This window comes from Niallia sp. FSL M8-0099 (genome assembly GCF_038006945.1).
Lineage (GTDB): Bacteria > Bacillota > Bacilli > Bacillales > Cytobacillaceae > Niallia > Niallia circulans.
The window spans coordinates 1,441,791-1,499,461 of the sequence record NZ_JBBOWF010000002.1; the positions used below are offsets into that span (position 1 = coordinate 1,441,791).

General features: G+C 36.6%; 52 protein-coding genes and 1 riboswitch (1 of these 53 only partly in view). Of the genes, 20 read left to right on the plus strand and 32 right to left on the minus strand.

All coding sequences use genetic code 11. From position 1 onward, the window contains the following. Positions 1 to 1,136: the 3' portion of a catalase gene (locus tag NSQ92_RS21620; protein ID WP_341153216.1), read on the plus strand. It extends 871 nt beyond the left edge of the window; only the last 1,136 of its 2,007 coding nucleotides appear in the window; the start codon falls outside the window, past its left edge; the stop codon is at positions 1,134 to 1,136. Positions 1,137 to 1,228: 92 nt separating this feature from the next. Here the strand turns inward: NSQ92_RS21620 and NSQ92_RS21625 are convergent, their stop codons facing one another. After that, the gene (locus NSQ92_RS21625) at positions 1,229 to 1,450 is read right to left on the minus strand and encodes an NAD(P)H-dependent oxidoreductase (RefSeq protein ID WP_341153217.1); all 222 of its coding nucleotides are present in this window, start codon (positions 1,448 to 1,450) and stop codon (positions 1,229 to 1,231) included. 80 nt (positions 1,451 to 1,530) lie between these two features. On the opposite strand from NSQ92_RS21625, the gene NSQ92_RS21630 reads away from it, so the two are divergent. The 6 genes from NSQ92_RS21630 to NSQ92_RS21650 all read left to right on the plus strand — a co-directional run bounded on the left by NSQ92_RS21630 (position 1,531) and on the right by NSQ92_RS21650 (position 6,400). Next, complete coding sequence (locus tag NSQ92_RS21630; protein ID WP_341153218.1) at positions 1,531 to 1,668, plus strand: hypothetical protein; 138 nt, start codon at positions 1,531 to 1,533, stop codon at positions 1,666 to 1,668. A 21-nt stretch (positions 1,669 to 1,689) separates the two neighbouring features. Next, on the plus strand, positions 1,690 to 1,800 hold the full coding sequence (locus NSQ92_RS26880; RefSeq protein WP_445669276.1) for a hypothetical protein: 111 nt from the start codon (positions 1,690 to 1,692) through the stop codon (positions 1,798 to 1,800). Between the two features lie 177 nt (positions 1,801 to 1,977). Continuing rightward, positions 1,978 to 2,628: an SIMPL domain-containing protein gene (locus NSQ92_RS21635; RefSeq protein ID WP_095320411.1), complete on the plus strand. Its 651-nt coding sequence runs from the start codon at positions 1,978 to 1,980 to the stop codon at positions 2,626 to 2,628. Positions 2,629 to 2,900: 272 nt separating this feature from the next. Beyond that, the gene (gene guaC, locus NSQ92_RS21640; RefSeq protein WP_095258290.1) at positions 2,901 to 3,884 is read left to right on the plus strand and encodes a GMP reductase; all 984 of its coding nucleotides are present in this window, start codon (positions 2,901 to 2,903) and stop codon (positions 3,882 to 3,884) included. 316 nt (positions 3,885 to 4,200) lie between these two features. Further along, positions 4,201 to 5,043, plus strand: coding sequence for a hypothetical protein (locus NSQ92_RS21645; RefSeq protein ID WP_047940907.1), 843 nt, complete (start codon positions 4,201 to 4,203; stop codon positions 5,041 to 5,043). Positions 5,044 to 5,254: 211 nt separating this feature from the next. Continuing rightward, positions 5,255 to 6,400, plus strand: coding sequence for a fused response regulator/phosphatase (locus tag NSQ92_RS21650; protein WP_047940908.1), 1,146 nt, complete (start codon positions 5,255 to 5,257; stop codon positions 6,398 to 6,400). 102 nt (positions 6,401 to 6,502) lie between these two features. Here the strand turns inward: NSQ92_RS21650 and NSQ92_RS21655 are convergent, their stop codons facing one another. From NSQ92_RS21655 to NSQ92_RS21690, 8 genes are all read right to left on the minus strand, one after another. After that, on the minus strand, positions 6,503 to 7,360 hold the full coding sequence (locus tag NSQ92_RS21655; RefSeq protein WP_047940909.1) for a CheR family methyltransferase: 858 nt from the start codon (positions 7,358 to 7,360) through the stop codon (positions 6,503 to 6,505). Positions 7,361 to 7,372: 12 nt separating this feature from the next. Beyond that, a complete protein-coding gene (locus NSQ92_RS21660; protein WP_251687827.1) occupies positions 7,373 to 10,156 on the minus strand; it encodes an ATP-binding protein in 2,784 nt (927 codons plus the stop codon). Positions 10,157 to 10,450: 294 nt separating this feature from the next. Then, positions 10,451 to 12,937, minus strand: coding sequence for a DEAD/DEAH box helicase (locus NSQ92_RS21665; protein ID WP_341153219.1), 2,487 nt, complete (start codon positions 12,935 to 12,937; stop codon positions 10,451 to 10,453). 342 nt (positions 12,938 to 13,279) lie between these two features. Next, a complete protein-coding gene (locus NSQ92_RS21670) occupies positions 13,280 to 14,221 on the minus strand; it encodes an ABC transporter ATP-binding protein (RefSeq protein ID WP_047940911.1) in 942 nt (313 codons plus the stop codon). Then, positions 14,218 to 15,273, minus strand: coding sequence for an ABC transporter ATP-binding protein (locus tag NSQ92_RS21675; RefSeq protein ID WP_095320404.1), 1,056 nt, complete (start codon positions 15,271 to 15,273; stop codon positions 14,218 to 14,220). The genes NSQ92_RS21670 and NSQ92_RS21675 overlap by 4 nt, the downstream gene beginning before the upstream one ends. Before the next feature lie 18 nt (positions 15,274 to 15,291). Next, entirely contained in the window at positions 15,292 to 16,446 is a 1,155-nt protein-coding gene (opp3C, locus tag NSQ92_RS21680) for an oligopeptide ABC transporter permease (RefSeq protein WP_341116841.1), read from the minus strand. 1 nt (position 16,447) lies between these two features. Then, positions 16,448 to 17,377, minus strand: coding sequence for an oligopeptide ABC transporter permease (gene opp3b, locus NSQ92_RS21685; protein ID WP_047940914.1), 930 nt, complete (start codon positions 17,375 to 17,377; stop codon positions 16,448 to 16,450). Positions 17,378 to 17,531: 154 nt separating this feature from the next. Then, positions 17,532 to 19,202, minus strand: coding sequence for a peptide ABC transporter substrate-binding protein (locus NSQ92_RS21690; protein ID WP_341153220.1), 1,671 nt, complete (start codon positions 19,200 to 19,202; stop codon positions 17,532 to 17,534). A gap of 498 nt (positions 19,203 to 19,700) precedes the next feature. On the opposite strand from NSQ92_RS21690, the gene NSQ92_RS21695 reads away from it, so the two are divergent. Further along, on the plus strand, positions 19,701 to 20,063 hold the full coding sequence (locus NSQ92_RS21695; RefSeq protein ID WP_095321964.1) for a DUF3899 domain-containing protein: 363 nt from the start codon (positions 19,701 to 19,703) through the stop codon (positions 20,061 to 20,063). Positions 20,064 to 20,219: 156 nt separating this feature from the next. Continuing rightward, positions 20,220 to 21,938 (plus strand): acetate--CoA ligase, encoded by a 1,719-nt coding sequence (gene acsA / locus NSQ92_RS21700; protein ID WP_341153221.1) that lies wholly within the window; start codon positions 20,220 to 20,222, stop codon positions 21,936 to 21,938. Between the two features lie 58 nt (positions 21,939 to 21,996). Here acsA and amyS read toward each other — a convergent pair whose 3' ends face one another. Further along, positions 21,997 to 23,622: an alpha-amylase gene (gene amyS / locus NSQ92_RS21705; RefSeq protein WP_341153222.1), complete on the minus strand. Its 1,626-nt coding sequence runs from the start codon at positions 23,620 to 23,622 to the stop codon at positions 21,997 to 21,999. Between the two features lie 250 nt (positions 23,623 to 23,872). On the opposite strand from amyS, the gene NSQ92_RS21710 reads away from it, so the two are divergent. Beyond that, the gene (locus NSQ92_RS21710) at positions 23,873 to 24,790 is read left to right on the plus strand and encodes an aldo/keto reductase (RefSeq protein WP_095258297.1); all 918 of its coding nucleotides are present in this window, start codon (positions 23,873 to 23,875) and stop codon (positions 24,788 to 24,790) included. A gap of 65 nt (positions 24,791 to 24,855) precedes the next feature. Here the strand turns inward: NSQ92_RS21710 and queF are convergent, their stop codons facing one another. From queF to NSQ92_RS21750, 8 genes are all read right to left on the minus strand, one after another. After that, a complete protein-coding gene (queF, locus tag NSQ92_RS21715; protein ID WP_047940920.1) occupies positions 24,856 to 25,356 on the minus strand; it encodes a preQ(1) synthase in 501 nt (166 codons plus the stop codon). A 125-nt stretch (positions 25,357 to 25,481) separates the two neighbouring features. Then, positions 25,482 to 25,528: riboswitch (PreQ1 riboswitch) on the minus strand. 88 nt (positions 25,529 to 25,616) lie between these two features. Then, positions 25,617 to 25,997 carry a monovalent cation/H(+) antiporter subunit G gene (gene mnhG, locus NSQ92_RS21720; protein ID WP_047940921.1) on the minus strand — a complete coding sequence of 127 codons (381 nt, stop codon included), beginning with the start codon at positions 25,995 to 25,997 and terminating at the stop codon, positions 25,617 to 25,619. Beyond that, complete coding sequence (locus tag NSQ92_RS21725; RefSeq protein WP_047940922.1) at positions 25,975 to 26,259, minus strand: Na(+)/H(+) antiporter subunit F1; 285 nt, start codon at positions 26,257 to 26,259, stop codon at positions 25,975 to 25,977. The genes mnhG and NSQ92_RS21725 overlap by 23 nt, the downstream gene beginning before the upstream one ends. After that, a complete protein-coding gene (locus tag NSQ92_RS21730; protein WP_047940923.1) occupies positions 26,252 to 26,734 on the minus strand; it encodes a Na+/H+ antiporter subunit E in 483 nt (160 codons plus the stop codon). Before NSQ92_RS21730 ends, NSQ92_RS21725 begins: the two co-directional genes overlap by 8 nt. A gap of 40 nt (positions 26,735 to 26,774) precedes the next feature. Continuing rightward, positions 26,775 to 28,256 (minus strand): Na+/H+ antiporter subunit D, encoded by a 1,482-nt coding sequence (locus tag NSQ92_RS21735; protein WP_341153223.1) that lies wholly within the window; start codon positions 28,254 to 28,256, stop codon positions 26,775 to 26,777. Further along, positions 28,249 to 28,587 (minus strand): Na(+)/H(+) antiporter subunit C, encoded by a 339-nt coding sequence (locus tag NSQ92_RS21740; RefSeq protein WP_047940925.1) that lies wholly within the window; start codon positions 28,585 to 28,587, stop codon positions 28,249 to 28,251. The genes NSQ92_RS21735 and NSQ92_RS21740 overlap by 8 nt, the downstream gene beginning before the upstream one ends. After that, a complete protein-coding gene (locus tag NSQ92_RS21745) occupies positions 28,587 to 29,012 on the minus strand; it encodes a Na(+)/H(+) antiporter subunit B (protein WP_047940926.1) in 426 nt (141 codons plus the stop codon). Before NSQ92_RS21745 ends, NSQ92_RS21740 begins: the two co-directional genes overlap by 1 nt. Further along, positions 28,996 to 31,413: a Na+/H+ antiporter subunit A gene (locus NSQ92_RS21750; RefSeq protein ID WP_095258298.1), complete on the minus strand. Its 2,418-nt coding sequence runs from the start codon at positions 31,411 to 31,413 to the stop codon at positions 28,996 to 28,998. The genes NSQ92_RS21745 and NSQ92_RS21750 overlap by 17 nt, the downstream gene beginning before the upstream one ends. Positions 31,414 to 31,644: 231 nt before the next feature. Between NSQ92_RS21750 and NSQ92_RS21755 the strand changes: the two genes are divergently transcribed. Then, positions 31,645 to 32,337, plus strand: a complete 693-nt coding sequence (locus NSQ92_RS21755; RefSeq protein ID WP_047940928.1) for a universal stress protein — start codon at positions 31,645 to 31,647, stop codon at positions 32,335 to 32,337. Between the two features lie 37 nt (positions 32,338 to 32,374). On the opposite strand, the gene NSQ92_RS21760 is transcribed toward NSQ92_RS21755, so the two are convergent. Both NSQ92_RS21760 and NSQ92_RS21765 read right to left on the minus strand, forming a co-directional pair. After that, complete coding sequence (locus NSQ92_RS21760; RefSeq protein WP_047940929.1) at positions 32,375 to 32,932, minus strand: tyrosine-type recombinase/integrase; 558 nt, start codon at positions 32,930 to 32,932, stop codon at positions 32,375 to 32,377. Positions 32,933 to 33,244: 312 nt separating this feature from the next. After that, entirely contained in the window at positions 33,245 to 34,522 is a 1,278-nt protein-coding gene (locus tag NSQ92_RS21765) for a histidine--tRNA ligase (RefSeq protein WP_047940931.1), read from the minus strand. Between the two features lie 303 nt (positions 34,523 to 34,825). Here NSQ92_RS21765 and NSQ92_RS21770 point away from each other — a divergent pair, with 303 nt between their 5' ends. After that, positions 34,826 to 35,464: a copper homeostasis protein CutC gene (locus NSQ92_RS21770; protein WP_047940932.1), complete on the plus strand. Its 639-nt coding sequence runs from the start codon at positions 34,826 to 34,828 to the stop codon at positions 35,462 to 35,464. Between the two features lie 71 nt (positions 35,465 to 35,535). On the opposite strand, the gene NSQ92_RS21775 is transcribed toward NSQ92_RS21770, so the two are convergent. From NSQ92_RS21775 to NSQ92_RS21815, 9 genes are all read right to left on the minus strand, one after another. Further along, entirely contained in the window at positions 35,536 to 36,294 is a 759-nt protein-coding gene (locus tag NSQ92_RS21775) for an alpha/beta hydrolase (protein ID WP_095258300.1), read from the minus strand. Positions 36,295 to 36,304: 10 nt separating this feature from the next. Continuing rightward, complete coding sequence (locus NSQ92_RS21780; RefSeq protein WP_047940934.1) at positions 36,305 to 37,276, minus strand: LacI family DNA-binding transcriptional regulator; 972 nt, start codon at positions 37,274 to 37,276, stop codon at positions 36,305 to 36,307. Positions 37,277 to 37,294: 18 nt separating this feature from the next. After that, positions 37,295 to 40,609 carry a GH36-type glycosyl hydrolase domain-containing protein gene (locus tag NSQ92_RS21785; RefSeq protein ID WP_341153224.1) on the minus strand — a complete coding sequence of 1,105 codons (3,315 nt, stop codon included), beginning with the start codon at positions 40,607 to 40,609 and terminating at the stop codon, positions 37,295 to 37,297. Positions 40,610 to 40,619: 10 nt separating this feature from the next. Then, positions 40,620 to 42,779 (minus strand): beta-glucosidase BglX, encoded by a 2,160-nt coding sequence (bglX, locus tag NSQ92_RS21790; protein WP_251687816.1) that lies wholly within the window; start codon positions 42,777 to 42,779, stop codon positions 40,620 to 40,622. An 11-nt stretch (positions 42,780 to 42,790) separates the two neighbouring features. Continuing rightward, the gene (locus NSQ92_RS21795) at positions 42,791 to 43,621 is read right to left on the minus strand and encodes a carbohydrate ABC transporter permease (protein WP_061797067.1); all 831 of its coding nucleotides are present in this window, start codon (positions 43,619 to 43,621) and stop codon (positions 42,791 to 42,793) included. A 12-nt stretch (positions 43,622 to 43,633) separates the two neighbouring features. Then, entirely contained in the window at positions 43,634 to 44,464 is an 831-nt protein-coding gene (locus NSQ92_RS21800) for a carbohydrate ABC transporter permease (RefSeq protein ID WP_369988880.1), read from the minus strand. Positions 44,465 to 44,678: 214 nt separating this feature from the next. Then, positions 44,679 to 45,926 carry a sugar ABC transporter substrate-binding protein gene (locus NSQ92_RS21805; RefSeq protein ID WP_341153225.1) on the minus strand — a complete coding sequence of 416 codons (1,248 nt, stop codon included), beginning with the start codon at positions 45,924 to 45,926 and terminating at the stop codon, positions 44,679 to 44,681. Between the two features lie 242 nt (positions 45,927 to 46,168). Continuing rightward, positions 46,169 to 47,203, minus strand: a complete 1,035-nt coding sequence (locus NSQ92_RS21810) for a polysaccharide pyruvyl transferase family protein (RefSeq protein ID WP_047940940.1) — start codon at positions 47,201 to 47,203, stop codon at positions 46,169 to 46,171. A gap of 96 nt (positions 47,204 to 47,299) precedes the next feature. Then, a complete protein-coding gene (locus NSQ92_RS21815; protein WP_341153226.1) occupies positions 47,300 to 47,767 on the minus strand; it encodes a hypothetical protein in 468 nt (155 codons plus the stop codon). Positions 47,768 to 48,339: 572 nt separating this feature from the next. On the opposite strand from NSQ92_RS21815, the gene NSQ92_RS21820 reads away from it, so the two are divergent. From NSQ92_RS21820 to NSQ92_RS21845, 6 genes are all read left to right on the plus strand, one after another. After that, on the plus strand, positions 48,340 to 48,579 hold the full coding sequence (locus NSQ92_RS21820) for an AbrB/MazE/SpoVT family DNA-binding domain-containing protein (RefSeq protein WP_061797075.1): 240 nt from the start codon (positions 48,340 to 48,342) through the stop codon (positions 48,577 to 48,579). Further along, positions 48,576 to 48,911, plus strand: coding sequence for a type II toxin-antitoxin system PemK/MazF family toxin (locus NSQ92_RS21825; protein ID WP_061797077.1), 336 nt, complete (start codon positions 48,576 to 48,578; stop codon positions 48,909 to 48,911). Before NSQ92_RS21820 ends, NSQ92_RS21825 begins: the two co-directional genes overlap by 4 nt. Positions 48,912 to 49,131: 220 nt before the next feature. Continuing rightward, on the plus strand, positions 49,132 to 50,127 hold the full coding sequence (locus tag NSQ92_RS21830; RefSeq protein ID WP_095321946.1) for an ArsR/SmtB family transcription factor: 996 nt from the start codon (positions 49,132 to 49,134) through the stop codon (positions 50,125 to 50,127). A 30-nt stretch (positions 50,128 to 50,157) separates the two neighbouring features. Further along, positions 50,158 to 50,967, plus strand: a complete 810-nt coding sequence (locus NSQ92_RS21835) for an ABC transporter permease (protein ID WP_095321944.1) — start codon at positions 50,158 to 50,160, stop codon at positions 50,965 to 50,967. Between the two features lie 12 nt (positions 50,968 to 50,979). Beyond that, positions 50,980 to 51,957: an ABC transporter ATP-binding protein gene (locus NSQ92_RS21840; RefSeq protein ID WP_047940946.1), complete on the plus strand. Its 978-nt coding sequence runs from the start codon at positions 50,980 to 50,982 to the stop codon at positions 51,955 to 51,957. Next, positions 51,954 to 52,766 (plus strand): ABC transporter permease, encoded by an 813-nt coding sequence (locus NSQ92_RS21845; RefSeq protein ID WP_095321943.1) that lies wholly within the window; start codon positions 51,954 to 51,956, stop codon positions 52,764 to 52,766. The genes NSQ92_RS21840 and NSQ92_RS21845 overlap by 4 nt, the downstream gene beginning before the upstream one ends. Positions 52,767 to 52,827: 61 nt before the next feature. Here NSQ92_RS21845 and NSQ92_RS21850 read toward each other — a convergent pair whose 3' ends face one another. Continuing rightward, positions 52,828 to 54,258 (minus strand): phospholipase D-like domain-containing protein, encoded by a 1,431-nt coding sequence (locus tag NSQ92_RS21850; protein WP_341153227.1) that lies wholly within the window; start codon positions 54,256 to 54,258, stop codon positions 52,828 to 52,830. 445 nt (positions 54,259 to 54,703) lie between these two features. On the opposite strand from NSQ92_RS21850, the gene ahpC reads away from it, so the two are divergent. After that, the gene (ahpC, locus tag NSQ92_RS21855) at positions 54,704 to 55,267 is read left to right on the plus strand and encodes an alkyl hydroperoxide reductase subunit C (protein ID WP_047940949.1); all 564 of its coding nucleotides are present in this window, start codon (positions 54,704 to 54,706) and stop codon (positions 55,265 to 55,267) included. Between the two features lie 14 nt (positions 55,268 to 55,281). Continuing rightward, complete coding sequence (ahpF, locus tag NSQ92_RS21860) at positions 55,282 to 56,811, plus strand: alkyl hydroperoxide reductase subunit F (protein WP_047940950.1); 1,530 nt, start codon at positions 55,282 to 55,284, stop codon at positions 56,809 to 56,811. Positions 56,812 to 56,856: 45 nt separating this feature from the next. Here ahpF and NSQ92_RS21865 read toward each other — a convergent pair whose 3' ends face one another. Together NSQ92_RS21865 and NSQ92_RS21870 are read right to left on the minus strand one after the other, a co-directional pair. Then, positions 56,857 to 57,054 carry a hypothetical protein gene (locus tag NSQ92_RS21865; protein ID WP_341153228.1) on the minus strand — a complete coding sequence of 66 codons (198 nt, stop codon included), beginning with the start codon at positions 57,052 to 57,054 and terminating at the stop codon, positions 56,857 to 56,859. Positions 57,055 to 57,212: 158 nt separating this feature from the next. Next, positions 57,213 to 57,662: a GNAT family N-acetyltransferase gene (locus NSQ92_RS21870; RefSeq protein WP_047940951.1), complete on the minus strand. Its 450-nt coding sequence runs from the start codon at positions 57,660 to 57,662 to the stop codon at positions 57,213 to 57,215. Positions 57,663 to 57,671: the final 9 nt, after the last annotated feature.

Genomic DNA, 57,671 nt, shown 5'->3' on the forward strand with positions numbered 1-57,671 from the left:
TTGATTTCGATATATTAGATCCTACAAAAATATGGCCGGAAGAGGATGTTCCTGTTAAAATCGTAGGAAAGTTAACCTTAAATCGTAATGTCGATAATTTCTTTGCGGAAACTGAACAAGTTGCTTTCCATCCTGGGCATGTTGTTCCTGGAATCGATTTTTCTAATGATCCATTATTACAGGGACGTCTATTCTCTTATACAGATACGCAATTATCTAGACTTGGCGGACCTAATTTCCACCAAATTCCGATTAACCAACCAGTTTGTCCTTTTCACAATAACCAACGGGATGGTATGCATCAAATGACCATTCACCATGGACAAACAAGCTATCATAAGAATGCATTGAATAATAATCAGCCGGAACCAGTACCTGTTGAGCAAGGCGGTTATGAGCATTACCAAGAAAAGGTAGATGGTAGAAAGGTTAGAGGTCGCAGTGATAGTTTCCTTGATTTCTATTCACAAGCTAAACTATTTTATAATAGCTTAGCGCCATTTGAACAACAACATATAAAAGATGCTTTTAGCTTTGAACTTGGAAAGTGTAAATCAGAAGCGGTGAAAAACAATGCGGTCGCTCTCCTTAATCGAATTGACCGCAGTATTGCGGAAGAAGTGGCAAAAAACATTGGAGCAGTATTACCTCAAGAAAACCTAGAAGTAAAGTCAGTGAAAAAATCTCCAGCCTTAAGCATGGCAAATACCATAAAGAAACCTGACACTCGTTGTGTAGCGATTCTTTTAAATGGAGAGCCGGACAGCGCCCAATTACTTCAATGGGTTCAGGCTTTAGCAGCGAATAAAGTGAATTTCAGCATCGTGGATAAACATCTGCGTACGATAGACGGAGAATTAAAAGTAACGGACACATACGATACTGCTGATGCAAGCCTATTTGATGCTGCACTACTTATTAGCACCAGTACGAAGCTGGAAACGAAAGCTATTGAATTTATCGAAATGACTTTTAATCATTATAAACCTTTAGGTATTTCCATTAATGATTATGCAGCATTAGAAAAAAGCCGCATAACAATAAATGAACCAGGGATATTCGATCTTGCTAAAAATACGATTAATGATTTTATTACAGGTATAGCGGAAGCTCGATTCTGGAATAGAACAGTATAATATAATAAAAGAATGCTTATGTCTTGAAGGCATAAGCATTCTTTTATTCCCTGTGCTCTCCATGTTGCAAACCGTCCATTCTTTCTTCATTCCTACAAATTGAAATACGTTTTTTTCATGAGATTCTTATGCATATGGCGTCTTTTATTCTTTTCATCAAAATATAAGAAAGGATTAAAATTTTCTTCATATAAATCTAAAAGCTGTATATCTTTTATAAAGCCGTTTTCCCTGCATCCTTCTAACACATTTTTCAATAGGGCACCCTTTAAGCTTTCCTTGCTTGGATGTGTAAAGATAATCAATACGTTCATAAAAACCCTCCCATATGGTTATCAATTGATAATTGTTATTTGATAACTTCTGTGCTATTTTACCTTTGAGGTGATTCATTTTGAACGAAGAGCCATTTTTTCAACAGTTTATAACATTTACTGCTTCTGTTTATCAACTAAAGCATGCGTTAACCAATGATTTAAGACCAAATGATTTAACTCCCATTCAGAATAGTATTCTTAATATGTTCCATTAATCAGCCGTTATCCAAAGTGAAATCAGCGACTGTCTGCAAATATCACTACTGAATACAAGCCGAGAATTGAAAAAATTAACGGAGAAAAATCTAATTAAGAAATTTACAGATGAAAAAAATCGCAGAAAATAATTTATGTCACTTTCAGATGAGGGAAAAAGGGTAATGAATCACGTTTTTCTTGAAATGGAAATAAATTAAAGAAACGAATAGGCCACCTTTCTGCTGAAGAATTAGAGGAAATAAATACTGCGATGGCATTATTACAAGGCAAGATGTTTTTTAATAAATATACAGAGGTGAATAATCATGTACCAGCCCTCCTCCTTTCTACCACCTAAAAGAAGTTTAACGGTATATGGAAATAGCACATTATCGCTGGAACCAAATATTTGTAAAATAACGCTTGGTATTAATACAGAATCGAAAAATGTAACAACTGCCCAACAAGAAAATGCCCGTCTACATCAACAAGTCATTACAGCCATTTTGGGTTTAGGCATCCCCTCCTCCAATATCCAAACAATAGACTATACTATTTTTCCGCAATATGACTTTGTGGAAAATAAACAAGTATTCAAAAGTTATAAAGTAACCCATCTGCTATCTATTCTTGTCGAAACCATTCAGCTTGCAGGTAAGGTTATTGATACAGCTGTACAAAATGGCGCTAATCAAGTCATGAGTATTCACTTTGATGTCAGCAGTCGTTCCGAACATTACGAACGAGCGCTTCAAGGGGCCATTAAAGATGCTTTGTCAAAGGCAAGGGCCATTGCTGAAACTCTGCGTATAACCATCGATCCTATCCCAATAAAGGTTATAGAAATCCCATCTGGTTCTAGTATTCCTATGCCTTTAGCAAAGATGTCGTTTGCGGAGGTTGGAGGAGTGTCTACTAATCTTGAACCCGGACAGCTGACAATTGATGCGAAGGTGGAAGTCAAATTTTCTTACTAAGCACCTTTTATTCCTCCCAAATTAGCTATGCTGAATTCCCGTTGGAAAAATCAGATCCCATCACTTTAAAATGCCTTCTATTTTCTAATAAAAGGCATTTTTGCGTCCCACTCCTTTATGTAATAATCCTCTTCAAAATGATAACGTTTTAATAAAATTTTCCCATTCCATGAAAAATCTTTGACATCCTGATCAAAATAATGTAAAGTACCTAATGGTCGAACATTTCTTAAATAATTCGACCCTAATATTCGTATTTAGGAGTGTATTTAATGGATAACGTGTTTGATTACGAAGATATACAATTAATTCCCGCTAAATGTATTGTGGATAGTCGTTCAGAATGTGATACAACCGTTACACTAGGCGGTCACACTTTTAAACTTCCCGTGGTTCCTGCCAATATGCAAACTATCATTGACGAAAAAATCGCTGTATACTTAGCTGAAAATGGCTATTTCTATATTATGCACCGTTTCCAGCCAGAAACGCGCAAAGCTTTTATCCGTGATATGCAATCCCGTGAGTTAATTGCTTCTATCAGCGTTGGGGTAAAAACGGAAGAGTATGACTTTATATTACAATTAGCAGATGAAAACTTGGTTCCTGAATTTATTACAATCGATATTGCTCATGGTCATTCTAACGCAGTCATTGCCATGATTAAACACATCAAAAAGCACTTGCCTAATAGCTTTGTTATTGCTGGTAACGTGGGAACTCCTGAGGCAGTAAGAGAGCTTGAACATGCTGGTGCAGATGCAACGAAAGTAGGTATCGGACCTGGTAAAGTTTGTATCACCAAAATTAAAACAGGTTTTGGAACAGGCGGCTGGCAGTTAGCTGCATTGCGTTGGTGTGCAAAAGCCGCAAGCAAACCTATTATTGCAGACGGCGGTATCCGCACACATGGGGATATTGCAAAATCCGTTCGCTTTGGAGCAACAATGGTTATGATCGGCTCTCTTTTTGCTGGACATGAAGAATCTCCAGGAGAAACCATTGAAAAAGATGGAAAGCTTTATAAAGAGTATTTCGGTTCTGCTTCTGAGTTTCAAAAGGGCGAAAAGAAAAACGTGGAAGGCAAAAAAATGTATGTAGAGCATAAAGGTCACTTACAAGATACGTTAACAGAAATGGAACAAGATCTTCAATCCTCTATCTCTTATGCTGGTGGAAACAAATTAGATGCCATTCGCAATGTAGATTATGTTATCGTGAAAAACTCTATTTTTAATGGAGATAAAGTGTATTAAATAAAATAGCACATTAGTAACCCCACCCCTTATACGGAGATGCTAGCATAAATTTTCGTATAAGGGTGGGGTTTTTTGATTAAACACGAAATGGAAGGGAGCAAATGACCACTCTACTTTTTCCTTACTAGCTTAAAGAATGTTCGTCTTTCTCCATTCTATACTTTATTTTGTGCCAATCTCTTTGATTTTACAAAAACAGCCAATTAGGAGAGTGACATAGGTTAAAATCCCAGTTATAATATAACTAACTTCTAGATTAATCCTCTTGGATCCCCAAAAATAAAATAGCAAAAGAAAGGTTGATTGTATTTTTATGAAGAACTTTTCCTTCCACACAAACCACCGTGAACGAGAAAAATCCCCAGAAACAAGAATTAAACTGATTCCTCTTACCGGCACCCAAAGCAGAAGTGAAATACTAAAGAAAATAGAAATCAGCTCTCAATTTAATATGCGTTATCGAGGACTATATGAATATTATGGAGATGATTTAATAGCATATAAAAAGGAAAATCCTGCTGATTATTTCCGCAATGAATTTCTGCGAACATTCTCCAGTTATCTCACTGACTATCTAGAAGATAACATGCCGGCATCTTGGCATAAATGCAAGAAATCTTTTATCGAGTTACTCCTCCTTATTCACCTGCCTAATGCTTTAAAAATTTCCCAGGAACGTAATAGTATGCAGCACTTTATATCTGAATTTAAAAAGTTTTCCATATGGCTGGATCACAGAGAAAAAACGACATGGACAAAAATGTCAGCTTCTTATGGACAGACATTCCATGAACTACAGTTATGTGAAGATTTGTTAAATAGATTATATCTACAAATGTATCCACAATTTTTTGCATCAGATTGGGATTATCAAAAAGATTTATCAAGAGTTAGGCAGCTCTTAGAGGAATGCACAGAGGTGGAGGATAATTTCTTTCAAATAAGCACTATTGATAGAAACACCGTTTATTTTTCCAATCTTCATACAAAGAAACAATTTCAGGTAAATAATTTTCCGATTGAGGAGCAATTTCTTGGGCTGATTCTTCATGGTTCCATCGGCCGCTTAGAAGGCCATTCATCGTGGTCTCTGCTTCTTACAGCAGGAGTGTATCCAAAGCGAGCAAAAAGATATTTAACTTTAAGAGAAAATTAAGATAAACAATAAAAACATCGAGGCAAAAAAATACATATGCTTCGATGTTTTTTTGTTTATCCATTAATTCTTCTCTTTATATAGGACGTATAATTATTATTATCTAATAAATAACGGTATAATTATAATTATACATAATTGAGGGTTGTTAATTAAATAAGATATACATAAGTTTTCTTATCATCATAATAGACAAGGAGTTATAAGAATTATGACTATTCTTTTAGTAGATGACAATACTGTCAATCTATTTGTAATGGAAAAAATACTTAAAAATGCTGGATACGATGATTGTGTCTCGCTAACCTCAGCTAATGAATTATTTCATTATCTACAACTTGATGCTCCTAATTCCACAGGGAATAGTGTGGACTTAATATTACTTGATATTATGATGCCAGAGATTGATGGCATTGAAGCTTGTAAACGCATTAAAAAAGTGGAAAACCTCAAAGATATTCAGATTATCTTTGTCACAGCATTAGAAGATAAAAATAAACTAGCAGAAGCGTTGGATATTGGCGGCGTTGATTATATTACAAAACCTCTAAATAAAATAGAACTCCTCGCAAGAATACGCGTTGCATTGCGATTAAAAGCAGAACTGGATTGGCATACCCAACATGAAAAAAAGATTCAGTATGAATTAGACTTAGCCACACATGTACAAAGAAGCTTATTAAGTTCACCTTTACAAGACGAACATATGCATATCGAAGTTTCTTACCTGCCTTCTTTTAATCTTGCAGGTGATATGTATTATTGGCATAAAATAGATGAAGATAAATATGCCATTATCCTTTTAGATATGATGGGGCACGGTATTTCTGCCTCTTTAGTATGCATGTTTATCTCCTCTGTCCTAAGAGAATCCGTTAAACAATTAGTACAGCCTGACCTTGTTATAAAAGAATTAAATCGTTATATGACTTTACTAAAAAATGAAAAAGAGGGGCTGCCTTTTTACTTTACAGCTATTTATCTAGTAATCGACACAAAAGAGAAAACAGTAAAGTATGTTAATGCTGGGCATCCTTATGGTTATATGCTAGTTGATGAAAATGATGTTGTGGCATTAGAACAAAGTACTTGTGCTGTAGGATTTTTTGACGAAATGGAAATTAATACAAAGGAGATCTCCTTTGAAAAAGATGTCCAAATTATTCTTTATACGGATGGGGTATTAGAAGCGATGGGCCCTTGTGAATTCGAGGCAGAAAAACAAATCCGATCTATTTCCTCCAAAAGATGGGAACACACTAGTTCTGTAATGGATTATTTACTTACAAAAGAACAGCAGTCTAATCAACCAGATGATATGTGTGTCTTAATGATCCAAGCAAAAGCAAATAACTGACATATTATTGTTGATTATTTACATAATAAAAGAAAAAGGATTTCTCTTCATAGGAGAAATCCTTTTTCTTTATAACAAAGAGGCAGCACTGTTCGAAGAGCCTTAATAAATCTTTTGATAAAGTCTTTCGCCATCATCAAGTTCTCTATATTTTGGCATTACTTCAACAAAACTTAATGTCTCTTTATCCCCTAAACCTAGAAACCCATCTTTACTTAAACTCTCATAAAATAGATGATGCACTTGATTTTGAAGCATTGGGTTAAAGTAAATGAGTACATTTCTACAAATAATAACATGAAATTCATTAAAGGATTGATCTGTTACTAGATTATGCTGCGCAAAAATAATATTTTTCAACAAATCAGAATGAAAGTAAGCATATTGATGATCGGTTTTATAATATTCCGAGAAAGCATTCTTCCCACCAGCAAGCATATAATTTTTCGTATATGCTTGCATTTTGTGGAGAGGAAATGCACCTTTGCTTGCCTTTTCCAGCACAGTTTCATTCATGTCTGTTGCATAAATAACCGTCTTATCCTTCAATCCCTCTTCTTCTAATAAAATAGCCATAGAAAAGACTTCTTCGCCAGTAGCACAACCAGCATGCCATATCCGAATTTCTTCAAGATTTCGTAAATGCGGGATGATTTGTGCTCTAAAAGAACGAAAAAAGCTTGGATTCCTAAACATTTCTGTTACATTGATTGAAAAATCATTAAGAAGTTGTTCAAGGAATGCCTCTTCATGAATCACTCTTTCCAGCAGCCTCGTAATCGTAGGAATATTATCCATCTTCATTCTATAGTAAATTCTGCGTGTAATAGAAGATCGGTTATATTGACGAAAATCAAAACCTGATAATCGAAAAATCCCTTCGAGCAGCAGATCTACTTCGATGTCTGCATGATCTTGGTTCTCTACCTCTTGATCATTATTCAGGAATGGATAATCCATCTCCGTTCCTCCTTACTTTGCTAACCATACTCTTAAGACGGAGTATAATTGATCCAAATCTAGCGGCTTACTGATATAATCAGATGCTCCCGCCTCTAAACATTTTTCACGGTCATTCTTCATCGCCTTTGCCGTTAATGCGATAATAGGTATCTCTGTCAGATTCAGCGTTTGGCGGATAATTGTCATGGTTTCATAACCATTCATATTCGGCATCATAATATCCATTAGTATCACATCTAAATCTGTAGTTCTATCCAGAATGTCCAAACATTCCTTTCCGTTATAGGCAACAAGGACATCCATCCCTCTTTTTTCAAGCGTCGTTTTAAGAGCAAAGATATTACGATTATCATCGTCTACAATCAATACCTTTTTCCCTTTAAACACATCCTCATTCTCATCCTTAGAAATCACGATTTCTGTTTTTCTTTCTTCTTCCTGCTTTTGTTCTTCTTTATCTATTTCTTGTCGAGCTTCTTGCTTTTTCACTTCCATTGTAGCAGCTACATTCATCTCACTAATATTGAGCTGAGTGTCTGCTATTCCATTTGGAAGACTTGGAATAATGAGGGTAAAAGTACTTCCCTTGCCTTCCTCACTCTTCAAGGAAATCCAGCCACCTAGCAATCTAGCAAACTCTCTACAAATGGAAAGGCCTAAGCCAGTACCTCCATATTTACGTACAGTTGCTCCATCTGCCTGCTGGAATGTTTCAAAGATTAATTTATGCTTATCTTTCGGTATGCCAATACCGGTGTCTGTTACAGAAATATCTAGCCAATCATTGCTTAATTCTCTCATACTGCGGCTAATCTGGTTTCTCTTCTTAATATTTAAGGAAACTGTTCCGCTTTCCGTAAATTTAAAGGCATTGGATAATAGATTTTTAATAATTTGTTGGAATCTCTTTTCATCTGTAAATACGATATCTTGGAGACCTTCCTGTTTATTTACTAAAAATTCTACTTCCTTCTGGTTAGCGATAGGTGCGAAGCTTCGCTCCAATTGTGAAGTAATATCATGGATGCTTACTTCTGCAAAATGAACATCAAGCTTGCCTGCCTCTACTTTGGAAAGATCAAGAATATCATTTATAAGCGAAAGAAGATCTTTACCAGAAGAATGAATAACATTTGCAAACTCCATTTCTTCTTCCGATAGGTGATTCGACTCATTCTCCGCTAACATTTCTGAAAGAATTAGAATGCTATTTAGCGGAGTTCTTAATTCATGAGACATATTAGCTAAAAACTCTGATTTATAATTAGAATTTTGAATAACTAACTCTGTTTTCTCTTCTAATTCCTCTTTTGCTTTTTCTAAATCCCTTGTCTTCGCTTCTGCTTCTCTTGTTCGATCTTCGAGCTGTTCATTAGTAGCCATCAGTTCTTCTTTTTGCATTTGCAGTTCTTCTGATTGTGACTGTAATTCCTCTGATTGTGTTTGCAGCTCTTCTGATTGAACTTGTAACTCTTCCGTCATTGCTCTAGATTCATTTAACAAGCGGACGATTTCCATTCTACCCATAATACTATTAATCGTTAGTCCAAATGTCTCCACTACCCCGGTAATGAGATTTTGTTGAAGGGCTGTAAATTCTGTCATGGTTGCAAGTTCAAGTACAGCAATCGCCTCTCCTTCAAACAGAACGGGTACAATGATAATACTGCGTGGAGAAACATCCCCTAGCCCTGTTGCAATTAAGCGATAATCACTTGGAATTTCTTGATAATGCAAGACGCGCTGTTCTTTGGCACTTTGACCAATCAGACCTTCTCCTAATTGAAAAGTATCTCGAGCAATCGTATCTCCAGATTCAGCAAATGTTGCCGTTTTTAGATAGGTTTCCTTTTTTTGTTGAGTATCTTTCACATAAAAGGCTCCAAAGCTTGCATTTGTTTTTTGTGCTATTTCTGATATAAACACACTAGCCAATGATTCAATAGAAGGAATCCCTTGTATTTTCATCACAATATCAGCAACGTTTGATTGTAACCATTCTCTTTGCTCAACGGTATCAAGAAGGCTATTTGTCACTTCTGCCAGCTCTCTTATTTCATCGTTTGTCCGGACATGAATACGAGTACTGACATTTCCTTTAGAGGCAGCGATTGTTTTAATAGATTCTGTTACTTCCTTAATTGTTCTAACAATCGATTTAGAGGTTTGGCCAGCCAGACTAATAGCAACAAGAGAAATCAAGACTAATACGCCGAATAGTCCTACTGTTAAAGCATTATTTTGTTGGTCCAGCTTTGTTGCCCGCTTGGCCGACGCAGTCTTCTCTGTATCTCTAAGATTCGTAAACTTTTCTGTAATCTCGTTTATGTAATCCCGTCCATTATCCTCTTTGAAAAATTCATCAAGTTCTTCTGTATTATTTTGTGCTTTGTATTGAATGGTTGGCTCACCAGCCGTATTAATCCAATTCAAAATGTTTTCCTTTATTTCGAGTAAATTCTGCTGCTGTACAGGTTTATTACTCAATAATTGATACAATTCCTCAAATTGCTCTTTCCAATTTTCCTTCCCATCATTATACGGAATTAAGTAACTTTGGTTACCTGTGATTATGTAGCCACGCTGACCTGTCTCCATATCTAATACACTTTTCTCAATGGAAGATGTAAGTTCATGTATGCGAGAATCGTAATTGATAATCGAATTACGTTCCTGTTGAAGGGAGCGTATTTGATTATTTAGTAAAATTACTGACACAAGTAAGCAAAGAATGATAACAATGTAACCAAGGATAATTTTGGAGCGAATGCCAAACTTAAATTTCGAATCCATTTGATTACCTTCCTTAACTTATTTTCTATTTTAATAGTATAGTATTTACAATAAAAATGAAAAGGGAATTTGTTCTATTTTCTTCTTATTCATCTAGTTTATATTACTTTTTTTATCGCTTCAACTTTACAAGCCTATGCTTTATATTACCTACTAATGATTTAGTAAACAAAACGGTGCTTGAGTAACACTTTACTTTTCCATTGCTTGCAACGGGGAAAACAAAGGGTGAGAATGACTATATTTACCGCTTCTCACCCTTCTCTAACATTCAAAGCCTTTATGTGTATTAATTTACGTCTGATAAAAACAATCATTACAAACAGCAAACTTAAATTTAGCTGCTAGTTCTTTCCCGCATTTCTTGCATTGCTTCGTCCGTTTCTTCCCTTTAATCCCTGTCTTTAACTGATCGTTTATTTGGTCACTCAATTCCAGTCTTACCTTTTCCCAATAATAAGCTTCTGTCCTTCTTTCTAACCTATATAGAAATAATAAGTGAAGACCAATCGCTTTGTAAGCGAGTTCCAGTTCCTCCAGACTATCTTGTTTAGTTTTCGGTTCTGGTAAATCCTTGTTTTCCACAATTGCCTCCATATTTACTTTCCATTGCGCTCGTAATGAGGCTTCACTTGTGGCGAATGGTAGTTTCAGAAAACTAAATAAATCATGCAGGGACATTCTCGCTTCGACCATTGTATCCATAATCATTTCATATAGCTGCATTTCCTCGGTCAGTGAGGCCTTTTTTGTTCCTTCTGGACTTCTAAAATGTCCCCATAAATAAAAGAACAGCCCTAGATTATTGGAATACTTTTGAAACCTTTCTAAAACAGCACTTGTTGGTGCTATTGTGAATCCATACAAGTCTTCATCTCTTTTTTCTAATAAATACATCATTCTTTTACGGTCACTGGTGAAAGCAACCCGCCCAATATCATATATTCCCTTTCTTCCTGCTCTACCTGCAATCTGCTTCACTTCCTGTGAGGTTAACATCCTTCTTCTTATCCCATCAAATTTGTCATTCTCTAAGAAGACAATTCTCCTTATTGGTAAATTAAGCCCCATCCCAATTGCATCTGTTGAAACAATAACTTTCGTTTCTCCGTTAATAAAACGCTCCATTTGTTTTTTTCTTGCTTCTGGTGGCATACTTCCATAAATTATACTGACTTGCCACCCTTTTCTTTGTAATTCAGAGGCTGTTTCTAAGACACTTCTTCTTGAGAAACATACTAAGGCGTCTCCCTTTCTCGTATGACTTAATTGAAACAACTCATTTTCTACCTGTAACGGTGTCTCCCGTCGATATTCATGAACCTCTACATCTATATCACCTAATAACTGCAAAATCATGTTTTTGGCATGCAGACTAGCAATAATATGGACCTCTTTTGCATTTGCCTTAGTGATAGCGCGATACCATGAAAATCCCCGTTCTCTGTCCGCAATCATTTGTGCCTCATCAATGACAACAACTTCGTAAAAATCCTTTTCGTGAAACATTTCTACTGTACTCGATTGATGTTGAGCCTCTAGAACAAGCTTCTCTTCTTCCCCTGTTTTTAGCGAACATGGAACTCCTTGCTGATTTAGCTTCTCATATATTTCTAATGCTAATAATCTCAATGGAGCTAAATATAAACCGCTTGTAGCTTCCATCATTCGGTTAATTGCTTGAAACGTTTTACCAGTATTCGTTTCTCCAGTATGAAGGATATATTTAACATCTATATTGGTTGGAGGATAATATTCTCTTCCAAATATATCCTCAATCATTCTTGCTTCTTCTTCTTTACGTCGTCTTTGCTCCTCTCGATCTTCTGCTTCCTTCTGTTCCTTCCTTTGACGGTCTTTTTCCATAATCTCTTTATGAATTTCTACATCAAAAGGAATATCTAATAATTTTTCCAAATCGATTACATACTCAGAAAACAATTCCTCAAGAAACTCTTCTGTTATTTCTTCCAGTAAAGGCGTGCTTATTTCTAGTAAAATGGAATTGCTTAAGGAATGGTCAAATATGTCTTCATATTCTTCTTTTATTCGAGTAGGCAATTTATCTTTAAGCCATGTCGGCAAAAAATCAATTAAATGCTGAAAAATTAAATTTTCATATGCTTCTGTCCGGTCTTCCAAAAAGTAAAATTGGTTATAGGGCATATTCATTTCATTTGATAAATATTCTTCAAAGGTTAATTCCATCGAAGATAAAACAATGCCATTCCGTTCTATCTCTAGCGCGATATTGCTTCCTGTTAAATAGCGAATATAGAGAAACAATTCCTCATAATGCTTTTCCATTAATTGCTCAATATAATAAGAGAATTTCATTTTATATTTACGTTTCTCTTCTAGATCTTTCTGTTCTTCTACGTTTTGCAAATAGCTTTTTCGTCTTTCTTTATACCTTTTTTCCCATTCTTCTTTATTATCCCCTAGGTTTGTTCTTAACCATTCTTCATAAGGGAATACTTCAACCTCGCGAATTTCACTTCTAAATAATCGGTTAATAACCTTTTTATTAAGATCATTAATGTCCAATCCCTTATTCGTGAGATATTGCTTCTTCTCAGCATACTTGACATGACTAGTTGCGGTATTAAGCCAAGTATTTAGCCAAATTTGCTCTATAAATACTTTTCGGTCATCCATATATTGTTCAAAAGCAGGCAGACAATCTTGTTTCTCTAAATACTTATTAACATCATTCAATATATGGTTTTTTGTTTGTTGAACCGCTTTATCGTATTGCGGTTTTAATATTGGATTTATCATGATGAACTCCTATAGGAAATGTTATACCATTCTTATTTTCCTTTATTTTATCTTAGACATGTAGTTTTTTTAAAATTTTTTAGACTTTCTCCCATTTTTCATGTGGACTTTATTAACGATCATAACATGGATACTAAACTAAAAAGTTGTTATATTGATTTATTTTATTCAATGTCGCTTTTTATCGTTTATTTGCACACGATTTTTTTGTGTTTTGGAAGATTATTTCTTAAAAATAGGGGAAAGTAAGTAAAGGATGATTTCTCGGGAAATAAAAAAATCCTTGCACGTTGGCAAGGATTATTTGGAAGGGTCTTCTTTAATAGAGTAAATTTTGTTAACTTAGTTTTTCTTAAGACTTAATTCTTTTTTATACTTCTCTAGTTCTTTCTCTGTGCAGCGTACAAAGTGACCTGGAGTTACTTCTCTTAACTCAGCCGGTTCACTAGTATCATGTACAGATGGATCATATGCAATTCTCTTGCGCTCACGTTCATATCGTGGATCTGGAAGTGGAATTGCGGATAATAATGATTTTGTGTATGGGTGAATTGGGTTTTCATACAATTCATCTGCTTCTGCAAGCTCTACCATATTCCCCATATACATAACACCAATACGATCACTAATATATTTTACCATGGAAAGATCATGGGCAATAAATAAATAAGTCAATCCACGCTCTTTTTGAAGCTTTTTCAAAAGATTTACTACCTGTGCTTGAATAGAAACGTCTAGTGCAGAAATAGGCTCATCACAGATAATGAAATCTGGCTCAACAGCTAGGGCGCGAGCAATCCCAATTCTCTGCCTTTGACCGCCGCTGAATTCGTGCGGGAAGCGTGTGGCATGCTCTTTATTCAACCCAACTACTTCAAGGAGTTCTTCGACTCTTTGACGACGCTCTTCTGGTGTTTTTGCAAGATTATGATTATCAATTCCTTCTGCAATAATATCAAGTACAGTCATGCGTGGATTTAGAGAAGAATGTGGATCTTGGAAAATCATTTGCATTTTTTGATTAAATTTGCGAAGCTCTGCCTTTGATTTTTTTCCGTGCACATCTTCGCCTTCAAATTTCACTTCTCCACCTGTTGCATCGTAAAGACGGATGATTGTTCTACCTGTTGTTGATTTTCCACAACCAGATTCTCCAACCAGACCAAAAGTTTCTCCTTTAAAAATATCAAAGGATACACCGTCTACGGCTTTAATGATTCTATCTCTACCTGCGGAAAAGTGTTTTTGCAAGTTTTTTACTTCTAGTAATTTTTCTCTAGTCAACGTTTTTCACCGTCCTTGCGACCTGTTTTGGAGAAACCAAGCATTCTTTGTTTAACAGCTTCTGGCGGCTCAACCTTTGGTGCATCTTCATGCAATAACCAGGTTGCAGCATAGTGTGTATCAGAAACTTTAAACATTGGCGGCTCCATTACTGTATCGATTTCTAGCGCAAATTGATTTCTAGGCGCAAATGCATCTCCTGCTGGAGGCTTTAACATATTCGGCGGGCTTCCAGGGATAGCGAAAAGCTCTTCATCCGTACTATCTAGGGTTGGCATCGATCCAATCAATCCCCAAGTATATGGATGCTTTGGATTATAAAAAATATCATCTACTGTGCCAATTTCAACAATTTTCCCAGCATACATAACAGCAACACGGTCTGCCACATTCGCCACAACACCAAGGTCATGTGTAATAAAAATAATCGCACTATCTGTTTTCTTTTGAATATCTTTCATCAATTCTAGGATTTGTGCCTGAATCGTAACATCAAGTGCTGTTGTTGGTTCATCGGCAATTAAAATCTTTGGGTTACACGCAAGAGCAATCGCTACAACCACACGTTGACGCATTCCACCTGAGAATTGATGCGGAAACTGATTAATGCGAATTTCCGGCTGTGGAATACCAACTAATTCAAGTAATTCTAAGGCACGCTTTTTTGCATCAGACTTATTCATATTTTGATGCTTTATTAAGCCTTCCATGATTTGGTTACCAATTTTCATTGTTGGGTTTAAAGAAGACATCGGGTCTTGAAACACCATGGAAATATCTTTTCCGCGAATTTTTTGCATTTCTTTTTTTGACTTTTTAACAAGATCTTCGCCTTCAAATAATATTTCTCCACTTTTGATGACACTTTGCGGTTCGGGAAGAAGTCTCATTAAAGCATTGGACGTAACGGATTTACCAGAACCGGACTCTCCTACAATTGCTAATGTTTCCCCTTTATTTAACTCAAAGCTCACACCGCGAACAGCTTGTACTTCACCGTTGTAGGTGTTAAATGATACTCTTAAATCTTTGACTTCTAATAATTTACTCATTTATAAACACCTACTCTCTTATTTATGCATTTTAGGATCGAATGCATCACGTAATCCATCACCTAATATATTGAATGCAATCATTAATACTGACAATACAGTCGCTGGGAAAACTAATAGATATGGGTACAATCGTAAATTAGCAAATCCTAGTTCAATTAATGCCCCTAATGAAGCATTAGGCGGAACAATACCAAGTCCGATAAAGCTTAGGAATGCTTCGAAGAAGATAGCTCCAGGAATCGAGAACATGGTATTAACAATAATTATCCCCGTAATATTCGGAACTAAATGTTTTCTAATAATTGTACCATTGGTCGTTCCTAATGTTCTTGCTGCCAGTACAAATTCTTGGTTGGTAAGTTTAAGTACCTCACCACGAACAATCCTAGACATTCCAATCCATCCTGTAATCGCTAAGGCAATAACAATAGAGACAATTCCTGGCTGGAGAATCAGCATCATTAATAGAATAATTACTAAGTTTGGTATCCCTACTAATATTTCGGCGATACGCTGCAAGACGTTATCGACTCTCCCGCCATAGAATCCAGATACCCCGCCATACGTTACACCGATTACTAAATCGAGTATAGCAGCGACAAACGCAATGATTAACGATACACGAGTACCTTCCCAAAGTCTTGTCCATTGATCACGGCCCAGTGTATCCGTACCAAACCAGAAATACGTATCATCCATATCTTTTGCTTCATAAATATGGTAGGTTGCTCTAACGGCAGCAGAATTTCTTGTGCCGTCGCCTTCCTCTAAAACTTTGATATCAACAAACTCATCTGTACTTTTATATCGAGCCATTGCTTTTGCAGTTGCATCCTCTACATTCGTACCTTCATATCTACCAGATAATGTACCATCTAAGCCTAACCAAGAAACATTCTCTAAAACTGGTATTCTAGGAGGAAGCTTCGCACGGGAAAGGTTCTGTCCATCGTTTCCGTAGTCATTCATATGTGGTCCAATAATACTCATTACGATTATTAATAGTATTATAAATATACTGACAATTGCCGGCTTATTTTTTAATAACGTTCTTCTTGCATCCTGAGCAAATGTTCTGCTTGGCGCAGAAATTTTCTCACTTGTATTCTCTTCTTGCTTAAGAGGTCTAAATAAATTTTTATCTATTTGATTAAGATTCTTTTTATCCATTTTATTTTTTTCCTCCTGCAATTCTAATTCTCGGATCAATTAATCCATATAGGAGGTCAATGATTAAAATTATAATAACAAAGCCAAAAGCAAACATTAAGGTTGTTCCCATAATTGTTGGATAATCATTTACAGTAACAGATGTAACAAATTGCTCCCCAATTCCAGGAATAGCAAAAATTTTCTCTATAACCAATGATCCTGTCATTAAACCAACGGCCATTGGACCTATAACGGTAACTAGCGGAATCAGTGCATTGCGCAATCCATGTTTGAAGATAATTCCTGCTTCTGTAACACCTTTTGCACGAGCTGTCGTTATATAATTTGAATGCAATACCTCAATCATCTCTGTTCTTGTAAACCTCGCCGCAACCGCTAATGGAGAGATTGCAAGTGCAATGGTTGGTAGAATCGTATATTCAAAGCCGCCCCAAAGCGCAACAGGCAGTATATCCCATCTTACTGCAAAGAAATATTGTAATAGTCCGGCAAATACGAACGAAGGAACCGATGTTCCCAGTACGGCAATAACTGTTGAGGTGTAATCGATTGGACCATTCCTATAAATCGAAGCTATCAAGCCTAGAAGAATCCCAAGCACTGTTCCTAACACTAATGCCTGTCCACCTAGAAGCGCGGAAGGACCGATTTTTGATGATAAAATTTTTGTAACAGGGGTATTATCAAATTTAAACGAAACCCCTAAATCCCCTTGCACAAGGTTTCCTAAATAACGAACATACTGAACTGGAATAGGATCGTTCAGTCCATACTTTTCCAAAATGATTGTTTTTTGTTCTTCACTTAACTTATCTTCTGCCTGCAGCGGACTTCCCGGAAGGAATTTCATCAGGAAGAAGGAGACTGTCGCGATAATGAATAACGTGATGAACATATACCATAAACGTCGAAGAAGATATCGAGCCATCTGTGCACCTCCTAATTTTCTTTGTTTATTATAGCATAATAATTTATTTTTGCTATAATCAGAATTTTCCTACTCAAAAATACAAGAGAGTATATGCTATAAAAGCATACACTCCCTCTTATTTCATAGCATCGAATTTTTCATAAAAGCAAAATTATTCTGCAGATCCCATAGATACCCATTTGTATTCATAAGTTGGTCCAAATGGATTATCAATTAAGCCTTGAATTTTTGGTGATGATAGGAATGCGCCAGCACGTTGATATACAGGAGCGATTGCTGCATCATCAAATAGAATTTTTTCAGCTTTTAAGAAGTTTTGGTAACGAGCTTCATTGTCTGTAGCAAGAGTTGTTGTCGTTTCTTCTAACAACTTATCGTACTCAGGATTTGAGTAACCCATTTTGTTGTTTCCGCCATCTGTAATCCATAGGCTTAAGAATGTATATGGATCAAGGTAGTCAGGTCCCCAACCAGCTAATTGAAGATCATAATCTTGGTTTTTATCTAAGTCTAAACGTTGTTCAAATGGTACTTGTTTCAATGTTACTTTTAAACCTGGTAGGTTTGTTTGTAACTGATTAGCTAAGTATTCATTCATTGTTTTCGATACGTCTGTATCTCCACCAAGGAATTCGATTTCTACTGATTTAGTACCTAATTCTTTTAAGCCTTTTTCCCAGAATTCTTTCGCAGCAGCAGTATCATATTTTACTAAATCACCACTAACTTCACGGAAGTCACCGCTGCCATCTGGCATTGGAGTAAATTTAGCTGGAATTAAACCGTTAGCAACTAAAGAACCATTGTTTAGGATAGTGTTTACTAATGACTCTTTATCAAACGCACGGCTGATCGCTGCACGGATGTTTTTATTAGCAAGTGCTTTGTTTCTTGTTTCGTTAATTTTTAGATAGAACACTGAGTTATCAGCTTTAATTGTATAGTCTTCATGAGAAGAGTATTGGTCAACTAAGTCTGATGATAATGAAGCACGGTCAACTTCGCCTTTTTCATATAGGTCAACCATTGTTTGAGCGTCTTTTACTACTACATAGTTGATTTTTTCTAACTTAACTGTATCTGCATCCCAGTATGTGTCGTTTTTAGCAAGATTCCACTTTTGCGCAGTACTTTCCCAGTTTTCTAAAACAAATGGACCGTTTGATAAAAGAGTGTCAGAGCTAGTCGCGAATTTATCGCCTTTTTCTTCCACAAATTTTTGATTTAATGGTAAGAATGTACCGAATGTTGTTAATGATTCAAAATACGCAGTTGGGTTAGCAAGTTCAACAACTAAAGTATGGTCGTCTTCTGCTTTAACTCCTAGTTCTTCTACTTTCTTTTCGCCTTTATTGATTTCTGTAGCGTTTTTGATTACGCCACCCATCATATATGGACCGTACTCAGAACCAGTGTCAGGATTTACTGCACGCTGCCAAGCATAAACAAAATCGTTAGCAGTTACAGGATCTCCGTTTGACCATTTAGCATCTTCACGTAACTTGAATGTCCAAGTTAAACCATCTTTAGATACTTCGTGAGATTCTGCAATACCTGGTTCTACCTTAGCATCTTTACCTAAACGATAAAGACCTTCCATAGTAGCTCCTAAGAATTGGAAACCGTATTCATCCGTAGCCATTGATGGATCCATGGATGGAATTGCATCTCCGTTAATTAAGTTTAATACTTGTTCTACATCTTTATTTTCTGCTGACTTATCTGAACCTTTAGACCCTTTGTCGTCGCCACCAGAACATGCCGCTAAAAATACACTTAACACTAACGTCAGTGAAAGCAGCCAAGTAAATTTGCGCTTCATTAAAAAAGACCCCCCATTGTTATATTATTCTGTAAATTACATCTAAAAAAGAAGCTAAAGAGAGTATACTATTATTCTAGTAGAGTTGTAAAGACTAAATATAGAGATAATTTCAAATATTGTTATACTAAAACAGTACTATACTGCATTAAAACAATAAAGACAACGCTTACTTTTTTGATAAAATTCTAAAAATTATTATCAAAAAAGAGGGGAAAAATACTTCAAAAGGCCTCACTATTGTAAAATATATCCATATGCCAATATACTTTTTCTCCATATATTAGCAGATTATTTTATTATACTAGAATTTTTTAGCGAGTGCTGTTTCACATAACAGTGGTTTATTACAACTTTTAGTGTAAAAGGTAAATGAAAATACTGGTTTTCTGAAATATTGAATTTCTATCCCTTTTTCTAAAAATGTACTTTCAATTAGAGTTAAGGTAAAATACTTTTATTCGTGATTAAAAACTTAATTAAAAAAGGTGAAACTTCATGCAAAATAAAAAATGGTCTATATTTCTTATAAATCTCTTTCTTACATTCATTCTTTTTTTTATCTCTTCATCGTCATATTCTTTTGTTCATTATATTAATGCCGTCTTTTATTTAACTTTCTTTTATATTGTTATTTTTCTATTTATGTATATTGCTAAGGGCGGTTTTTTCGACGGAGTAACATTCAGTTTCAGACGGTTCCATCATGTTATTCTAAAAAGTAATGATTATTTAGAAGAATGGAAGGAGAAGCCTCTTCCTTCTCAGAAATTTAATAAAAGGTTTTACTCTGTTCTTAAGTTCCAAGTTATATCTTTATTTGTTTATTTACTAATTTTATTGATAATTTACTATATCTAATAAGATGGAGTTTTATAGTAATCTTTTATCCCATACATTCTCCCTATTTTTCTAAAACGTAGGAATATTTATTTAATTACAACATTAAAATTGTATATATAGTGTTTACCTATTATAATGGTGTTGTAAAAATATTGAAATGAGGGGGATGTATTAATGAAATTGGAAGCGTTTCCACCTGTAAAAGGCAGACATAACCTTGAAAACTATGAGGAGCTGTATCAACATTTCAAATGGGTTCAAGCAGAAAAGGATTTTTCATGGCATCAGACTGGAAAAATTAATTTGGCCTATGAAGCTATTGATCGTCACGCTGAAAACTACCGCGCCAATAAAGTAGCCCTCCATTATTTTCATCCATCAAGAAAAGAAACATACACATTTAAAGACTTAAAGAAATTCTCCAATAAAGCTGGAAATGTATTAAAGGATGTAGGAAATGTAAACAAGGGAGATCGAGTGTTTATTTTTATGCCTCGTTCCCCAGAGTTATATTTTGCTTTACTTGGAGCAATCAAACTAGGTGCCATTGTCGGCCCATTGTTCGAAGCCTTTATGGAAGATGCGGTGAAAGACCGTCTCTATGATAGTGAAGCAAAAATAATTATAACCACACCTGAACTAGTAAATAGAATTCCACATACAGAATTACCTGCTCTCGAAACTATTTTTATTGTCGGTGAAAATATCCAAGAAGACGATAAAACAAAGGATTTCCTTCATTACTTTCAAACAGCATCTACAGAATTAGACATAGAATGGGTCGATCGCAAGGATGGTTTAATCCTTCACTATACCTCTGGGTCAACAGGAAAGCCTAAAGGTGTGCTTCATGTTCACAATGCTATGATCCAACATTATCAAACGGCAAAATGGGTATTAGATTTACAAGAGGAGGATGTATATTGGTGCACAGCTGATCCTGGCTGGGTTACAGGTACCTCCTACGGAATTTTTGGGCCATGGCTTACAGGCTCAACAAATGTTGTGGCAGGAGGTCGCTTTAGTCCTGATGTATGGTATAAAACGATCGAAACTTTTGGAGTAACTGTTTGGTATAGTGCTCCTACCTCCTTTAGAATGCTAATGGCGGCTGGAGAGGAGGTAACAGAAAAATATACACTCTCTTCGTTACGTCATATATTAAGTGTTGGCGAACCACTGAATCCCGAGGTAATTCGATGGGGATACGATGTGTTTGGACATCGTATCCATGACACTTGGTGGATGACGGAAACTGGTGCTCAACTAATATGCAATTTACCATGTATGGATATTAAATTAGGTTCAATGGGGAAACCATTACCGGGAATTGAAGCAGTAATTTTAGATGACAATGGCAACATTCTGCCGCCAAACCAAATGGGGAATTTAGCCATAAAAAAAGGCTGGCCTTCGATGATGCATACAATATGGAACAACCAAGAAAAATTTAATAGCTATTTCCAACATGATGAATGGTATGTTTCAGGAGACTCTGCTTATATGGATGAAGAGGGATATTTCTGGTTCCAAGGGCGAGTTGATGATGTTATTATGACTGCTGGAGAAAGAGTTGGACCATTTGAAGTGGAAAGTAAATTAATCGAATTTCCAGCAGTGGCAGAAGCTGGCGTCATCGGTAAACCGGATCCAATTCGAGGGGAAATTATCAAAGCCTTTATTGCATTGGTTGATGGCTATGAGCAAACGGATGAATTAAAAGAGCAGATAAGATTATTTGTAAAAACCGGCTTGGCTGCTCATGCTGCTCCAAGAGAAATCGAATTCTGTGAAAAACTGCCAAAAACTCGGAGTGGGAAGATTATGAGACGAGTACTGAAAGCTTGGGAGCTTGGTCTTCCAACAGGCGATCTTTCTACGATGGAGGATTAAGAGAACGAAAAAAGAGAAGAGTTGCTCCAGTAAGATTGGCTAACTCTTCTCTTTATTATTATTTTTGTACATAAATAGAAACAGAACCGCCATTTACATAGAATTGGCCCCAGCCATCATTATTAATAGTGACTGTTTCCTTTCTATTCCCTGTAATATCGTACCAGACTTCTCCAGCATTTTGTTTTCCTACTTCCATCCATTTATATCCTCCAGGACCATCTGTTATTAACGTCGCCAGTCCTGATTTATCCCTTGCAGCCTCTCCCTCTCTAGTCCATCCGATAATATCCCAATGATCAATATAGTCACGTTGCAAACCATATGCATAGTTTTTGCGAGCAGTTAGAATCGGATCCAACTGCGTTTTTAAAGAAGGAATCTCATAATTACTATTTCCTTTCGTTCCATAGTAATCTCCATAAAAAACAGATGGATATCCTTCAGCTCTTGTTAGAATGAAAGCATAGGCTAAGGGCTTAAACCATGTACTTACAACAGACTCCAAAGATTGTCCTGGCTGGGAATCATGGTTTTCCACTAAAGTAACTGCCAGCCTAGGATTGCTTTCCATTACAGTTCCTTTTAGAATATTCCTCATATCATAATTTCCATTGCTATTAGATGCATAATGAAAATGATAATGGAGAGGCGCATCAAAAACAGACTGATTATAATTTGTCTTTGCTAAATAGTTATTTAGCTGCCCAATATCATTCTGCCAATATTCCGCTACAGTAAACATCTCTTTACCAGTCTGGTTTCTTACATGTGTTACCCAGTCCCGCAGGTAATCATGTTTTATATGTTTAACCGCATCTAATCGAAAACCGTCTAAATTTAATTCTTTTGCATACCAGGTTCCCCATTTTTTCATTTCATTGATTACATCAGGATGTTCATAGTCAATGTCTGCATACATTAAATAATCATAATTACCATTCTCACTTGAGACTTCCCAATCCCAAGCCTTACCAGTTCCCCGAAATTTATATATTCTATTTATTTTCCTACTCTCATCCCAATCAGTCCCATCGAAGTGATACCAATTCCATTTAAATGGAGAATACGTATTGCCTCTCCCAGGAAAATTAAAGCCTGTCCATGCAGATATTTGATAATCGCCGGATGTTTCCCGGTTTCGATTATTTGGATCTACTTCAACTGCAGTTACAGTCTCTGTAAAGTCAGCTCCTCCTTTATGATTCATTACTACATCGCCATATACATGTATGTTTTGTTTATGTAATTCAGCGATTGCCGATTTCAATTGGGCTTTTGTACCATATTTAGTCCTGACCGTTCCTTTTTGGTTAAACTCCCCTAAATCATATAAATCATAAGCACCATATCCAACATCATTTTGACTTGTTCCTTTATATGCTGGAGGGATCCAAACTGCCGTTACCCCTTTACTAGAAAGATTTGCAGCATCATTTTGAAGTCTTGTCCAATGATTTCCATCATTCGGTAAATACCATTCAAAGTATTGCATCATCGTCCCATTTGTAGAAGCCGCTGATACAAATTTTTCACTTCCAAAGGGAAACAACAAAAAAATAAGTATTACAATAATAAACGCTTTCCTTATAAAACCTCTCATTCTATTTCCACCTTTCTTGTAAGCGTTTTCTTTTTTTATAATAATTATATGTTTACTTGTATGGGATAGTAAATAGGACATCTTTCATTTCTTTTATAAAGAAACCTTCATCAGTTGGTTTTCCTCATAATACTGCTGATGGTTAGTTCGCTTATTTGATCTTTACAGGGCAGTTATTTCTAACTTTGTTTCCTTCATTTCCCTTCAGTATGAGGAGGATTAAGTGCGGGATAAAAAGTACATAATATTTGCCGTTTAAGCCGTTCATATGTCAAAATGAATGAGGAAACAATAAAAGCGCTTTCCATATAGTTTAGGAGGAGTAGAAATCATGAGAACTATGAAGCTAGGTAGCAGTAATTTAGAAGTGCCAGTAGTGGCAGTTGGCTGTATGCGTATTAATTCATTAGAAAAAAAGGAAGCAGAACGATTTGTCCAAACTGCTTTAGAACATGGTGCTAACTTCTTTGATCACGCAGATATTTATGGAAAAGGTGACTGTGAGGAAATATTTGCTGACGCTATACATATGTCACCAACTGTTCGCGAAAATATTATCCTACAATCTAAATGCGGGATCAGAACAGGAATGTTCGATTTCTCCAAAGAACATATTTTGCAATCAGTAGACGGTATTTTACAAAGATTGAACACCGAATATTTAGACACTCTTCTACTCCATCGCCCAGACGCTTTAGTGGAACCAGAAGAAGTAGCAGAAGCATTTGACATTTTGGAGCAATCAGGAAAAGTTCGCCATTTTGGTGTTTCCAACCAAAATCCAATGCAAATTCAATTATTGCAAAAATATGTGAAACAACCAATTGTGGCTAACCAATTGCAATTAAGTATTACAAATGCGAATATGATTTCTAATGGGATTAATGTCAATATGGAAAACGACTCAGCCATTAACCGTGATGGCAGCATATTAGACTTCTGTCGCTTACATGATATAACGATTCAGCCTTGGTCCCCATTCCAATTTGGTTTCTTTGAAGGCGTTTTTCTTGGCAACGATAAATTCCCTGAATTAAATCAACAAATTGATGAAATTGCAGACAAATATCAAGTAAGTAACACAACCATTGCGATTGCCTGGTTATTGCGTCACCCTGCCAATATGCAGCCAGTAATCGGCACAATGAATGCAGATCGATTAATTGATTGCATAAAAGCAAGTGACGTTTATTTAACAAGAGAAGAATGGTACAGCATTTATCGTGCCGCTGGAAATATTTTGCCATAATCTTATTAATCCAAAAGAAAAACCAGTCAACTACTCTACATAACGAGTCGCTGACTGGTTTTTTCTTATCGATTGTCTACCTTTTCTGGGTACATATCATGGTTCATTAATCGATGTGCTGCCATCTCTTCAAATTTAGTGCCCGGTTTTCCATAATTACACCATGGGTCGATGGAAATTCCGCCTCTTGGAGTGAATTTTCCCCATACTTCAATATATCTTGGATCTAACAGTTTTATTAAATCATTCATAATAATATTGACACAATCTTCGTGAAAATCTCCATGATTGCGAAAACTAAATAAATACAACTTTAAAGATTTGCTTTCCACTATTTTCTTATTTGGTATATAAGAAATATACATTGTCGCAAAGTCAGGCTGTCCTGTTATTGGGCAAAGACTTGTAAATTCAGGACAATTAAATTTCACAAAATAATCTCTATCCGAATGAAGATTATCCACTGATTCTAATACCTCTGGTGCATAATCACTTTTATATTGAGTATTTTGATTTCCTAACAAAGTTAAATCTGTTAATCCTTCTTCGTTCTTTCTTCCTGACATGAAAAAGTCCTCCTTGTTTGGTGTTTCCCAACACTGCTTAAAAGAGAGGCATTTACCTTACGCAGAAAAACTAGCTGAATCAAACAAAAAAGCCATGTCCTTTATGGACATGGCGTGAATTGCATGTATCCATAGTTTTTTATAGAGGGTATTTGCTATGAACCTCTCCCGTTTCAGTACGGGTATATCTTTTCTTACTATATAGAATCCACAAAAATTCGTCAATTAAAAATCGCTGGCCTTCTATATCTTTTTTCCCTTTATTTATGAATTACTTCCACTGTTTCTATCCCTTCTTTATCCATTTCAGCATTCAGATCATCTTGTACCGTTATATCCGCAAGCTTAACTTTTGAGCGATAAGCGGAACGAACAATGACATGGGATGCAACAGGAGAAGTTAAAAAAACAAAGAAAATTCCCAAGAACAGGCGAATGCTAAAAACACCTTCTATAATAAAAAAGACAAATGTGCCAACAAGGGTAAAGAGTACTCCCATAGTAGAACCTTTGGATGCAGCATGAGATCTTGTGTATACATCTGGCAGTCTTATTAATCCAAGGGAACTCAGAAAACAAAAAATAGCGCCACAGAATATAAGCAGAACAGATATGAGTTCAATCAGATTGTTTTCGCTCAATGACTACACCTCTTTCCATATATCGGGCAAAAGCAATCGTTCCAATAAACGACAAAATTCCAATTAATAAAATCACCTCAAAAAAACCTGTATTCCGAAGCAGAACGGAAAAAATCGCTACTCCTGCAATTAGATTGATTCCTAAACTATCTAATGCCTGTATTCTATCAGGTGCTGACGGTCCTTTGATAAGACGATATATTGTTGCAAGAATAGATATAATCAGTAAAATTAACGATCCAACCAATAATTGATCAATCATAGCGAGTCACCCTCTTTATGGCCATTTCGAATTTTTCCTTTGAACGAAAAATGGATTCCTTTTGTGCAGGGATATCCATTGCATGAATAAAGAACTTTTTATTATCGGAAGTAACCTCTACTACAACAGAACCAGGAGTTAAATTCATTAATAGAGCTAGTAAGGAGACTTCCAATTCCCCCTCTAATTCCGTTTCTAACGAAAATATTCCTGGGGAAATATTTAATCTTGGCCTTGTTATCTGCCTAATCACAACAACACTTGAGGTAAACAGCTGCTCAATAAAAACAAAAAATAACTTTACGACCGCAAAAAATGTTTCTAAATAAAATTTAGTTGGCAAATAGCGACGCAAGATAAATAAAACTAGTATACCGAACAAGTAACCAGTGAAAAATGTTAAGACATTCCATGTGTCCTGTAAAAACATCCAGATGATACCGATTAATAAGTTGATCAATATCTGCATAGGCATGGATACCACCCCTTTCTGTCTATTTACTACTTAAATTCCCTTAATTATTGCTTAAAACAGCTTTGACATAATAATTGGGGTCCATCAAGCCTTCAACTGCCAAATCTACATATTCATGAATCCCTTCTGTCCCTATCCCTAATGCAATGGTTAAGAAAGTAAGGAAAGCTATTGGCAGCATTAATCCCTTCGTGGTCCCTTTTTCTTGTTCTAGTGTTAAATCGGTATAGCCCCAAAACACAGCCATAAATACTTTCATAATAGAATAAAGGACAAATAAGCTGCTGATCAGTCCGAATGCACCTAACCAGTAATATCCTGCAGTAAAGGTACCCTCTGTAATAAATATTTTTCCTAAAAATCCACTTAGTGGAGGAATTCCTGATAAGGATAAAGCTGCAACAAAGAACATCCAGCCTAATTGCGGGTGCAAACGAATCAATCCACTCATCTCATCTAATTTACTTGTTCCAGTCAGATGAATAATTGTGCCTCCCAGTAGAAAGATAAGTGCCTTAATCACCATATCATGAATGAAATAGTAGATGGAACCAGTCATCCCCACTGTTGAGTACGTAGCAACACCCGCTAAAATAAACCCAACACCAATAACCACATTATAGGTCATCACTTTATAGATATCTCTATAGGCTACAGCTCCAATTGCTCCAAGGGTCATTGTAATAGCTGCGAGAATTCCAATTAATAAATGGGTAATGTGAACTTCATGATAAAAAATCAAGGTAAACACTCGAATAATCGCATACATTCCTACCTTGGTTAACAGCGCAGCAAAGATAGCAGAAATAGCTGTTGGTGGTGCACTATAAGAGCCTGGTAGCCAGAAGAATAAAAACAATCCAGCTTTTAAGCTAAATACAATTAGGAATAAAATTGCTACCGTCGTCATAAGCCCGCCTTGACCAACCTCTGCAATACGGACAGATAAATGAGCAAAATTTAGCGTTCCAGTAATGGCGTATAAATAAGCAATTGCAACGAGAAACAGAAAGGATGAAATAATATTTATCAGTATATATTTAATCGATTCTCTTAGCTGAACCCTTGTTCCTCCTAATGAAATCAGGACATATGAAGCAACAAGCATTACTTCAAAACAAACAAATAGGTTAAATATATCTCCTGTAAGGAAAGAACCGTTTACACCTGTTATCAAAACCAAGAATAACGGATAAAAATAATACTTCTCCAATTGTTCCCCAATCGAATGAAATGCGTACAGCAAACAGCAAAACCCAATAACACTCGTAACGAGAACAAGAATTGCTGCAAACATATCGGCAACCATACTTACACCAAACGGCGCCTCCCATCCTCCTAATTGAATGGACTGAATCCCGTCTGTTTTAATTTGATCAATTAAAACACACGCCACAATAAAAACAGTAAAAACTGCTACTAAGCTTAATATCCGATGAAGGATAACTTTATCTCGAAAAATAACCATGATCATCGCAAATACGATAGGAAGGATGATCGGCAAAATGACAATATTATTCATCCTCATTACCCCTTAATAAATCTGTATCATCGGTGCCTAGTACTTTATATGCTCTGTAGCTTAGTACTAAAAATAAAGCTGTTGTTGCAAAGTTTATGACAATGGCCGTAAGCAGCAATGCCTGAGGCAGAGAATCTGCAAAAGTATGATCGGTTATACCTAAGAGAGGTGGCCCTCCCTTATTCAATCCACCCATTGTAATAATAAGCAAGTTTACACCGTGACCAAGAATAGATGTCCCTAAAATAATTCGTAATAATGTCTTTGTTAAAATAAGGTAGATTCCGATAGAGAATAAGACACCTACAAGAATAGACATTAACGTCTCCATTATCGATCATCCCCTATTGTCATAATAATTGTTATGGCGGTCCCGATAACGGCAAGAGCCACACCCACATCGAAAAGGACTGCAGTCGCCAACTCTGTTTTTCCGAAAATCGGCAGATCAAAGTATCCAAAGGCTTGGGTTAAAAATGCTTCCCCAAATATCATTCCCCCTACCCCTGTCAAAACAGCGATTAACACGCCAACTCCCGCTAATACTTTAAAGTCAACAGGAAGGTTCTTTCGTACGGATTCAATATCAAAGGTAAGAAAAAGCAGTATAATCGCTGCCGCAAAGGTAAGACCGCCAATAAATCCGCCACCTGGAAAATGGTGTCCAGAGACAAAAAGATTGATCGCAAAGGTGAGGATAATGACGACAGCAACCTTTGCAACACTTCGGATGATAATATCATTTGGTTCCTTCATTCTTATCTCCTCCCACTAGTCTTACCTTTATTAACGTATAAACGCCCAAACCTGCCACTGTAAGCACAAGAATCTCTAACATCGTGTCAATACCACGGAAATCTACCAAAATGGCGTTAACGATATTTTTTGCGCCGGCCAGTTTATAGGAGTTTTCATAATAGCTTGAAATAGAAGCAAATAGATGGGTTCCATTTGCAGATAGAGCAATCAGTGTAACGACTAGCCCTATGCCAATCGAAATAATGGCATTAACCACTTTAAAAGGTACCCTGCTAATTTCTTTCTTTAATTGCGGCAGATGATAGAAGCACAGCAAGAATAATACAGTAGTTACCGTTTCTACTACTAATTGCGTAAGTGCTAAATCTGGAGCTCTAAAAAGAACAAAGAAAAATGAAACAAGAAATCCTAGCGCTCCAACCGCTACAATAGATGTAATTCTCGATTTGGAGAACAGCACCGTGACAGAACTTACTATCATTGCAATTACTATTCCCATATCAAAGATAGTAATTGGTGAATCATGTGACATATCAAATGTAAAACCATTAAATAGGAACAAGGATCCCCCAATGATTAAAATGATAAAGCCAAATATATAGACTAAATAATCACGTAAAAAGCCAGTCATATAAAAATCAGTAATGGACTTGGAGAATTTCTCCAGATATTCCAAACCTAGATTATATAAATTACTTAATGTAAAGGCTTGTGGATATAAACGATAAATCTTATACCATTTTCGTAAAAGTAAATATAGTATCGTGCCTAATCCCACCACACCAATCGTCATCCAAAGCTCTGTATTAAATCCATGGAAAGCACTAATTTTTTTCGACTCGACCGTATGCGCAAGTGTTGGCAGCACGGCTGCAAATGCTGGCTTTAGCAAAAACTTCGAGACAACATTTGGAATAAAGAAGAAAAGAATAACAAGCGCACCTAGGATGATAGGCGAGAGTAACAAGCCAATCGGTGCCTCATGCACCACCTTATCTAGTTTTGGTGCTTTATTTTTCCCTCTAAATGTTTTAAAAATTAATACCATGCAATAAACAAACGTTAATACACTAGCAATCCAAGCTATAATAGGAATAAAAATTCCAATATGCTGAAGTTTAAATATTTCCATTTCCGATGCTTGCACAACAGCGGTAAAGAACATTTCTTTACTTAGGAAACCATTAAATGGTGGAAGACCAGCCATCGAAAAACCGCCAATTACAGTAAGGGTAAAGGAAACTGGCATTAAGTGAATTAGCCCGCCAAGTCTCCGCAAATCCCGAGTACCGGTTTCATGGTCAATTATTCCTACGACCATAAATAAAGAGCCCTTAAAGGTGGAATGATTTACTAAGTGAAAAATCGCTGCAAAAATCGCTGTTGCATACAGCCCTGCTTCTTCTACAGCTAACCCTTTATACATTGCAGCAGAACCCAAGCCAAGCAGACTCATAATTAATCCTAATTGACTAATGGTTGAATACGCTAATAATGCTTTTAAATCTGTCTGCTTCACGGCATTAAAGGAGCCATATAGTAAAGTAAAAATGCCTATTCCTACAACAATCCAGAACCACTCCATCGTCCCGCCAAAAATAGGAGTTAGACGAGCAACTAAATAAATTCCTGCTTTAACCATCGTTGCCGAATGTAAATAAGCACTGATTGGAGTCGGTGCTTCCATGGCATCAGGAAGCCAAATACTAAACGGAAATTGGGCAGACTTCGTAAATGCCCCTAGCAAAATGAGAATCATTGCTGGTATAAATAAAGCATGGCCTTGAATTAAATCAAGTTGAAGCAGCGTTTCTCTTATGCTGGTTGTATCTGCCATAATAGAAAGCATAATCAAACCCGCCAGCATCGCAAGTCCGCCAAAAACAGTAATCAACATTGCCTTCTGTGCGCCATATCTAGAACGGTCCCTTTCATACCAATAAGCAATTAACAGAAAGGACGACACACTCGTAATTTCCCAAAAAACATACAAAACATAATAATTATCAGACAATACTAGCCCAAGCATCGCTCCCATAAATAACAATAAATATACATAGAAGTTATGCAACGCCTCGCGATGCTTTGATAAATAGAAAATAGAATATAAAATGACTAAACTTCCTATCCCAGCAATCAGCAATCCAAAAACTAAGCTAAGCCCATCTAAATAGGTTATAAAGTTAATACCGTAGGCTGGTATCCATTTAACCGCAGAAGTAAACACCTCTCCTTTTGCCACTTTTGGAATGTACGTCAACAGGTAGATAAAAATAAGAAATGGCACAAATAGTACAAACCAGCCAGTATGAATTCGCGGCGTCAGCCTTTTATAAATAAAAGGCACAATTAAGGCAAACATAAATGGAAACAATATCATAAAATGTAACCAAGTCATTTTTAATTTCCCTCCTTTAAATTGGTTCTATTTTGATGAACTTAAGTCAAAAAGGTATTTATAATGGAAACGATGTCTAACCTTACTATTAGTAAAAGAATATAAATATATTTGTTCATTTGGATAATTTAAGAAATCCATTGACTCATAAAGTAGCATACGTTATAGTCATACATAGTTTATTATTAATGGTGTAAATCATTCACATCTATACCTGAGGTGAAAAAAATCATGATAAATGGAAAAGAACGCATGGATGAAAGTATTCTCGTCTGCGTTTATTACGGTCCTAACGGTGAACGTCTTATACAACGAGGCTGTAAATTAGCTAATATGCTTGATTGTCCACTCTATATTCTAACGGTGGATTCCAAACCGTTTGATGAGCTGGATGCAGAAAAGTCAAACTATATTTCTAGATGGAAAGAGTTAGCTGAACGTCATAGTGCGGATGCGTTTATCATTAAAGACAAGGAATCAAGACCAATCTCTAAGGTAATCGCAGAAGTAGCTAGAGAAAAAAACATCACCCAAATTGTTCTCGGTCAAACAGCGCAAAGTCGTTGGGAGCAGATTGCAAAAGGTTCGATTATTAATTCGTTATTACGTGAAATCCCATTTGTTGATCTTCATATCATTTCGGTCGCTCGTTTTTTGAAAAACCCTGAAGGTCAATATGAAAAAGGTGTACGTGCATATTTAGTAAAAGAACAAAATGGATACCGTCTAATTTTTAATCATACAAAGCAGGTAATGTATGAAGGGATTTTCTTTAAAGAACATGGTACGGATTTCAATAATGGTGTATTCAAATTTATGAAAGATCAAGAAACATTGCAAGTGCAAGTACATGAGGACATCGTTAACGAATTAACGAATGTTGACATCGATACGAACGCTAGTAACGATGATGATTATCTATAGGCCATTTATACTCCACCAAACTTGGTGGAGTTTTTTATTAAAGATTAACGTCCACTTTAACTAATCTCTTTTCGTGCTTTTCAATGCCTATATATTTTAATGTTTCCGAACGGGAAGTGTGATTGTATACATGCATCAATAAAGAAATAGCAATCCCCTTTCGATAGGCATGGTAGCCGAATGTTTTTCTCAAGGTATGCATTCCAATCTTCCCAGAAATTCCAACTAATTTTGCCGCTTTGTTTATAATCCGATAGGCCTGTTGACGAGTAATCGGTTGATTATTCTTCTGAGACTTAAAAAGAAATTCATCTTCTTCAAATTCATGTTCTTGCAAATATTTCTCCAATTCAGTATGCACTTTACTATTTAAATAGTATGCCTTCACTTCATCTGAATCACGAAGATACAAAAACTCCTTAATTCCCGACGCATCTCTTACATCCCGAACTTTTAATGCGAGTAAATCACTAACTCTTATTCCTGTATTAATACCTAATACAAAAAGGAGCAAGTCTCTTTGAGATTGTTTTCTTAATACTTCTTTAATCGCATTAATACTCTCAATTTCTTTTATAGGATCGACATATTCCATCGGTTTGCCTCCCAATAATGTTACATAACTTTATGTTATCATCATTTAAGTAACATTACAACGAATATCTACTATTAAATATTATTTCTTTTGTAGTATGCTTCTCTTGTGTGGAAATAATCTGTTATAAAGTTTTCTAGAGAATTTGCTTTTCTATGCTACCGGAAAGGTAATTTTTTTAACTTATATGAAAAAGGAATATGGATGTGTTTTTTCTTTTACCTTTTTTCTTGAAATGGGTTTTGACACCGCTTCTAATCCTGACAAACATAAAAAGGCAGTAAATGTCTCCCATCTACTGCCCCATCCTACTTAATATTGAAAAGCTTCTAGCCATTCCTCTCCCGTTTCCATATCTCTCACTTTATACGTATTTCCATCTACCTCGTTTTCTCCTATTATAATGACCTTTTTGACACCTTCTTTATTTGCTTTATCTAAAGCTTTTGCCAGTTTTTTCTTTCCTAGTTCTAATTCCACTTTAAAACCTTGGTCTCGAAGCGCTTTTGCTGCTGATATAGCTTCCATCGGCCGACCAATTGGAATAATGTAGTAGTCTAGCCTTTCCGCTTCTAAATAGCTATTCTCTAATGAAAGAGCGGCAAAAATGACATCCAGCCCAAAAGAAATGCCCACTGTTGCATAAGTTTCTTGGGAACCAATTAGGCCTCCTATCGCGTTATCATATCTTCCGCCACTCCCGATGCTTGACTTTACGCTTTTATCTGTTAAAAAAATTTCATATATCGTTCCTGTATAAATTTCAAGCCCTCGCGCAAGAAATGGGTTAAACAAACAACATGACTCAATTTCTAGCTGCTTTAAATATGCTTGTAATTCATTCCATTCTTCTAACCCCTGTTTGATAATCTCCTCTTTTTCTGCCAACTGTCGATACTCCTCTACAATACCGTCCAAGTCCTTTTGTAAAAAAGATTCTATAGCATCTATCGCCACTTGGTCTAATCCCGCCTCCCTTAGTTCTTCTTTTATTTTTTCTTTACTAATTTTCTCGATTTTATCTAAAATCAAAATCACACGGTTTACCATTTGACCTGTAATATTTAACTGACGGAGAAATCCAACTAATAATTTACGATTATTATATTGAATCGTCACGTCCATCTTTAATCTTCTGAAAACATCTAATGCCATCATCATGAGCTCTGCTTCGGCCACTTGCGATTGAACACCTACAATATCCACATCGCATTGTGTGAACTCCCGGTAACGGCCGGTCTTTATTGGTCCATCACGAAAAACTTTGCCAATCTCGTAGCGTTTAAAAGGCATTTTTAATGTTGGATTCATTGCAACAACCTTCGCAAAAGGGATCGTTAAATCATAGCGCAGCGCCAGCTCTCTTTTCCCCCGATCGGAAAGTGTATACATTTCTTCTAATATTTCTGCCCCGCCAGCGTATTTAGAAGCAAGCAAGCTTTGATAATTTAGGATTGGTGTCTCTATCGGCTTGCAGCCATACTGAATGAATACATCTTCCATCGTTCTGCGGATCGTTCTTCTAATTCCTTCCTCTTCTGGCAAATAATCGAGTGTTCCCTTTACATTTTGATAATTCATCTTCTTCATTTTTTTAGCCTCCTGTTTAAAAATAAAAAACCGCCCTTGATTTAAGTAGTAAAACTTAATCAAATGCGGTTTCATGAGAAATAGCCTTCCTATGTACGATTTTTAAATCGAAATAGCAAGACTACTGTTTATGATGATGTAATTGTGAAAGAAAGATACTAAGTGTGCGTTTAACCATTTCCATCACCTCTTATTTTCCAAATACTTTAACATATTAGGAAAGAGAAAACAATAGCCACTTATTATACCGTTCCTTTATGTCCATATATGATACTATCTTAATTAGATTGGTAGGTGACAATAATGATAAAAGAAGTATGTGTAGAAAACTTCACACTTGTTCCAAGCGCCATCCAAAAAGGGGCAGATCGAATTGAGTTATGCGATAACCTTTCTGTTGGAGGAACAACAGTAAGCTATGGCGTTGCGGCAAAAACGATTTCCTATTGCAGAAACACCAATACAAAGGTGATGGCTATCATTCGCCCAAGAGGCGGAAACTTTATTTATAACGAGCATGAGATAGATATTATGCGCCAAGATATCCACCTTTTTAAAGAGCTTGGTATAAATGGAGCTGTAATCGGCTGCTTGAATAAAGCTAACTGGATTGATGAAGAAGCGCTGGAGAAATGCATAGACGCTGCCGCTGGGATGGAGATTACCTTTCATATGGCCTTTGATGAAATTGCTCCTCAGCTAAAATGGCAAGCAATTGATTGGCTCGCATCCCATGGCGTGCACCGTATTTTAACGCATGGCGGCCCTCTATCAACCAGAATAGAGAACAATCTGCCTGCACTAAAAAGTTATATAGAATATGCTGCTGAAAAAATTATTATTATTCCTGGCGGCGGAATAACATCTGCTAACCTGCCGTTGCTTTCTTCGGAGTTAGGAATGAAAGAAGCTCATGGGACAAGAATTTTGGGGAATTTATAATTTTCCTAAAGAGGCATCCTTCTTTCATGAAAACAGCAAAGGGACTATCCCTAAATGGACAGTCCCTTCTTTTAATTATTCGCTTCTTTATAGTTCTCATCAAACCATTTTAATACAATCTGAATTGTTTTATCCCAAAATGCCCAGTTATGATCTCCCGGCATTTCAATATAATGAAAATCTCTTATTTTCTTTTGCGCTTTCTCTCTAAACTTTAAGTTATCCTGATAAAGGAAGTCTTCTGTACCACATATTTGCAGCATTTTCACCTGGCTATCTTCTTTTAGCTTCTCCAAAAGATAGAATAAGTCATTTTCACTGCCAGCCAGCTGCTGAATAGATCCAAAAATATCTGCAAATGCTTTGTCTCTATCTTTATCCCTCTTCCACAATTCCACGGCATCCATTGCTCCTGATAAAGAGGCAAAGCTGTTGAAGCGATTGGGAAAAGTGAGAGCCAATTTCGTTGCTCCATAGCCGCCCATGGATAGTCCAGCAACAAAGCTAGCCTCTTTCTGATCGGAAATACGAAACCACTTTCTCACTAATGCAGGTAATTCTTCCGATAAAAACGTCCAATAGCGATTTCCATTTACCATATCTGCATAGTAACTTAAATCCACTTGAGGCATCACAATCGCAAATTCATACTCTGACGCATATCTTTCTAGTGATGTAGCAGTTAACCAAGCTTCGTCATCATCAGACCAGCCATGTAACAGATAGATAACAGGAATAAGGGGGCTATTCCCTTTATCAGGTAGATAAATATTCATAGAAGTTGCTTTTCCTAAAACTTCAGAACGAAAATTCACTTTAGAGACAGCCATTTTTCCACCCCTACTTTTTATTAGAAATAAATGATTTTCCTTCTACAAAACTGGTAATTATCCATTCATCCTCGACTTCTTCATTATTTATCAACTGAACCACTTTTTCCGCGGCAACCATTCCCCAACGATGTTTGGAATAAGAAATTGTCGCTAATGACGGATTAAGAAAAGAGCCAATTTCTATATTATCAAATCCAATAAGAGAAATATCTGTGCCTATCTTTCTATCTTTATCTTTAAAATATTTATAAATCCCTACAGCCATTTCATCATTAAAAGAAAAAATAGTAATCGGTGAGCATGTCATCTTCGAATGAATGATTTCTGCTGCTGCATAACCCGATTCCTCCGTAAATGCAGAGGGAATAACCTCATATTCTACGCCATAGCGTGCTAATTCGCGTTCACTTGCCTCCAGCCTCTGCCGGCTATCAAACGCTTTTTCTGGACCTGTTACCAAATAAACTTTTCCCAGATTACTTGAAATTATTTTTTCCACCGCAAGCGTTGCTCCGCCTTTATTATCCAATAACACTTTTCTAACATTTGGACAACTAATTTCTCGATCCAGCACAACTAAAGAGTGGCCTCGATTAGCAAATTGAATAATTTCATCCGTGCTAAAGGTCCAATCTAGAATAATACCCCCATCTACCATTCTTTCCGGAAGAAACAGATGGGACTTCTGCCCACTGCAAACAATCATATCGTAGTTGTAATAGGCAAGACCCCGTTTAATTCCTTCTAATAGCTCTCCATAGAAACTCCCGCCATAATCTGCAAGATAGACAGCTATAATTTTTGTTTCCTGCTTTTTCAATGTTCTCGCTGCCATATTAGGAATATAATTGAGCTCATTTGCAATAGCAGTTATTCTTGCACGAGTGGCTTCCGTTACCTTTGGACTGCCATTTAGTGCATAGGATACGGTAGAAATAGAAACACCAGCTGCCTTAGCTATATCTTTAATCCCTACCATTGCCTTCACCCCTTCCTATTAGCAGTATACTTCTAATATATTTTCTTGTTGTAATACTTTCTTCATTGCTTCCTTATTTAAGCATATTCCACCCTGCCGATAAAGATTATCTTCTAGTCTGTTCTCTAGAACATTTCCATTAAAGATCGCCTTCCTATCTTTAGACCTGAGTATATACTTAATCTCTACAGGCTTATCTAATAATTGAAATGTTACAGTTAAACCATTTAAGCTTTCTGGCAGAACTGGATCAATAATAACCTCTGCAGCTGTTTGGCGAATCCCTAACACATTGCTTATTAACTGATTAATATAAATTCCTGGCCCGCTGGAGTATATACGCCAGCCGCCTTTTACAGGAATACCGCTATTTTTAAGTTTACCAAAATTCTCTTGTGCTTCATACCTCGTTTTGAAATCGCCATCAGAACTGCTGAAATAAACATTACTCTGCCGAATAGCTGCATTTTCTACACGATCTTTAAGACCAATTGGATTAATCGTATTTAATCCTTTCCATGTTTCTTCTGCTTTCCCTAACTTCGCCATTGCTTCCGTAAAACGAATATGGGCGTGTACATATTGCAAACCAATTTCCCTTCCAAAGTTAGCAGCCTGTTCCGCACGTTTAAAGTTAGTGCTTACGCCGCCTTTATAAGATGCAGGCCGATTCATTAACCGCACTCCATCCGGAAAATATAAATTTTCTTTTATAATTCGATAATGATGTTCGGCCATCTCCGGTGTGATTAATTCCGCAATCATACTTCTTGTCATGGGTAATAATCGGTATTGAATATTTGTTTTTTTATCATCTGGATGTATCATTAATTCCACATGATCCGAATCCTCCATATAGACAAATCCTGGAATGGTATCTGTACTTAATATAAAACGGTTAAAGTCCGCTTTAATATTTTTAGCCAAATCAAAAAGGTATGCTGCATACAGACTATCATAGCTCTCTAACGCTCTCGCTAAATTACGGATTGTCTGGTAGGTAAGCGCTACTGTCCAGCTGCTAGCCATATTTTTCTTTAACCTGCTATCATATGGCTGTAATGTATCATCCCAATCTCCATCTCCATAACAGGATAAAAACGTATTCGGCAGAAAATTTTCCTCTATATAGTGGATTTGCTTCTTAACATGCTCCATTAACGGATAAGACTTTTCTGTTTTCGCAAATGTATCCCGATCTGTAAATGGAATAGACTCCGCTAATATGCTCGTATCGCCTGTAAATGTTAAATAATCTCCAACTACCTTTAACGGCCATACAATAACATCGCCATGACTTTCATCTGCTTTAATCTTTTCAAAGCGATCAAACATAAACCACTGCGGCCAATTCCCATCATTTTCGAATTGGTTTGCATATACTTTTTTCAAAATCTCACGGACAATTTCAGGGCGATTAACAGCAAAGAAATATTCCACCGGCCCCTGTGAAACGTCCCTTGTTCCCCATGCAGCCCCGCCATATTGCTCTAACCCATGCGGAGACAGATAATGGACTAGCATATTATGAGAATACCATCTACTAAGCAGATTCATTCTCTCTACTTCTTCTTGGATGAGCGGATTCTCATGCTTCATATGAAAACCATTTAATAATCCATCCAGATAACGTTCATAGCTTTCCGTCTCTATACTTTCGCTCTTTTGATGATGCTGATAATTTCCTCTGTGCAAATTCCCCTGAATAGTAAGGTTTACGGTATGTTCTTGCAGCAATTCTAACATGACTAGCGGGAAGTCAGATTCTTCCTTAAGAGAAACAAAAACCGTTTCATCCTTCAACGTAAAGGGTTGTTCAACATGGATATGATAAGTTAGCTCTGGATAGCCTTGATCGACAGTTGAACTTGGTGTGCCATTAAATGTGATGACTTGATTTGATTGTTCCCATTTAAACGGTACATAATCCTCTCCATCATTCATTAAAATATGATTACTAATGACGAAATCATATTTTTTCCCTTTTTTACTCTCGATGCTCAGCTTAATCTCATGCTCTTCAACAGAGGTATAATTTGTCACTGTAATCAAGTCGTCCGCAAGCTTGTAATACCATTTAGCAACATTAAAGCCCATTTCAAATGCAGATGGCATAGCTAATAACTGCCACTGATTATTTATTTTTATATAAATCCGTTGACCAGATTTCTTCATTATATTAAGTGAATTTCTATTATTGCTCATCATTTTGTTCATGGTAGTGTTCCCTAAAACAATTTGGGAATTAAAAATTCCATACATATAGACCGTTGTAGCCATTACCGGTTTATCTACTACTAAGTCAGTTCCGCTTAAAAGGATATGACCATGCGGCCTTTCCATTTGAACTTCCTTTTCCTTTAATACAACATGACGTTGATTATCGGTAAAAAAGGACAAAAGTTTTTGATCTACTATCTCTTTTTCTAGTTGAATACCAAATAACTCATCTATTTCCTCAGGAGTCAACCTTTCTGTTTTGATAACTTGATTAACGATACATGTCATTTTATTTACTGGTTTTGTAACCTGTTCCAACTTGCTTGCTTCTACCCAAATTTTTTCTATTTGTTCCGTAGTAAAACAAGGTTTCTCTACGGCTGCTGGATGGTTTTCCAAGATAGAACCATAAAAAACGAACGATTGCTTCTCTTGTACATTTCGTTTCTCTGTTTGCAGGGCCGCATAAGCCATTTCATACTGATAAACCTCTGTTGGAAGGCTTTCTCTCTGTAATGCCTCAGGAATATTTGTTTCTTTGTAGGACTTTCCAAAGAATTGGTATCCATCTGTACTAAATCCAATTGTTTTTTGCAAACATCCTTGTTGTAGATACGGAAATTTACCCTCTTGCGGCTGATTTTGTCTGGAGCAAATTGTATATCCGTGCTGTGAATCGATGTAATGATCGATATATTGAGACACATACGCTTCATTTGATTGAACGGCTCCTTTTGCCGCAATGCCAATATCCTGTCCATATAATAAGTCTACTGTTTGATTCCCTTGTAAAGAAACTTCCCAGAACCATACATCCTGTAAAGTTAATATAAATTTAACTTCATAGGATACTCCTTGAAAGGTGCCATTCCAAATTAATACACGCTCACCTACTGCCAGCTTGCTATCCGATTGAATACCTAGTAATGGTGTTGAAAGAATTGTCCCATTTTTAAACACACGCAAATAGATCTGGTTAGCACTGCCATCTAATAAATTCCCTATGAGTTGGTTAACCATTATATCCTTATGACAAATCTCATATATATCCCCGCTAGGAAGAAATGAAAATGTCGTATTATTCCCATTCAATGTAACTATTTGAGTATTCATATCTTCATCCCTATCCTCTTATCTTTTTTAATTTAAAACATTTTGATTGAAGTTCTATGCTATTTGGACCAACCATTACTTCAAAATCGCCATCATCACTGATGAATTGCATATTTCTGTGGGTATATCGAAGCTGCTTCTCCGAAATAATAAATGTTACCACTTGCTTTTCTCCGTTTTCTAAATAAACTTGCTTAAAGTCCTTTAATTCCTTAACAGGACGCACCACTTCTCCGACTAGATCACGAATATAAAGCTGGACCGTTTCTGTGACAGGATAGTTGCCTCTATTCTCCACTTCCACCGTAACTGTCACGGCTTCATTCTCCGATATGGTCTCTTTATCTACTTGCAAATTGTTATAAACAACTTCGCTGTAGCTTAATCCATAGCCAAATGGATAACGTGCATAATTTGAAACATCCAAGTATTTAGAAACATATTTTTCGTCCGGATTCTCTTCATAAGGACGACCTGTATTATCTCCATTGTAGTAAACTGGCACTTGCCCCACATTTTCTGGGAAACTCATGCTTAAACGTCCACTTGGGTTTACATCTCCATATAAAATGTCACTTAGTGCATTTCCACCTTCTGTACCAGGGAACCACGCTTCTAAAATGGCAGCTGCTCCATCTAGCTCACTAATATCTAACGGTCGGCCATTATACAGCGTAACGATTATCGGTTTACCTGTATCCTTTAATTGCTTAAAAAGCTTTATCTGTTCTTTCGGCAAGGAAATATTACTTCGGCTGGCCGCCTCTCCACTCATCCATTCTTGTTCCCCTAAAGCTAATACAACGACTTCTGCATGACTCGCTGCTTTTAGTGCACTTGAAATCATGTCTTCTGATAGTTCAAAGTAATCACAAGGTACTTCTGCTGAGAGAATATTAGCAGATTTCGTTTGCATCCCTTCAAGTAACGACACAGCTTCATCCATTTTCCCTTGCCATGACCAAGCTCCTAAAATATCCTGTGAATCTGCTCCCGGTCCGACAACTGCTACTTTTTGATCGGCAGATAACGGCAGGACTCCATTGTTTTCTAGCAATACAATTGATTTTGCTGCTATTTCTCTGGATGCATTTCGATGAGATTGTGACAGTATTACTTCTTTTTCCCGATCCGCATCTGCTCCGCGATGAGGATTTTCAAATAACCCTAAATCATTTTTCAATTCTAAAATTCTTAGCACTGCTTCATTTAAAAGTTTTTCGTCTACTACTTCTTCCTCTACTAACTCCTTTAAATAGTGAGCATAACAAGTGGTCATCATCTCAATATCTACTCCTGCCTTTATGGCAAGCTCCGCAGCCTTTTTTTCATTTCCAGCTACGCCATGAGCAATCAATTCCTTCACTGCTCCCCAATCAGATATTACTACCCCATCAAAACCAAACTGTTCCCTTAATATTTTTCTAAAAAGCCACTCATTCCCAGTTGCGGGAATCCCGTCCACTGTATTAAAGGAGGTCATTACTAATTTAGCACCTGCATCAATAGCAGCTTTGTAACTCGGTAAATAGCTTTCCCTTAGTTGCCGTTCAGACATATCGACCGTATTATAGTCTCTTCCTCCCACTGGAGCACCATATGCAGCAAAATGCTTTACACAGGCCGCTAGTCGTTCTGTATCGCTTTTCAAGTCTTCTCCTTGATAGCCGTGCACTAACGCTTTCGCAAATTCACTATTTAAATGAGCATCTTCTCCTGTTGATTCCATCACTCTCCCCCATCTAGGGTCGCGCACTAAGTCAACCATCGGTGAAAAGGTTACATGTAAACCAGATACACTAGCTTCTAATGCAGAAATTCGCGCCATTTTTTCCGCAGCTTCTAAACTCCAGGAACTCCCTAAACCTAAAGGAATGGGGAAAATCGTTCGAAATCCATGGATAATGTCAGCCATCATTAAGGTTGGAATTCCTAAGCGATGCTTTTTCATATATTCCTTTTGGATACGAATAGCTTCTTCAGCTCCCGATAAACCTAATGTAGAGCCAGCTTGTTTGATATTTTCTTCTGTTAACCCTAAATCAGTTAAAGGTCCTGTCATTTCTTCACTTTTTTTTGTATAAAAATCGGCAGAAAGCTGTAGAAGCTGATCTACCTTTTCCTCTACTGTCATTTCATCCACTAATTTAACTAAATCTTCTTGTCTCATTTACATGCTCCTTACTTCAATCCTGATACATTGAATCCTTGCAGGATGTATTTTTGGAATATCATGAATACAATAATGATTGGAATAATCATAAAGGTAGAACCAGCCATCTGCAGAGCATAATTGCTTGCATATTGTCCTTTTAAAAGCTGTAGACCAACAGATAATGTATAATACTTTTCATCATTCGCCATAATTAGCGGCCATAAGAAGGAATTCCACGCACCGATAAAGGTCAATATTCCCTGCACAGCTATAACCGGGCGTGAAACAGGCATAATTATTTTCCAAAATATTTTCCATTCACTCGCACCATCTAATCGAGCAGCTTCTAATAATTCGTTCGATATAGTAGACATAAACTGACGGAATAGGAAAATGGCAAAAGCCCCCACTAGACCCGGAAGAACAATCCCTGCCATTGTATTTGTTAAACCCATTGCGTTTAAAATCAAATAGACTGGAATCATTGTGACTTGCCCAGGTATCATCATTGTCGCAAGCACTAAATAAAAGAGAATATTCTTTCCCTTGAAGTTATATTTTGCAAAGCCGTATCCTGCCATCGCGTTCAAAATTAGTCCGCCAAATGAGCATAGGACGATAATTAATGTATTTTTTAAATACACGGCAAAGTTAAACGCTAAAAACAATTCTTTAAAATTAGCAAAGGTAATCTCCTGCGGCCAAATAGTTGGAGGAAACTGCATAATTTCTGCATCCGTTTTCAGGGAAGAAAGCAGCATCCAAATAAATGGTAAGACCATAAAAAATCCGCCAACAGTAAGAATAATTCCAACAATCCACTTTGAAGTTCTCATTTGCTTTTGAGATGTATGCATAGCTATTTCCTCCTATAATGATTCTTCATCACTCTTACGCTGAATGCGGAATTGAATCAAGGTAACGATAATAATCGCAATAAATAAAATAAATGACCCTGCCGCTGCATAACCAAACTTACTAAATTGGAACCCGTTCCGGTAAATAAATAACGCAACGGAAGTAGTACTATCTAAAGGCCCGCCATTGGTCATAATAAACGGTTCTTCGAAAAACTGGAGCCAGCCAATCATCGTCGTAATCGTTACAAAGAAAGTTGCAAACTTAAGCATTGGTATCGTAATTTGAAATAATTGTTGACGTCGATTAGCGCCATCTAATGAGGCAGCCTCATAATATTCTTTCGGTATACCTTGAAGAGCCGCTAAAAAAATAATCATATTCGTACCAATTGCTCGCCATAAAGCAAGAATAATTAATGACACTTTCGCCATTGTCGGATCTTGCAGCCACGGTACTGGAGAAACATTGATAAGAGACAGTAAATAGTTTAAAAATCCAAAGCTCGGGTTATAAAGATAACTCCAAACCACTGCTACGGCGACCACATTTGTTATCGACGGCGTATAAAAAATCAACCGAAAAAATTGAAATATTTTATTTTCCCCGAAGTTAATCATAACCGCGATTCCTAAGGAACAGGCGATAACTAAAGGCACACCAATCACTACATAAAACAAGGTATTTCCAATAGACTTGAGGAAAACAGGATCTGTTAAGATTTCCTTGTAATTACTTAATCCCACAAAATTGATCTGTGACCAATCCGCTAATCCAACTAAGCTGATATCTGTAAAACTAATAAAAAAAGCTACAACTATAGGAATTAAGGAAAACAACATTAGTAAGAGCAATGCAGGAGAAATGAATAAATATGGGGCTCTTTTACTAGTAAAGTTTCTCAATTTTAAAGCACTTCCTTTACTTTAAATAGAAAGGAGCATCTCTTTAGAGAAAGATTCCTTTTAACACATTCAGATTAGAAAGATATTTTTCTAATCGAACGGTTTATTCAGATAGCTTCCTCTAATGTTTTAGATACTCCTTTCTGCTCATTTATTTACTTAAAACCTTTTCTGATTCTGCATTAAATTCATCCATCTCTGTCTGTACATCTGCTCCACCTAAATAAATTTTCTCAAAATGCTTCAAATAGTTTTGAGCGATTTCTTCAAATTCTGGAATCAATGGCATGGGATGAGAATCTTCCATTTGTGCTCCAAATACTTCATATAATGGATCTCCGGCTAGCTTTTCATCCTTCCACGCTTCTTTTACTGTTGGCATGGCATTTGTTAATTCTAACCACTTTAATTGGTTTTCCTTGCTGACCATAAAATCAATAAATTGTGCCGCTTGATCTTTTTTCTTCGAATGTTCAAATATGGTTAAATTCGATCCACCAAGACTAGAATCATTATTATCTTTTCCAGCAGGAAGAACGGCAGTTGCCCATTTGCCTTCGATATCCGGCACTGTATCATTGACTGTTTTCACCATCCACGGACCACTAATAAACATTGGTACAATAGCATCTCCTGAGAACGTTTGCGAAACATCCATTCCTAAGTCCTGTTTAGGCGCATAACCTTTTTGGATCATATCATTTAAAAACGTCACTGCTTCTACAAACGGCGCTTGGTTAAATCGCGCTTCTTCCTTATCTGACAGTAATTCAGAACCATTTTGTCGTGCAAACATGAAACCAAGTGTTTGTTCTTTCGAATCGACATTTAAACCATACATATTGTCTCCTCGTTCTGATAATTTCTTCGCGGCGTCTTCAAGCTCTGCCCATGTTTTAGGCGCCTCTTTATATCCAACGGATTCTAAAATATCCGTACGATAGAATAAAACTCTCGTTTCTGCCGCCCATGGAATCCCGTAATACTTATCATCAAACTTGGTTGTTTCTACTGACCCTTCGAAAAAGTTTTCTGGCTTTAAATGATCATTTTTATCAATAAATGGCCCCATATCCGCCAATGCACCAGCTTCTTGAAACTCCGGCATCCAAGTAGTGCCCATTTGAAGGACATCAGGTCCTTCCTTCGAAGCTACGGCTGTCAGTAATTTATCATGAGCACTAGCCCAGGGGATTGCTTGAATTTTTACTTCAATGCCTGTTTCTTTCGTAAATTCCTCCGCCATTTTAGGGAGCTGCTTCACTTCATCTCCCATTCCCCAAACGGTTAGTACTTCTGAGTCACTAGCATCATTTTTACTATCAGAACATCCCGCCATTAATCCTACTGCAAGTAATGCTGTGGTTCCTAGCAATGCAAATTTCTTTTTGAAATTCATTCTTGTTCCCTCCATTTTCAGATGAATTTTATAGAAACGTTTCGATATAAGTTAGTATATATCACGAAAAATTAACTTGCAAGCGTTTTCTAATTAATATATTTAATATTATTAGTAGAAACGTTTCACAAAACACAATAAAAAAGACCCAACAAAGTGCAAAGATTTAAGTAATATCAATGTTTTATATTGACATTCTTTCCTCTTTTACCTCCGTTAGATCTCCCCACGTTCATTGGAACTTATCCTTTAAAAAAGTCTTTTAGTACTTGGAAATCTTCCATTACATCAATCTTATTCGGCTCTGCATTTTGCAGTCTTTCTACCATTGCTGGTATGTCATTTAGATCTTTGTTATCAGTATATTCAATAAAGGATAACTCATGCAGCCAATCATTATAAGAATGTTTTGCTTTTCCATAGCTATTTCCGAACACTAGACAAGGTGTCTTAGTGATAATAGAAAAGATCATAGCATGCAACCGATCTGTAATGATTAACTTTTTGGAACCAATTTTATCAAGCGTTTTTAAGAAGTACTTTTCACGGTCCGCATAATCAATCACATCAACCTCTGATAAAACTGTATCTGTCCGCTCTACAGACTCCGTTTTTCCAAATAAGTCCATTAAGTCGGAAACAAAGCTTTCTTCTGTCACCTTCTCCTTATCTGCTCTTAGAACAAATAGAACACCATCACGTTCCAGCTCTCTTGGCTCAATAGACAGAGATAATACCATATCTGGAGTGTAAATAACATTTGCCTGGAAGGTTTCTTTTAAAATATCTAAAGTTTGATTCTCTCTTGCTACTAAAGTTAGATTAGGATTTTGATTGTATGCCTCTTGGCTTTTCCGCTTCTCTTCTCTACCTTCCTCTGTATCCTCAAAAAAGGCGGATTGTGGAAAAACAATTGTTTTGTAGTCTTTAAAGGATGAAACTACTTTTCTACGATCTTCCTCAATATCTACGTATAAACTTCCGAGATTTCCTCCACCTGTAAAACAAACAATATCATCTTCGCTTATAATCTTTTTGACTAGCTCTATTCCCTCTTCTGTTGCATAGTCCATAATTTCAATATATTCATAGTAAGGAAAACAATTTTTAATAAACTTCTCCTCAGCATAGGCAATAGCTTGATCCCCAATATTCGTATAACTTGGCGATCCAAATAGGAATACTTTTCTCTTATTATTAAATAATGCTTCCTTATCTACATTAGGAGCAATTCCTTTTACAATATTCCATTCTTCTTTCCTTGCTTGATTTAACATAACTTTATTCCTCCTTCTCACTTCAATAGAACCTAGAGTTAATTGTCATGTACCCAAAACAAGCTATAAATATTCCGAAAACATTAACTTTCTCCTTTACTTTTTTTGCTTCCATATCAATAGAATTGATTTGCCATCGTTCGGAGAATCTTCTCCATAATTAAAAGGAAGCACGGCAAAAAAAATAAAATAAAAGGAAAAATAAACAAACTGATAGAAAAATGAGCTTTTTGGTAGAACATCCTGAATGATTAAAGAATTAACGACTAGAATCGACAATAAGTTAAATAATACACCTCCCCCATGAATCAATGTCTGCTGCCATCTTTTTTTCTTCTCTATCCCTTTATAGTGGCAGGCAGCATCTACAAAATAAAGTACATGAATATGCATACACCCTATAGAAAACAGTCTTTTTCCCCTGCCAATCGTTAAATCGCCCTTCAACCCAAATATCCATACAAAGAGTTGATGCCCGGCAGCATGAACTAAATTAACAATAGGCAAAACGACGAAAAAGGCCCATACAAATTTGTCGAGATCACTTAGAGTAAACATCTTCATCCCCCTTCTCTCCCCTTTTAAGATGGGCAGTTTAAGTTACTAGTTATCTTTTAAAATTTGGCTATATGTAAGATACCTCTTCCGCATTGGAACCAATCCCGTATTAGAGATTTGATAGATATTGGTAATATTTATATATAATTTTTTTGGCAGATAGTTGATTTCGAAGGGAGAGTCTCTGGATAAATACCCCTTTCTCGAACAGCTGCTCGAATGACTGCGATGGGGTGTAGTCATTGTACTGCTGGAACCTGCTCTGATTGTTTGAATGATCTGTATGCTATGCAAATATAGAAACCTATATTATTTTATGGTAGGGGTTTTCTTTTTGATAGACGGAGCAAAATCAAGCCAGCCAGTCGCTACGCTCCTGACCGATAATCTATGTGAAACAAGAAAATGACGAAGGGAATGTGGACTTTTTACTCATTTCTGCAAAATATCGTATTCTTTTCTACTGATTTGGATATGTATATGTATATACAATGTAGAAACGAGATGATAGAATGGTTTACAACGACAAAGTAGGAAACCAGAATAAAAGTTCACATGACAAAAAAGGAGGAAAACATATGACAACCCTTCAAAAATGGGGAAATAGTTTAGCCGTCCGCATTCCTACTCATCTTGCTAAAAACATTGGGGTAGATAACGGTTCCGAAATAGAACTTCAATTATGTGATGACGGAATCATGATCCGCCCCGCTAAAACGAAACCTACATTAGATGATCTACTAGCCAAAATAAAAGGGAGACCCAATCCACATTTAGATTATGACTTTGGCAAACCAGAAGGGAAGGAATACATTTGAATAACGCTGTTCCTAAAAAGGGGGATATCGGCTTTTTAGACTTCAATCCGCAATCAGGGGTGGAGCAAGCCGGTCATCGCCCTTGTATTATTTTAAGTCCCGAATCTTTTAATTACGCAACAGGTCTTGCTATCGTCTGTCCGATTCGCACGCGAAGCGGAGATTGGCCGTTTGAAGTAGCCTTGCCTCCTGGACTAAATATTACAGGGTATATATTAACAGACCAATTAAGGAGCGTAAACTGGCGAGCAAGAAATTTCAATAAGCGAGACGAAGCTCCAGAAGAAGTATTGGAATCATGTATGGATCTCATCCATACTTTTTTACCGTAATGAACTCTCTTGTTTTCTTAACCCGTATCGAAATCTCGGTACGGGTTTTCTTTTCTATAATGGCTATGTGCCTTTCATCCCCTTCCTAAATGCCAGCTTTCACAGTAAAGAATAATTCCCCATTGACAAATCCTACCTCTCTCTATAAAATACTGAATAATTTTGCAAAATTATCAATTTGATTCGCTAAATAGCGAATCAAAATAAAAGGAAGAGATCCATGGACAAAGTAAACATTTGGATTAAAAAACATGTACGTGTCATTTACTCCCCCTTTCGTGAATTGTTAACAAGTTTACATGTTTTACACAATCCAGCTCATCACCTGACGAGGCTAGACTGGGCAGAAAAAACAAAAGAAGAAATATCAAAAAAGCATTGGAAAATGATTCGATTTTTTGGGGAAATTAGTAATGAATGGCTTAATTTTCTCGATTTGAATGATTATCTTTTATTGGAAGAGAAGCATGTTGAGGAAGCCATTGAACGATTACGTTTACTGCCAGAACAGCAATTTCTTGCTTTCCTGATAGGTAAAAGCAATTTTACAGACGCAAATACAAATCAACAAAAGGTTTTAAAAAAACCTAATTATTATCGGAATCTCCTTTGCGATTTGCTCTATGATTACCAGCAAAATTATTTTGCGCGCGAATTATACCGAATGGAGCCGTGGTTAGTTAAATCTGTTCATGAATTAAAAAAGGCAATAGCAGCAAATCCCTATGAAGCGATCAACGCTATCCATCCACGCTTCAAACTTGATCAAAAATCGATACGGTTTTATAAAGCAGACACCTGGATTTTTGCTTATGAAGAGATAGAAACATTGACGATATACCCATCCAGCTTTATCGCTCCACATCTCTTAGTTGGCTTAGAGGTTCCTGCCATCATTGTTTATTTGCATGTCTCCTTTCCTAATCAGCTGGGAGCTAGTCAAGATATAGTCCCAATAGACTTGCTTTCTACTCTCTCTGCATTAGGGGACAAAACGAGATTACAATTATTAAGACAAATGTCCCGGCATCCCTTTTGTACACTGCAATTATCTGAATCTACCGGGCTTGCAAAGGCCACAATTTCTAAGCATCTAAAAATCTTAGAAAAGGCGTGCTTAATAAAAGGGGAAAGACATGGACACTTTGTGTTTTATGAAACAAATTTGCAAAAATTAGACCAACTGAAGGTCGACTTAAATCAGTTTTTTGATTAGCCTTCCCTTGGTCAAAAGGAGGATACATAAATGTGGTTGAGCATTTCTGCTACTTTTTGGCGAAATTATCTCGTGATGAAAAGAGCTTTTCCTTGGTCTTTTTTTCTAGGTCATATATTAAGCGCCATTTATATTATTGTCTTTGCCTATCTTACCTATTTTTTTGTTTTTAAAGGAGAATTATCATCCAGTTTCTCTGCTTATGCGGGGACAGATGACTATCTTTCCTACTGCATTTTAGGTGGATTACTTTATTCCTTTTCAGTGTCTCTTTTAATGATTACAAGTCGGACACTTATCACAGAACTGCGAGAAGGGACCCTAGAATCCCTTCTTCTAACACCATCGACTAGAAAGGGATATTTTCTCGGCTATGTAGCGCAAGGGTTGATTAGAATTATGTTGGAATTCCTTGTGATTATTGCAGCTGGCTCTCTATTCGGCTTGCATTTACAAGGAATAAACTGGCTTCATGTCATAATTGTTCTTACCATTTTGATTCTTTCCACCTTTTCGATGGCATTAGTATTAGGATCGTTTATGCTCTACTTTCGAGATACATATATCACGCAGAACACTTTATTTGTCCTTATGGGACTTGTTTGCAGCATCACTTTTCCCAGCGACTTTTTACCAGAGGGAGTAAGGTGGGTCAGCCAAGTCATGCCACTCACCTATGGGATTGATGCTTTACGAATGGTCTGGATAGAGGGGACCCCACTTCATGAGCTTTTGGCTCCATTACTAAAAATGGCGGCGCTTGGATTAATTTATTTACCAATGGGCTCATATTTGATGAAAAAAATGGAGAAATACGTACTAGAAAAGCATTTTGGATAAGGAGTGAGAAAAATGATCGAAGCAAAAGGAATTAGTAAGTATTACACAGTGAAAAAAAGAAAGAATTTTTTCCGTTCAGAAAAGCAAGTTGTTTGTGCTGTTAAAGATTTGAACATCTCTATTAAAGAAGGAGAAATCGTTGGCTTGCTCGGTTTAAATGGGGCTGGAAAAACTACAACCATTAAAATGCTCAGTACCTTACTAAATCCAACAGAGGGACAAATAACGATTGATGGTTTTGATGCTGTAAAAGAGGCAATGAAAGTAAAAAAGCACATTAATATGATTGCTGGCGGAGAAAGAATGCTATATTGGCGGCTGACTGGATCCGAAAACCTTCGATATTTCGGAAAGCTCTATCAACTATCAGGTCTAGAGCTGGAAAAACGCATCGCCTATCTTCTCGATCAAGTTGGATTAAAAGAGGCAAAAGATATTCCAGTAGAACTATATTCTAAAGGGATGAAGCAAAGGCTCCAAATTGCGAGAGGACTTATTAATGATCCTAAATATTTATTTCTTGATGAACCAACGCTTGGCCTGGATGCACCAGTAGCCAAACAATTGAGAGGATTAGTGAAAAACTTAGCAAAGCAGGAAGACAAAGGAATCTTATTAACAAGTCATTACCTCGAAGAAGTGGAGGAGCTTTGTGATCGCATCTATATTATTGAAAAGGGATCGATTATTTTAGATGGCACACCAGAAAAAATTATTTCATCTGTTGTAAAAAGCTATCATTTGAGGATGGAAACAAGTTCCCTATCAGCAAATGTGCAAAATAAACTCAAACAAGCATTAGTCGATTGCAGCATTCAGTTTAATTGGCTGACAGAGAGCACAGTGATTCTTGTCGATGCACCATATGATCCCACTTCTTTCCTTATTAATATTTGTATGAATGAATCTGTTCCAATCCTAAAGCTGGAGCTTAAGCGGCCAAGATTAGAAGATGCGATTCTAACCTTAGCAAAGGAGAAATCTGCATAAAGTTGTTTTCTATTTTACAAGCAGAAATGGCTAAAAGTCATAAACATAATTTTCATAACAAGTTTATCTATTTTTCCTTACTCTTATGGCCAGCTTTATTGTTTATTACGTCTTATTATTCCTTTAAACCTTTTAACCTAACGAAATCTAGTCCGCTATCGGCCTATATGGATGTTGACCAAATCACTATGTTTTTACTAACTGGGTACTTAGGATATATTTTCTTCTGGAGTCTCGTTCAATCCGCTTGGAATATGAGCTACGAGCGTCAGGCTGGTACACTTGAGCTCATCTTTCTTACACCTGCAAATCGTTTAACTATCATGTTTGCACGCGCAGCTGGAAATTTGCTTGAAGCCGTATGGCTATTCACTACCTTCATTCTATTGGTGCTTATTGTTACAGGAAAGGCGGCTGAAATTTATTGGGCAAATGTCCCACTTGCCTTATTTCTTCTTAGTGTATCTGCCATTGTTTGGGGGGGATTTTTAAATATTGTCTTTCTCTTTTCGCGAGATGCTGGAATCCTTTTTACCATTTTTGAGGAACCAATGCAATTCTTCTCTGGTGTACGTATTCCAATCCTTGCCTTTCCAATCTGGGGGAAAGCAATTGCCTACCTTTTTCCACTAACTTATGTACTAGATATCTTTCGAGATCTTGTGCTGAATGGAAAAGGTTTTACGCAAATGGTCGGACAATATTCGCTTTTATTTTCCATTATTCTTATCCTTGCCGCTGCCTCTGTCTTGCTTTTAAAAAAGGCAGAAACCCATGCTAAGAATACAGGAAATATGGTCCTTTATTAAGGATAATAATCATGCCTCTGCGTTTCACGTGAAACACAGAGGCTATTTTCTAGAAAATAGCCTACACTAAAAAGTCCACCAGCTTTACGAAAAAGGACAATGCCCTTACCGTCAGTTTCTTCCAAAAACCTGCTTCTGTTTCCTTCACTTTATCATCTGATTTATAAGCCCCATCTTCTAAAACTTGAAGACTTTGATCATTTACCGTTTTATTTAATTCCTCTTGAAGAAAGTGAGCGAATTCTTCACTATCAATCAATACCATTGTTTCGGTATTTAAAAAAGTACTTCTTGCATCTAGATTATAGGAGCCAATTAAACTAATTTTCCCATCAAAGATATACGTCTTTCCATGAAGCGATTCCGTTTTCGGCTGGTACTCATATAACTCATCAACGAAATGAACAATGTCCTTCCTGCTTGCCCAATATCCAGAAAATGCAACTAAGTTCGGTGAAGAGGCAACGGAATTTGTTAGGACCTTCCAATGATCAACCGCTATTTTCTTTTTATCTACATATGCCAGCATTTTCTGCGTTGGCACAATATAAGGGCTTTCTAAATAAATGGATTTTGCTTGTTCACTTAGTGATACAATTTCTTTCCAAATAAGAGGATCTTTATTAAAGCGCTGATGTGGATTAAAAAGAAAATGAACTTTTTTCGTTGGATATGCATCTTTTTTCCAGTTAATCATTTTATCTATCGCCAATGGGTAAACCTCTTTAGCATGTTTTAATAAGTAGATGGCTCTTTTTCGCTTTCGCTCCCCTAACTTTTCCTTCCTTTGTGAAAGTTTCTTTACGGAACTTTTTGTAAAAGGGTGTTCCCAAACATATTGATAATAAACATTCATCTGCTTTAACACACTTGTTTCTAATTTTTCAGTAAACACAAGTACATCGCGATCATTGGAAGCTCCTTTAGATCCTTGTGCACTAAAATATTTATCTCCTATATTTCTACCGCCAACTAACGCAAGTTCTTCATCTATAATAAATAGCTTATCATGAAATCGATTATTCCAAGTCCAAGGCTTTCCTAAATGTAGGGGTTCATAATACTTTAATTCCATATTCGGATGCTGATAAATAGCATAGCTATACAAACGTAAATCCTTATTAAATTGATTGACCATTCCATCCAGTAAAATACGTACTTTTACCCCACGATCTGCTGCTTCAAATAGAGAAGCAAAAAACAAATCAGAATATGTACCTTTTTGAATGGCATAAGTAGATAAATCAATAGATTTCTTTGCATTCTTTATTAACTGCAATCTTGCTAAACCAGAATCTTCCCTGTCTTGAAGTAATACTACTTTATCAGATGACACTACATTCTCTTCGTTCTGCGAGAGGTTCACAGCTGGATTCCAAGAAGAGTTTTCCTTAGGCTTGTAAAAGTAAGGCACGATAACACAGAATACAATAAGGTATAAAAGATAGCATCCAACCAAAACCAAAATAATATTTATGCTTTTATGTATCATAATGTTTCCCACCCAATTAAGTTAGATACAAAGTAGTTTCTCCAATAAATCTTTAATTATGAAAAAGGCCTCTTCTTCTTTTACATAGTTTTATTTCTTAATTTTTTGAAAACGGTATTCCTATTTTTATAGAAGGCTTGATTATATTATTGATAGGCGAACGAGCCCCCCTTAATTGAGAATAATCTTTAATAAATGAAAATTAATAGATCGATAACAAAAACACTGCAAATACAGTACTTATGTTGTCTGCTTTTCACAAATTCACGCAAGAGTTATTATTAATAAAAATTAAAATAAGTATTAATAAGTTTTAGATTATCCTTGACAAAATAATTAAGTTTATATAATAATAAATGTTGAATTGTAATAATTATTATTTGCATAAGTTTGGATTATTTGTCCAAACTAGTAATAAATTATTCATATTAGGAGGAATTTTATTATGTCAATTATTGGAAAAGAAGTTTCACCATTTACAGCTCAGGCATTTCATAACGGTGAATTTATTGAAGTAACAGAAGAAAACTTAAAAGGTAAATGGAGTATTTTCTGCTTCTACCCAGCTGATTTTACTTTCGTATGTCCAACTGAATTAGAAGACTTACAAAACGAATATGCAACATTGAAGGATCTTGGAGTAGAAGTTTACTCTGTTTCAACAGACACTCATTTCACTCACAAAGCATGGCACGATCATTCAGAGGCAATCGGCAAAATCGAGTACATAATGATCGGTGACCCAACACAAAGAATTTCTCGTGATTTTGACATTCTTAACGAGGAAGCTGGTCTGGCAGATCGCGGAACTTTCATTATCGATCCAGATGGTAAAATCCAGGCGGTTGAAATCAATGCAGACGGTATCGGCCGTGACGCAAGCACACTAGTAAACAAAATTAAAGCTGCACAATATGTTCGCAACAATCCAGGTGAAGTTTGCCCAGCTAAATGGCAAGAAGGCAGCACTACACTTAAGCCAAGCCTAGACCTTGTTGGCAAAATTTAAGGGAGTGGCTCCATATGTTACTAGATAATGAAATTAAAGGGCAGCTGAACCAATATCTGCAAATGATGGAAGGCGATGTTGTTCTTAAGGTTAGCACGGGATCGGATGAAGTATCCCGTGACATGCTAGCCCTAGTTGATGAACTAGCTACTATGTCAGCTCATATCAAAGTAGAAACTGCTGAATTAGAAAGAACACCAAGTTTTAGTGTAAATCGTGTTGGCGAAGATACTGGAATTACTTTTGCTGGTATCCCTCTAGGACATGAATTCACTTCTTTAGTATTAGCTTTACTTCAAGTAAGTGGTAGAGCTCCTAAAGTCGATCAAAAAGTAATCGATCAAATTAAAGCAATCAAAGGTGAATTCCACTTTGAATCTTACATTAGCTTAACTTGCCATAACTGTCCGGATGTAGTACAAGCGTTGAATGTGATGAGTCTTTTAAACCCTGGTATCACACATACAATGATTGATGGGGCAGCTTTTAAAGAAGAAGTAGAAAGCAAAGATATCATGGCAGTTCCTACCGTTTTCCTTAACGGGGAATCTTTTGGCAGCGGTCGTATGTCATTAGAAGAAATTTTAGCAAAAATGGGCAGCACAGCTGATGCTTCTGAATTTGCTGATAAAGAACCATTTGATGTATTAGTAGTTGGCGGTGGTCCAGCTGGTGCAAGTGCTGCAATCTACGCTGCACGTAAAGGAATCCGCACTGGTATCGTTGCAGAACGCTTCGGTGGCCAAATCATGGATACGTTAGCTATTGAAAACTTCATTAGTGTGAAACAAACAGAAGGTCCAAAGCTTGCAGCAAGTCTGGAAGAGCATGTAAAAGAATATAACATTGACGTTATGAACCTTCAACGTGCTAAGCGTTTAGAGAAAAAAGACTTAATAGAAATCGAATTGGAAAATGGCGCCGTTCTGAAAAGTAAATCTGTTATTCTATCAACTGGTGCTCGCTGGCGCAATGTTGGCGTACCGGGAGAAGCAGAGTTTAAGAACAAAGGTGTAGCATATTGTCCACACTGTGATGGACCATTATTTACTGGAAAAGACGTCGCTGTAATCGGTGGCGGTAACTCAGGAATTGAAGCTGCTATCGACTTGGCAGGAATTGTGAAACACGTAACAGTTCTTGAATATATGTCGGAATTAAAAGCAGACTCTGTTTTACAAGAACGCTTAAACAGCCTACCAAATGTTACAGTTCTTAAAAATGTTCAAACAAAAGAAATAACTGGTACTGATAAAGTTAACGGTATTACTTATGTTGAACGCGAAACCGGTGAAGAAAAACATATCGAGCTTGCAGGAGTGTTCGTCCAAATTGGTCTAGTTCCTAATACAGATTGGTTAGAAGGCACAGTGGAGCGTAACAGAATGGGTGAAATTCTTGTTGATAAGCATGGCGCTACAAGCCTGCCAGGTGTATTTGCAGCTGGAGATTGTACAGACAGCGCTTATAAGCAAATCATTATTTCCATGGGTTCTGGTGCAACTGCTTCGTTAGGTGCATTTGATTATCTGATTCGTAATTAATAGATTTTGAGAAAGAGCTTCCCTTTTGCGGAGGCTCTTTTTTAGTTATGTTGAGGTAGACGTTGGTGGGTGAAGTGAGAGAGATTGGCTAGTATTTTGGGCTTTAGCTGATTTTACCTCTGCTTTAGCTGATTTCCCTTCTGCTTTGGCTGATTCTCCCTCCAGTTTGGCTGATTTCACCTCTGCTTTGGCTGATTTCCCTTCTACTTTAGCTGATTTCCCTTCTACTTTAGCTGATTTCACCTCTGCTTTGGCTGATATACCACAATTATGAGCTTATATCTACCCCATCTGCTGCCATTCCACTATACCTCATCGACCAAATAAACTCCCCATCACTTTTACCAAATAAAAAAGAGGGTCTGTCCACAAAAAGGATGACCCTAACCACTCCTGCATTATTATTCTAGCTCCAACTCCATCCACTCATCCGTTTCCTTAAAGCCGAACTTCTTATAAACAGGTCTGCCAAGCTTCGAAGCACCCAACCATATTTTCTTAATACCTAAGCTTTTAGCTTCCTCAACTAATTTTGTTAGTAGAGTGGTAGCTATTCCTTTTCCGCGATAAGCATTCTTTGTATACATATTAGTTACGTAGGCCTTTTTTCCGCTCTTGTTCGTATAAGTAGGTGGGAATTCATATATTACGATAGCTCCTGTTGCAATTATTTCATTCTCCTCCATTACAAGCCATTGAATAAGGGAACCTTCTGCTAATTTCCTTTGAAAAAAATCTTCTAGTTCGTTATCAATATCTTTATCTGCAGTAATCCCCTCATCTACTAACTGGAATTTTCTTAGCTCCATTAGCAGATTAATATCTTCCCTAGTCGCTTTGCGATATTCCATTCAATTCCT

What these genes read in the sequence shown, in the direction of transcription:
- NSQ92_RS21820 (WP_061797075.1), top strand. Translation starts at nt 48,340, where the DNA reads ATGACAACCCTTCAAAAATGGGGAAATAGTTTAGCCGTCCGCATTCCT.
- NSQ92_RS21840 (WP_047940946.1), top strand. Translation starts at nt 50,980, where the DNA reads ATGATCGAAGCAAAAGGAATTAGTAAGTATTACACAGTGAAAAAAAGA.
- NSQ92_RS21655 (WP_047940909.1), bottom strand. Translation starts at nt 7,360, where the DNA reads ATGGATTATCCATTCCTGAATAATGATCAAGAGGTAGAGAACCAAGAT.
- NSQ92_RS21780 (WP_047940934.1), bottom strand. Translation starts at nt 37,276, where the DNA reads ATGGTAGGGATTAAAGATATAGCTAAGGCAGCTGGTGTTTCTATTTCT.
- NSQ92_RS21805 (WP_341153225.1), bottom strand. Translation starts at nt 45,926, where the DNA reads ATGAATTTCAAAAAGAAATTTGCATTGCTAGGAACCACAGCATTACTT.
- NSQ92_RS21770 (WP_047940932.1), top strand. Translation starts at nt 34,826, where the DNA reads ATGATAAAAGAAGTATGTGTAGAAAACTTCACACTTGTTCCAAGCGCC.
- NSQ92_RS21755 (WP_047940928.1), top strand. Translation starts at nt 31,645, where the DNA reads ATGATAAATGGAAAAGAACGCATGGATGAAAGTATTCTCGTCTGCGTT.
- NSQ92_RS21635 (WP_095320411.1), top strand. Translation starts at nt 1,978, where the DNA reads ATGTACCAGCCCTCCTCCTTTCTACCACCTAAAAGAAGTTTAACGGTA.
- acsA (WP_341153221.1), top strand. Translation starts at nt 20,220, where the DNA reads ATGAAATTGGAAGCGTTTCCACCTGTAAAAGGCAGACATAACCTTGAA.
- NSQ92_RS21675 (WP_095320404.1), bottom strand. Translation starts at nt 15,273, where the DNA reads ATGAGTAAATTATTAGAAGTCAAAGATTTAAGAGTATCATTTAACACC.
- NSQ92_RS21735 (WP_341153223.1), bottom strand. Translation starts at nt 28,256, where the DNA reads ATGAATAATATTGTCATTTTGCCGATCATCCTTCCTATCGTATTTGCG.
- NSQ92_RS21730 (WP_047940923.1), bottom strand. Translation starts at nt 26,734, where the DNA reads ATGCCTATGCAGATATTGATCAACTTATTAATCGGTATCATCTGGATG.
- NSQ92_RS21800 (WP_369988880.1), bottom strand. Translation starts at nt 44,464, where the DNA reads ATGTTGTTTTCCTTAATTCCTATAGTTGTAGCTTTTTTTATTAGTTTT.
- NSQ92_RS21725 (WP_047940922.1), bottom strand. Translation starts at nt 26,259, where the DNA reads ATGATTGATCAATTATTGGTTGGATCGTTAATTTTACTGATTATATCT.
- NSQ92_RS21645 (WP_047940907.1), top strand. Translation starts at nt 4,201, where the DNA reads ATGAAGAACTTTTCCTTCCACACAAACCACCGTGAACGAGAAAAATCC.
- NSQ92_RS21745 (WP_047940926.1), bottom strand. Translation starts at nt 29,012, where the DNA reads ATGAAGGAACCAAATGATATTATCATCCGAAGTGTTGCAAAGGTTGCT.
- queF (WP_047940920.1), bottom strand. Translation starts at nt 25,356, where the DNA reads ATGTCAGGAAGAAAGAACGAAGAAGGATTAACAGATTTAACTTTGTTA.
- opp3b (WP_047940914.1), bottom strand. Translation starts at nt 17,377, where the DNA reads ATGGCTCGATATCTTCTTCGACGTTTATGGTATATGTTCATCACGTTA.
- bglX (WP_251687816.1), bottom strand. Translation starts at nt 42,779, where the DNA reads ATGAGACAAGAAGATTTAGTTAAATTAGTGGATGAAATGACAGTAGAG.
- NSQ92_RS21835 (WP_095321944.1), top strand. Translation starts at nt 50,158, where the DNA reads ATGTGGTTGAGCATTTCTGCTACTTTTTGGCGAAATTATCTCGTGATG.
- amyS (WP_341153222.1), bottom strand. Translation starts at nt 23,622, where the DNA reads ATGTCCTATTTACTATCCCATACAAGTAAACATATAATTATTATAAAA.
- NSQ92_RS21870 (WP_047940951.1), bottom strand. Translation starts at nt 57,662, where the DNA reads ATGGAATATCGCAAAGCGACTAGGGAAGATATTAATCTGCTAATGGAG.
- NSQ92_RS21660 (WP_251687827.1), bottom strand. Translation starts at nt 10,156, where the DNA reads ATGGATTCGAAATTTAAGTTTGGCATTCGCTCCAAAATTATCCTTGGT.
- NSQ92_RS21815 (WP_341153226.1), bottom strand. Translation starts at nt 47,767, where the DNA reads ATGAAGATGTTTACTCTAAGTGATCTCGACAAATTTGTATGGGCCTTT.
- guaC (WP_095258290.1), top strand. Translation starts at nt 2,901, where the DNA reads ATGGATAACGTGTTTGATTACGAAGATATACAATTAATTCCCGCTAAA.
- NSQ92_RS21650 (WP_047940908.1), top strand. Translation starts at nt 5,255, where the DNA reads ATGACTATTCTTTTAGTAGATGACAATACTGTCAATCTATTTGTAATG.
- NSQ92_RS21750 (WP_095258298.1), bottom strand. Translation starts at nt 31,413, where the DNA reads ATGACTTGGTTACATTTTATGATATTGTTTCCATTTATGTTTGCCTTA.
- ahpF (WP_047940950.1), top strand. Translation starts at nt 55,282, where the DNA reads ATGTTACTAGATAATGAAATTAAAGGGCAGCTGAACCAATATCTGCAA.
- NSQ92_RS21830 (WP_095321946.1), top strand. Translation starts at nt 49,132, where the DNA reads ATGGACAAAGTAAACATTTGGATTAAAAAACATGTACGTGTCATTTAC.
- NSQ92_RS21785 (WP_341153224.1), bottom strand. Translation starts at nt 40,609, where the DNA reads ATGAATACTCAAATAGTTACATTGAATGGGAATAATACGACATTTTCA.
- NSQ92_RS21690 (WP_341153220.1), bottom strand. Translation starts at nt 19,202, where the DNA reads ATGAAGCGCAAATTTACTTGGCTGCTTTCACTGACGTTAGTGTTAAGT.
- NSQ92_RS21810 (WP_047940940.1), bottom strand. Translation starts at nt 47,203, where the DNA reads ATGTTAAATCAAGCAAGGAAAGAAGAATGGAATATTGTAAAAGGAATT.
- ahpC (WP_047940949.1), top strand. Translation starts at nt 54,704, where the DNA reads ATGTCAATTATTGGAAAAGAAGTTTCACCATTTACAGCTCAGGCATTT.
- NSQ92_RS21850 (WP_341153227.1), bottom strand. Translation starts at nt 54,258, where the DNA reads ATGATACATAAAAGCATAAATATTATTTTGGTTTTGGTTGGATGCTAT.
- NSQ92_RS21795 (WP_061797067.1), bottom strand. Translation starts at nt 43,621, where the DNA reads ATGCATACATCTCAAAAGCAAATGAGAACTTCAAAGTGGATTGTTGGA.
- NSQ92_RS21625 (WP_341153217.1), bottom strand. Translation starts at nt 1,450, where the DNA reads ATGAACGTATTGATTATCTTTACACATCCAAGCAAGGAAAGCTTAAAG.
- NSQ92_RS21760 (WP_047940929.1), bottom strand. Translation starts at nt 32,932, where the DNA reads ATGGAATATGTCGATCCTATAAAAGAAATTGAGAGTATTAATGCGATT.
- NSQ92_RS21775 (WP_095258300.1), bottom strand. Translation starts at nt 36,294, where the DNA reads ATGGCTGTCTCTAAAGTGAATTTTCGTTCTGAAGTTTTAGGAAAAGCA.
- NSQ92_RS21765 (WP_047940931.1), bottom strand. Translation starts at nt 34,522, where the DNA reads ATGAAGAAGATGAATTATCAAAATGTAAAGGGAACACTCGATTATTTG.
- NSQ92_RS21710 (WP_095258297.1), top strand. Translation starts at nt 23,873, where the DNA reads ATGAGAACTATGAAGCTAGGTAGCAGTAATTTAGAAGTGCCAGTAGTG.
- NSQ92_RS21695 (WP_095321964.1), top strand. Translation starts at nt 19,701, where the DNA reads ATGCAAAATAAAAAATGGTCTATATTTCTTATAAATCTCTTTCTTACA.
- opp3C (WP_341116841.1), bottom strand. Translation starts at nt 16,446, where the DNA reads ATGGATAAAAAGAATCTTAATCAAATAGATAAAAATTTATTTAGACCT.
- NSQ92_RS21740 (WP_047940925.1), bottom strand. Translation starts at nt 28,587, where the DNA reads ATGGAGACGTTAATGTCTATTCTTGTAGGTGTCTTATTCTCTATCGGA.
- NSQ92_RS21665 (WP_341153219.1), bottom strand. Translation starts at nt 12,937, where the DNA reads ATGATAAATCCAATATTAAAACCGCAATACGATAAAGCGGTTCAACAA.